Source organism: Neglectibacter sp. X4, from assembly GCF_009917365.1.
Taxonomy (GTDB): Bacteria; Bacillota; Clostridia; order Oscillospirales; family Acutalibacteraceae; genus Acutalibacter.
Map to the genome: position 1 here is coordinate 1 of NZ_QWLE01000016.1, position 54,400 is coordinate 54,400.

43 protein-coding genes and 1 pseudogene are annotated in these 54,400 nt (G+C 56.3%); 26 read left to right on the plus strand and 18 right to left on the minus strand.

Annotated features, from left to right (window positions below):
• Positions 1–185: 185 nt before the first annotated feature.
• Positions 186–350 carry a hypothetical protein gene (locus D1841_RS08005; RefSeq protein WP_166554243.1) on the minus strand — a complete coding sequence of 55 codons (165 nt, stop codon included), beginning with the start codon at positions 348–350 and terminating at the stop codon, positions 186–188.
• 178 nt (positions 351–528) lie between these two features.
• Between D1841_RS08005 and D1841_RS08010 the strand changes: the two genes are divergently transcribed.
• Together D1841_RS08010 and D1841_RS08015 are read left to right on the plus strand one after the other, a co-directional pair.
• Positions 529–1,071 carry a helix-turn-helix domain-containing protein gene (locus tag D1841_RS08010; RefSeq protein ID WP_160642808.1) on the plus strand — a complete coding sequence of 181 codons (543 nt, stop codon included), beginning with the start codon at positions 529–531 and terminating at the stop codon, positions 1,069–1,071.
• A 237-nt stretch (positions 1,072–1,308) separates the two neighbouring features.
• Positions 1,309–2,310: a tyrosine-type recombinase/integrase gene (locus D1841_RS08015; RefSeq protein WP_201751268.1), complete on the plus strand. Its 1,002-nt coding sequence runs from the start codon at positions 1,309–1,311 to the stop codon at positions 2,308–2,310.
• A gap of 290 nt (positions 2,311–2,600) precedes the next feature.
• Here D1841_RS08015 and mobC read toward each other — a convergent pair whose 3' ends face one another.
• The 6 genes from mobC to D1841_RS08045 form a co-directional block, all read right to left on the minus strand.
• Complete coding sequence (mobC, locus tag D1841_RS08020; protein ID WP_160642810.1) at positions 2,601–2,933, minus strand: plasmid mobilization relaxosome protein MobC; 333 nt, start codon at positions 2,931–2,933, stop codon at positions 2,601–2,603.
• Between the two features lie 306 nt (positions 2,934–3,239).
• Positions 3,240–3,917 carry a GDSL-type esterase/lipase family protein gene (locus D1841_RS08025; protein ID WP_160642811.1) on the minus strand — a complete coding sequence of 226 codons (678 nt, stop codon included), beginning with the start codon at positions 3,915–3,917 and terminating at the stop codon, positions 3,240–3,242.
• Positions 3,918–4,263: 346 nt separating this feature from the next.
• Entirely contained in the window at positions 4,264–4,806 is a 543-nt protein-coding gene (locus D1841_RS08030; RefSeq protein ID WP_160642812.1) for a GNAT family N-acetyltransferase, read from the minus strand.
• 105 nt (positions 4,807–4,911) lie between these two features.
• Positions 4,912–5,736 (minus strand): RNA methyltransferase, encoded by an 825-nt coding sequence (locus tag D1841_RS08035; protein ID WP_160642813.1) that lies wholly within the window; start codon positions 5,734–5,736, stop codon positions 4,912–4,914.
• A 192-nt stretch (positions 5,737–5,928) separates the two neighbouring features.
• Positions 5,929–6,891 (minus strand): uroporphyrinogen decarboxylase family protein, encoded by a 963-nt coding sequence (locus tag D1841_RS08040; RefSeq protein WP_160642814.1) that lies wholly within the window; start codon positions 6,889–6,891, stop codon positions 5,929–5,931.
• Positions 6,892–7,115: 224 nt separating this feature from the next.
• Positions 7,116–9,557: a glycogen/starch/alpha-glucan phosphorylase gene (locus D1841_RS08045; protein WP_160642815.1), complete on the minus strand. Its 2,442-nt coding sequence runs from the start codon at positions 9,555–9,557 to the stop codon at positions 7,116–7,118.
• 338 nt (positions 9,558–9,895) lie between these two features.
• Here D1841_RS08045 and zapA point away from each other — a divergent pair, with 338 nt between their 5' ends.
• From zapA to nrdG, 16 genes are all read left to right on the plus strand, one after another.
• Positions 9,896–10,855, plus strand: a complete 960-nt coding sequence (gene zapA, locus D1841_RS08050) for a cell division protein ZapA (RefSeq protein WP_160642816.1) — start codon at positions 9,896–9,898, stop codon at positions 10,853–10,855.
• Between the two features lie 64 nt (positions 10,856–10,919).
• On the plus strand, positions 10,920–12,965 hold the full coding sequence (locus D1841_RS08055) for a U32 family peptidase (RefSeq protein ID WP_160642817.1): 2,046 nt from the start codon (positions 10,920–10,922) through the stop codon (positions 12,963–12,965).
• Positions 12,966–13,217: 252 nt separating this feature from the next.
• Positions 13,218–13,661 carry a dUTP diphosphatase gene (gene dut, locus D1841_RS08060; RefSeq protein WP_160642818.1) on the plus strand — a complete coding sequence of 148 codons (444 nt, stop codon included), beginning with the start codon at positions 13,218–13,220 and terminating at the stop codon, positions 13,659–13,661.
• 559 nt (positions 13,662–14,220) lie between these two features.
• A complete protein-coding gene (locus D1841_RS08065; RefSeq protein WP_166554245.1) occupies positions 14,221–15,237 on the plus strand; it encodes a rod shape-determining protein in 1,017 nt (338 codons plus the stop codon).
• A 496-nt stretch (positions 15,238–15,733) separates the two neighbouring features.
• Complete coding sequence (mreC, locus tag D1841_RS08070; RefSeq protein ID WP_160642820.1) at positions 15,734–16,627, plus strand: rod shape-determining protein MreC; 894 nt, start codon at positions 15,734–15,736, stop codon at positions 16,625–16,627.
• The gene (locus tag D1841_RS08075) at positions 16,624–17,133 is read left to right on the plus strand and encodes a rod shape-determining protein MreD (protein WP_160642821.1); all 510 of its coding nucleotides are present in this window, start codon (positions 16,624–16,626) and stop codon (positions 17,131–17,133) included. The genes mreC and D1841_RS08075 overlap by 4 nt, the downstream gene beginning before the upstream one ends.
• A 332-nt stretch (positions 17,134–17,465) precedes the next feature.
• Positions 17,466–19,877, plus strand: a complete 2,412-nt coding sequence (locus D1841_RS08080; protein WP_160642822.1) for a penicillin-binding protein 2 — start codon at positions 17,466–17,468, stop codon at positions 19,875–19,877.
• 303 nt (positions 19,878–20,180) lie between these two features.
• Positions 20,181–20,951 (plus strand): AAA family ATPase, encoded by a 771-nt coding sequence (locus D1841_RS08085; protein WP_334466078.1) that lies wholly within the window; start codon positions 20,181–20,183, stop codon positions 20,949–20,951.
• An 87-nt stretch (positions 20,952–21,038) separates the two neighbouring features.
• A complete protein-coding gene (locus D1841_RS08090; RefSeq protein ID WP_160642823.1) occupies positions 21,039–21,437 on the plus strand; it encodes a methylglyoxal synthase in 399 nt (132 codons plus the stop codon).
• Positions 21,438–21,901: 464 nt separating this feature from the next.
• Positions 21,902–22,222: a MazG-like family protein gene (locus D1841_RS08095; protein ID WP_201751269.1), complete on the plus strand. Its 321-nt coding sequence runs from the start codon at positions 21,902–21,904 to the stop codon at positions 22,220–22,222.
• 53 nt (positions 22,223–22,275) lie between these two features.
• Entirely contained in the window at positions 22,276–23,562 is a 1,287-nt protein-coding gene (hisS, locus tag D1841_RS08100) for a histidine--tRNA ligase (RefSeq protein WP_160642824.1), read from the plus strand.
• Between the two features lie 338 nt (positions 23,563–23,900).
• Positions 23,901–25,682, plus strand: coding sequence for an aspartate--tRNA ligase (gene aspS, locus D1841_RS08105; protein WP_160642825.1), 1,782 nt, complete (start codon positions 23,901–23,903; stop codon positions 25,680–25,682).
• A 690-nt stretch (positions 25,683–26,372) separates the two neighbouring features.
• Entirely contained in the window at positions 26,373–28,670 is a 2,298-nt protein-coding gene (locus D1841_RS08110; RefSeq protein WP_160642826.1) for an anaerobic ribonucleoside triphosphate reductase, read from the plus strand.
• A gap of 102 nt (positions 28,671–28,772) precedes the next feature.
• Entirely contained in the window at positions 28,773–28,949 is a 177-nt protein-coding gene (nrdD, locus tag D1841_RS08115) for an anaerobic ribonucleoside-triphosphate reductase (protein WP_160642827.1), read from the plus strand.
• Position 28,950: 1 nt separating this feature from the next.
• The gene (surE, locus tag D1841_RS08120; RefSeq protein WP_160642828.1) at positions 28,951–29,700 is read left to right on the plus strand and encodes a 5'/3'-nucleotidase SurE; all 750 of its coding nucleotides are present in this window, start codon (positions 28,951–28,953) and stop codon (positions 29,698–29,700) included.
• A 9-nt stretch (positions 29,701–29,709) separates the two neighbouring features.
• On the plus strand, positions 29,710–30,204 hold the full coding sequence (gene nrdG / locus D1841_RS08125) for an anaerobic ribonucleoside-triphosphate reductase activating protein (protein WP_160642829.1): 495 nt from the start codon (positions 29,710–29,712) through the stop codon (positions 30,202–30,204).
• Between the two features lie 488 nt (positions 30,205–30,692).
• Here nrdG and D1841_RS08130 read toward each other — a convergent pair.
• From D1841_RS08130 to D1841_RS08140, 3 genes and pseudogenes are all read right to left on the minus strand, one after another.
• Positions 30,693–30,821 (minus strand): annotated as a pseudogene (locus D1841_RS08130) (aldo/keto reductase); the annotation flags it as partial.
• Between the two features lie 40 nt (positions 30,822–30,861).
• Entirely contained in the window at positions 30,862–31,683 is an 822-nt protein-coding gene (locus D1841_RS08135) for an RNA methyltransferase (RefSeq protein ID WP_160642831.1), read from the minus strand.
• Between the two features lie 185 nt (positions 31,684–31,868).
• Positions 31,869–32,387, minus strand: a complete 519-nt coding sequence (locus D1841_RS08140; RefSeq protein WP_161879952.1) for a hypothetical protein — start codon at positions 32,385–32,387, stop codon at positions 31,869–31,871.
• Positions 32,388–32,591: 204 nt separating this feature from the next.
• Between D1841_RS08140 and D1841_RS08145 the strand changes: the two genes are divergently transcribed.
• On the plus strand, positions 32,592–33,611 hold the full coding sequence (locus D1841_RS08145; protein ID WP_160642833.1) for a hypothetical protein: 1,020 nt from the start codon (positions 32,592–32,594) through the stop codon (positions 33,609–33,611).
• A 221-nt stretch (positions 33,612–33,832) separates the two neighbouring features.
• Here the strand turns inward: D1841_RS08145 and D1841_RS08150 are convergent, their stop codons facing one another.
• The 3 genes from D1841_RS08150 to D1841_RS08160 all read right to left on the minus strand — a co-directional run bounded on the left by D1841_RS08150 (position 33,833) and on the right by D1841_RS08160 (position 38,059).
• Complete coding sequence (locus D1841_RS08150) at positions 33,833–35,890, minus strand: S-layer homology domain-containing protein (RefSeq protein WP_160642834.1); 2,058 nt, start codon at positions 35,888–35,890, stop codon at positions 33,833–33,835.
• 96 nt (positions 35,891–35,986) lie between these two features.
• On the minus strand, positions 35,987–37,528 hold the full coding sequence (locus tag D1841_RS08155; RefSeq protein WP_160642835.1) for a cellulase family glycosylhydrolase: 1,542 nt from the start codon (positions 37,526–37,528) through the stop codon (positions 35,987–35,989).
• 120 nt (positions 37,529–37,648) lie between these two features.
• A complete protein-coding gene (locus D1841_RS08160; RefSeq protein ID WP_160642836.1) occupies positions 37,649–38,059 on the minus strand; it encodes a TM2 domain-containing protein in 411 nt (136 codons plus the stop codon).
• Between the two features lie 129 nt (positions 38,060–38,188).
• Here D1841_RS08160 and D1841_RS08165 point away from each other — a divergent pair, with 129 nt between their 5' ends.
• The 4 genes from D1841_RS08165 (at position 38,189) to D1841_RS08180 (ending at position 43,091) form a co-directional block, all read left to right on the plus strand.
• Positions 38,189–38,515, plus strand: coding sequence for a helix-turn-helix transcriptional regulator (locus D1841_RS08165; RefSeq protein ID WP_160642837.1), 327 nt, complete (start codon positions 38,189–38,191; stop codon positions 38,513–38,515).
• Positions 38,516–38,881: 366 nt separating this feature from the next.
• A complete protein-coding gene (locus D1841_RS08170; RefSeq protein ID WP_160642838.1) occupies positions 38,882–41,167 on the plus strand; it encodes an AMP-binding protein in 2,286 nt (761 codons plus the stop codon).
• Between the two features lie 345 nt (positions 41,168–41,512).
• Entirely contained in the window at positions 41,513–42,604 is a 1,092-nt protein-coding gene (locus D1841_RS08175) for a glycoside hydrolase family 32 protein (protein WP_160642839.1), read from the plus strand.
• Positions 42,605–42,608: 4 nt separating this feature from the next.
• A complete protein-coding gene (locus tag D1841_RS08180) occupies positions 42,609–43,091 on the plus strand; it encodes an ATP-binding protein (RefSeq protein WP_160642840.1) in 483 nt (160 codons plus the stop codon).
• Between the two features lie 141 nt (positions 43,092–43,232).
• Here D1841_RS08180 and D1841_RS08185 read toward each other — a convergent pair whose 3' ends face one another.
• Together D1841_RS08185 and rpsO are read right to left on the minus strand one after the other, a co-directional pair.
• On the minus strand, positions 43,233–45,410 hold the full coding sequence (locus D1841_RS08185; protein ID WP_160642841.1) for a polyribonucleotide nucleotidyltransferase: 2,178 nt from the start codon (positions 45,408–45,410) through the stop codon (positions 43,233–43,235).
• Between the two features lie 304 nt (positions 45,411–45,714).
• Complete coding sequence (gene rpsO / locus D1841_RS08190) at positions 45,715–45,978, minus strand: 30S ribosomal protein S15 (protein ID WP_160642842.1); 264 nt, start codon at positions 45,976–45,978, stop codon at positions 45,715–45,717.
• A gap of 543 nt (positions 45,979–46,521) precedes the next feature.
• On the opposite strand from rpsO, the gene D1841_RS08195 reads away from it, so the two are divergent.
• Complete coding sequence (locus tag D1841_RS08195) at positions 46,522–48,255, plus strand: ABC transporter ATP-binding protein (RefSeq protein ID WP_160642843.1); 1,734 nt, start codon at positions 46,522–46,524, stop codon at positions 48,253–48,255.
• A 98-nt stretch (positions 48,256–48,353) separates the two neighbouring features.
• Here the strand turns inward: D1841_RS08195 and D1841_RS08200 are convergent, their stop codons facing one another.
• The 3 genes from D1841_RS08200 to D1841_RS08210 form a co-directional block, all read right to left on the minus strand.
• Positions 48,354–50,264: an ATP-binding cassette domain-containing protein gene (locus tag D1841_RS08200; protein ID WP_160642844.1), complete on the minus strand. Its 1,911-nt coding sequence runs from the start codon at positions 50,262–50,264 to the stop codon at positions 48,354–48,356.
• A gap of 227 nt (positions 50,265–50,491) precedes the next feature.
• Positions 50,492–52,630: a hypothetical protein gene (locus D1841_RS08205; protein WP_160642845.1), complete on the minus strand. Its 2,139-nt coding sequence runs from the start codon at positions 52,628–52,630 to the stop codon at positions 50,492–50,494.
• A complete protein-coding gene (locus D1841_RS08210; RefSeq protein WP_160642846.1) occupies positions 52,620–53,153 on the minus strand; it encodes a sigma-70 family RNA polymerase sigma factor in 534 nt (177 codons plus the stop codon). The genes D1841_RS08205 and D1841_RS08210 overlap by 11 nt, the downstream gene beginning before the upstream one ends.
• Positions 53,154–53,732: 579 nt before the next feature.
• Between D1841_RS08210 and D1841_RS08215 the strand changes: the two genes are divergently transcribed.
• Together D1841_RS08215 and D1841_RS08220 are read left to right on the plus strand one after the other, a co-directional pair.
• The gene (locus tag D1841_RS08215) at positions 53,733–53,882 is read left to right on the plus strand and encodes a hypothetical protein (protein WP_160642847.1); all 150 of its coding nucleotides are present in this window, start codon (positions 53,733–53,735) and stop codon (positions 53,880–53,882) included.
• Positions 53,883–53,981: 99 nt separating this feature from the next.
• Positions 53,982–54,128, plus strand: a complete 147-nt coding sequence (locus D1841_RS08220; protein WP_166554244.1) for a hypothetical protein — start codon at positions 53,982–53,984, stop codon at positions 54,126–54,128.
• The last annotated feature ends 272 nt before the right edge of the window (positions 54,129–54,400 follow it).

The following is a 54,400-nucleotide window of genomic DNA, read 5'->3' on the forward strand; positions in this document are numbered from 1 at the left end:
TCTCGTAAATCCGCTTCAGACATACACTTCCGGGCAAGGTGTAGTTCTACCTTTTTAGGGTCAATACGCATGGTTTACCTTCCTTTCTTGTTAGTATGTTAATTTTCAAGGTACATTGTGGTTTCCCACGACAAGGCCGTTTGGCCTTGTTTCGGCAAGTAACCGGCTTGCCATCATCGGGTGGGTTATTCACATTTGAAGGTAACTTTGTGGCCGGGATTCTCTTTGACAAGCTGGGCTTTCAGATCGTCCACCATCATGTTGTTATCAAGGGCCGCTTGCACCACGTCCACCAGCTTCTTCCCGTCCAGGTAGGCCCACACAGTGGTTTTCTTTCTCCTGGTTCTCATATCGTTTCCGCCCTTTCTACCCTGCTGGGCTTGGTTTGTTTTTAGTTCCGATATCGTTCCGGTAAGACTATAATAGCACCGTTTTTGTTCCGTGTCAATAGGGAATCAAAAATTTTTAGAAAAAAGTGTTCCATTTTCGTTCCAAACGTGCTATACTACCAAAGAGAGAGGTGATTTCATGGATATTAAAGCAATCGGGGAGAAAATAAAGCAACACCGAAAAATGGAAGGTCTTACCCAAGAGGAATTAGGGAAAAAAGCAGGATTGTCTACCATGAGTATTAGGCGATATGAAAATGGTGATCGTATAGCGCCAAAAGAAACCCTGCAAGCCATAGCAACAGCTTTGAAAATCACCCCATTTAGTTTGATTGGCCCTGAATGGTGGGATATAGAAATGGGGCAGGGAAAAGCGGAAAAACTTCATAGGGCCGTTGCCATGGAGCGTGGAATTATTGCCATGCTTGAAGAAATCTACGGGACTGTTGAAAGTAAAGAGGTTTTTTCCGAACATTGTGGTGGAGAAGGACATTATTATCTTGTTGGTAAGGCTCCCAATACTTTTATTTTATATGATGGTGATATTAACGCATTGGAGCAGGCTACAAAGGCTTCAATTCCTGCTTTGGTGGAACGGATGAAAGATAGTCGACCAGAGGATGAAGTAATCAGAGAATATCAAAAGGAAATTGAGGAACAGGCTTCACAACAAAACAAATAACCTCATTGCAAGCCCACAGAGGGCCTATAACGGGGTTTTAGATAGGAGGTAATATCCCAATACTTTTTACGGGTCAAAACGCCTTACAAGGGCATTACAGGCAAAAAGAAGAATCCCCACGGCGGCAACCGTAGGGATTCCGAAAGCACCACACCAACAGAAACTCGTCAAAGAATCGTGGAATGGCACTGTTATTGTACCATTCCTTGGTTCGCTATGTCAAGAAAGGAATGTACAATGAAATTACCTTCAGGCTACGGCTCCATATCGAAGTTGTCAGGCAACCGCCGCCGTCCGTATGTCGTGCGAAAGTCCAAAGAGGGCGGGGGCTTCACTATCCTTGGATACACAGCTTCCAGGGAAGAAGGCTTGGAACTGCTGGCCCAATACAACGCCAATCCGTGGGACATTGACCGGGCAAAACTCACGCTGGGCGGCTTGTTTGACCTCTGGAAAGAAAAGAAATCCGGGAAGCTGGGAACCTCAAACCGCTATACACTCTTTGCGGCCTATCGGTATTGCGTCCCGCTGGCAGATAAGCCCTATGCCCAAATTCGGGCCTATGAAATGCAAGAGTGTATTGACACTTGCGGCAAAGGCCCCGGTACAGAAGCGGGCATTAAATGCTTATGGGGGCATCTTGACCGGTTTGCCCTGGAACTGGATATAATCACCCGCCAATATTCCGATCTCCTTACATCGGCCCCCCGTCAGGAAACAGGTCGGACACCCTTCACCACGGAAGAAATTAAAACCTTGTGGGCGCATCTGTCGGAACCGTGGGTGGATACTGTCTTAATCTTCATCTATTCCGGGTGGCGTATCTCTGAACTGCTGGCACTCACTCCCGCAGATGTTGATCTTCAGGCCGGGACAATGAAAGGCGGAACCAAAACCAAGGCCGGGAAAAATCGCATTGTTCCCATACATAGCAGAATCCGCCCCATGGTGGAACGGCGCATGGCTGAAGGTGGCCCCCGGCTGATCTGCTCCAAGGGCAAGCCCATATCAGATCAGCAATACCGGCGATTTTGGGCGGCACTCATGGACACCCTACACATGAAGCACACCCCGCATGAGTGCCGACACACTTTTGAAACCCGCCTTGATAGTGCCGGGGCCAATCGGAAATGTATTGATCTTATGATGGGCCACGTTTCCAAAGATGTTGGCAACAGGGTTTACAATCACAAGACGCTGGAAGAACTGAAAACTGCCATTGAACTTTTAACGATTTAAGGGTTGAACTGTAACACGTTTGCAACACATACCCGGAAAAACCTTGATATTTCAGGGCTTCCGGGTATGTGTTTCTTTGTTCCCACAAAGACTCGAAACTGCGGTTCCCGGCGTTGCCGGAAACCGCAGTTTCTGCTTGTTGGGGTAGCACCCCAAACCCCTTTTTCAGCCCCGTGGACGGGGCTGGCTGCGCGTTCGGTTCCCGAACGCTATTGTTTCTGCTCCGCAGAAACAGACGGAGCCTGCGCCCCTTGCAAAACGCAAAACGGCAGTCCTACCTCTTGCCGCCGTCATCGAATGGCGGCAAGACTGACAAGAGTTTGCCTGAACAATTCCCAAATCTCGTCCAGGCGGTTCTGCAAATCCTCAATGTCCGCCTCATAAATACTCCCGGTTTCGTTCGCCCGCTTAGCGTACTGGTTCAGATTATTCGTACACCGTTGGAGCATGACAGTAAGCTGGCGCACATCCTTCAAGTCCAGCCGGATACAAATTCCGTCCAGCGCCATCTTGCGGACATAGGCGCTCATAGTCAGAATTCCGGCGTCCTCCATTTTGAGTTTTATCCGCTCCTTGTCCTCCGGCGAGATGCGGATTTTCAGTTCTTCGGTTCGGTTGCTCATTGCTTTTTGGCTCCTCCCCTCGCAAATAAAATCAAGCCGTTTTTGATTTCCGACATCGTGCCACAAATGTTCGTCTTTAATTCGTTCATAGCGTTCCTCCGTCATTTCAGATGGTTTCGGTAGCGGCTACCGATAATACGATGCGAGTCTATCTCCTTTCCTACGACCGCAAGTCCTATTCACCACAAATGAGCCGCAGTCATATGTATTTGGTGGCAGAAACCACCCTCTACATATTAACTCTCAATAAGGGATCGTGCCAAAATTCGCCGGAAAGCTTTGTGCCCCGTTCTGTTGTGGGACTTCTTACTTTTGCAAATCGTTCAAAACAGGCAGCAGCGCGTCCAGCACAGCCTTATAGCCGTCGGCATACAGGTGCATGCCCTCCACCGTATACCCGGCCTTTAAGCGGCCCTTTTCATCCTTCAGGCCGCCGCCCACATCGTGAAAGGAAGCGCCCGCGCGTTCTGCCAGGGCCTTTACAGCGCGGTTTGCCTCCTCCAGCACAGCGTTGGTGCGGAAGCTTAAAACCTCCGCCATAAAGGGATCTGCGGCGGCCTCCCGGTTCACTGGATAATAGGCCAGCAGGTGCAGGCCTGCCTGGGGCAGGGCCTCTTTGATTTTCCCCACAATCTCTCCATACCGCTCTAGCATCCCTGCAAGGGAATAGTCCGGGCCGTTCATGTCGTTGGTGCCGATGTTGATGAACACATGGGCTGGCCTAAGCTGCAGCACGCACACGTCCAGCACCTCTAAAAGCTGGGTGGTCACAAACCCGCCAATGCCCCGGTTATACACCTGCCAGGGCAGGCCCTCCCCCTGGATAAGCTCGTAAAGAGGAAACTGCTCCATGAGACTGGAACCGGTGAACACGATCTGCCCCGGCTTTGCAAAGCGGTTTAAACGGCGGTAGTTTTCAATCTTCTGCTCTGTCTGGCGGCGGTTAAAGTCCTCCATAAAAGCCTGTACAGCATTTTCCTGCATAAGGAAGCCTCCATTCCATATGGTGCTTTTCCCGCACCACTCCTTTTTTTACGCCTGCCGCCCGATGGAAAACCCCTGGCTGTACGTCCTCCCTCACGGTATTTGAATAGCGTTTTTGTGGTGTTTTCTATGTCTCTTATTGCGAAAAACAGCGTAAAATCGTTATTTTTGTGTGGCGTATTTTTATTTGTATGATTTCTTGGCGCCGTTTTGGCACCAAAATGATTTTCTCCTTATCCACCCTTATTACATGGTGCTAGCACCATGTATAAATAACATTAACAAGGAAAATATCAATTCGTTGTCCTCCACCACTCTAATCAACAAACCAGAAATTATTTACTTCTTATACTGTAATCCAATATCTTTTCATTTTGCATCCATCAACGTCTATGATTTTCTCAAAAACTCCACCATTCGCAATTATTACTTTTTCACTTGCTGCATTCTCACTATTACAAGTGACAAGAAGTTTTTCTATTCCCATTGATTTTGCATTTTGTATATTCAACCGAAGCATTTCCTTTGCATAACCTTTGCCGCGTTCAGAAGGACGCACTGAATACCCACAATGCCCTCCCCACGTTCCAAGAATAGGATGATTTATGTGATGACGCAAATCTATCACGCCTACAACCTTGTCATCTCTCTTGCGTACAGCTAAGTATGTATGAGAAGGAACAGTCGCTCCCGTATCACCACATGTTTCTTCACTTTTTCTAAGTTCACATATTTTTATCCACTCTTCAGAAGACTTACTTACATCAAGCGACATACAACCTGCAAATTGATCTTCATTTTCTGCGTCGCATTCCAAAATTTCTTGACGAAATTTCCATATTTCATCTGCATACATCTGCTGAGACTCTATTAATAAAATTTGATCCATTCTAATATCTCTCCGTAAATTCCGATTTTTTCATTTAATTATATCACTTCCGTTCCTCACGGAAGGCGTATATCCACCACACCGCAGGGCGCTTTTCCTTATGGCTTATGGCTGCGCCCGCTGCCTGGCCGCCTCATACAGCAGCACCGTACAGGCACAGGCTACATTAAAGGAGGACGCGGCGCAGCCCTCTGCCATGGGAATGGTGCACAGAGCATCACAGGCGTTTTTAAAGGCATAGCACAGGCCGTCGGTTTCATTGCCTACCATGAACAACAGGGGGCCTGCCAGGTTTTCCCTGTAAAGGGGCATCTGTTTGTGGGCGGTGGTGCCCAGCATCCGCAAACCGGGGTAACGCGCCCGCATCCCTTCTATAAAATCCAGGACAGAGCGGTTGTCCCCGGCGTGAATGGCGGGCACCCGAAAGAAGGATCCCATAGAAGCCCCCGCCACCTCCGGATCGTATAAATCCACCCCATGGCCTGTGAGGACTAGCCCGCTGGCCCCCAGCGCATCACAGGAGCGCAGGATAGTCCCCAGGTTGCCCCGGTTGGAGGGGCGGTCGAAAAGCACCCATAAGGGGTTTGCCGGGGTGTTTAGCTGGGAGAAATCGTCCAGGCGCATTTTCACCACAGCCAGCAGCTCCGAGGTGTCCTCCTTGCCGCTCAGCTCTGCCATCAAGCCTGGGGCAAGCTGATAGTTGCACGCTGTGGGGATATCCGCCAGCATGTCCTTGGCCCAGCCGGACAAGGGTATCCCCTGCCCGTATAGGAAAGAGGAGATTTCCCAGCCGTTTTTTACGGCTTCGTTCAGGTTGCGCACACCCTCCACAAAAAATTCCCCGTAGCGGCGGCGCTTCTGGCGGTTGGTTTTCAGCACCTGGAACTTCTGATACGCCGCGTTCCGGCTGGCTATCCGGCGGGTTTCCATACTCTGTGCCCCCTTTTTTGCGGTTTATTGGTTTCCTCCGCTGCCTGCCCGCCCGGCCGGGTGGTTTTCTCCGAAAACCACCCCTGGGGGCTTCGCCCCTCCGCGCCGGGGCCGCAGGCCCGGCGGGCCGGGCGGCCAGCGCTGTTTCTCCTATCCAGGGTCGGACAGCCCTGTTGTAATCCTAAGCCAGCTTCAGCGGCTCTCCCGCAGGGCCTCTGCAATGGCCCGGATGCGCCCTGTGTCGATCTCTGTGGGCAGGGTGCAGTCGGCCCCTAAAATGAACCCGGTTTGTCCATAGCGGGCAACCGCGTCCCTGGCGGCCTGGGCCAGTTCCTCCACTGTGCCCTCTACCATCACGCCGCTGCGGTTTGCAAGGCCGCCCATAATGGTCTTGCCGGGGAACAGCTTCCGGGCATCCTCCACAGAATAGGGCGCCTCGTAAATGCCCCAGTTCACCACGTCGCACACGTCATTATAGCCCTTATAGCGCTCCATTTCCAGCCCATCCTTGCAGATGTGCAGGAAAGCCTTGCACCCGGCCTTCTGGATTTCCGAAAGGATCAGCTTGTCAAAGGGCGCAATCCACTTTTCAAACTCTTCCGCGGTAAACCACCGGTGCTCCGCCCCCAGGGAAGCGTAATAGACAGCGTCCACCCCGGCTTTCCCATAGCCATGGGCCAGGCTGCACATGCCTTCGGCAATACGGGCCATAGCGTCCAGGACAGGCTGGCTGTCCTCCCGCAGGTGCTCTGTCAGCAGGGTGCGCACCGGATCATAGCCATACACTGCCTCAATGGGATGGATGGAGGAGGCGGTAATGCCATGGAGGGTGCCCATGGTGAAGCCCTCTGGCTGGCAGCGGCTTAAAATCTCCTTGGTAAATTCCAGTTGGGTGTGGATGAAGGGGGTGTTCTCATCCATTTTGCCAATGCATGCCCAGTCTGCCGGAGCCTTGATAGTCCCATAGTTGGGCACCAGGTTCTCGTTCATAACCTTCAGGATGTCTGTGTCCGTCTCCTGAAAGAAGTCCAGATGGGCCTGCACCCCGGCTTCCCCGCTGTTTTTCTCCGGCGGGAAATGGAGGGAGAAGCCGCAGGGGACAAAGTCCACAGGCTTCCCGGCAATGGCTGCATACACGCGTTCTTTTTTGTTCATAGCTTTGACAACTCCTTATATAGATTTATATACTATAGTAAACGCGCTTGAAAACCGGTACAGCCCGGTTTTCAAGCAGGCGGCGTTGCCGCTGGTTCAAAAAACGCTGCCGCCTCTTTTGAACCGCGTTCACTATACACGTTGAAATCCTTTTATAAATATACCGGCCCCACAAAAAGACAAAAACGGGGGAGCGCCCGAAAGGCCTCCCCCGCAGGGCGTCATTACTTTGTCTCCACTTTTGCCATCAGGTTTTTCTCCGGGGGCACAGGAGAAGCGTGCCAGATGCTGCCCGCATAGTCCCGGATGGCCCGGTCTGCGGCAAAGCGGCCTGCGTTGGCAATATTCACCAGGCCCATCCTGTTCCATACCCGCTGGTTCTGATACAGCCGTTCCGCCCTGAACTGGGCCTCCCGGTAGGATTTGAAATCCGCCAGCGCCATGTACCTGTCCTCGCTGATAAGGGCATGGAAGATGTCCTGGAAATGCTGCCCGCCAATGCCATGGTTCAAAGAATCCATGGCCCGGCGCAGCAGGGCGTCATGCTGATACTGGAGGGTGGGATTGTAGCCCGAGCGCTTCAGCTCCTCCACCTGGGAGGCGGTCATGCCGAACAGGATGATGTTTTCATCCCCCACAGCCTCGTGAATCTCCACATTGGCCCCGTCCAGGGTGCCCAGGGTGACAGCGCCGTTTATCATAAACTTCATGTTGCTGGTGCCGCTGGCCTCTGTGCCGGCCAGGGAAATCTGTTCGCTGATTTCAGCGGCAGGGGTCAGAAGCTCTGCCCAGGTGACGCAGTAGTTCTCCACAAACACCACCTTCAGCTTCTTGTTCACCCGCTGGTCATTGTTGATCACTTTAGCCAGGGCCGCGATAAACTGGATAATCTGCTTGGCAAAATAATATCCCGGGGCGGCCTTTGCGCCGAAGAAATAGGTGTGGGGGGTAAAGTCCGCGTTGGGGTTTTCCAGCAGCCACTGGTAGGTTGCCAGGATATTCAAGGCGTTCATGTGCTGGCGCTTGTACTCATGAAGGCGCTTCACCTGCACGTCGAAAATAGAATCGGGATCCACTGTGTCGTTCTGGGAGCGCTTCAAATAGGCTGCCAGCCGCTCTTTATTTGCCCGTTTGATTTTTTCCAGCTTGTCCAGCACAGCCGGATCGTCTTTATACTGCAAAAGCCCGGAAAGCTTGTCCGCGTCATAGATATAGTCCCTGCCGATAAGCTCTGTCACAAGGGAGGCAAGCTGGGGGTTCGACTGGTTCAGCCATCTCCGGTGGGCAATGCCGTTTGTCACGTTTGTAAACTTATACGGCTCGTCCATATAGAAGGAATGGAACAAGTCGTCCTTTAAAATCTCGCTGTGCAGGGCAGATACGCCGTTTACGCTGTGGGAGCCAATCACCGCCAGGTTTGCCATCTTCACATAGCCATTGGAAATGGGGGCCATGCGGGCAATGCGGTTGTGATCCATGCCCTTTGCCTTCATGTCCTCCCAGAAGCGGCGGTTGATTTCCTCCACAATCTGGTAAATCCGGGGCAGCCGCATCCGGAACAGGTCGCAGCCCCAGGTTTCCAAAGCCTCGCTCATAACGGTGTGGTTGGTGTAGGCCACCGTGCGCTTGATAATGTCCCAAGCCGCGTCCCAGCCATAGCCGCACTCGTCCAGCATCACCCGCATCATTTCCGGGATAGCCAGCACAGGATGGGTGTCATTCAAATGGATAGCCGCCAGCTTCGGCAGATCGTCCAGGCTGCTGTGGGAATACAGGTGCCGCCGGATAATGTCCTGGATGGAGGCGGACACCAGGAAATACTGCTGGGAAAGGCGCAGAAGCTTGCCGTCCGTGTGGTTGTCCTCCGGATACAGCACCTTGGTGATAACCTCTGTCATGGCCTGCTGCTCCATGGCCCGCATATAGTTGCCGCTGTTAAACAGGCTCATGTCAAATTTGTTGTTCTCCGCTCTCCACACCCGCAGAAGGCTTATGCCCCTGCCGTCCATGCCCGCTACATACAGGTCATAGGGCACAGCGGTGACGGTGGTGTAATCTTTGTGGCGGACGGAATGGTACTGGTCATGCCACTTTTCCTCAATGTGCCCGTCGAAATGCACCTCCACAGAACTGTCCGGCACCTGCTGCATCCACACGCTGCCTCCGGGAATCCAGAAGTCGGGCAGCTCGGTCTGCCAGCCGTCCACCAGCTTCTGGCGGAACAGGCCGTATTCATAGCGCAGGGAGTATCCCATAGCCGGATACCCCTGGGTGGCAAGGCCGTCCAGGAAGCAGGCCGCCAAGCGCCCCAGGCCCCCGTTGCCCAGGCCCGCGTCCGGCTCCTGCTCATACAGGGCGTCCAGCTTGATGCCCATTTCCGAAAGGGCTGTGCGGAACGGCTCCTCCAGCCCCAGGTTATACAGGTTGTTGCGCAGAGAGCGGCCCAGCAGGAATTCCATACACAGGTAATAGATCTGTTTTGTCTCCGTCTTTTCAGCGTTTGCCACAAACTCCGCCCGGCCCTTTGCCAGCAGCTCCCGCACAGTGAGCACCACAGCCTTGTAATATTCCTCGTTGCTGGCGTTTTCCAGGGAGACGCCAAAGGTGTGGGACAGCCTGTCCCGGATGATTGTTTTGATCTGCGAAACGGTCAGATTGTAATTCATCACTAAAAACCTCCTAAAACTATAGGAAAATAACAATTTTTTGCAACCAAAGCAAGATGTTTTCCTGTAATACTAGTCATTATAGACTAAAACCAGCAAAAAATCAACCATAATAAGGCAGGAAAGGGATAATTTTCCCCAGGGGAATAATGGCTTTCTTTTTTCATCATAACACAACCCAGGGCCTGTGACAATACCAAAATTGCGGGTTAAATCCATTTTTTGCCGCCAAAGGCAATTTTTTTCCGAAAACCCGGGGAAAGGGCTTCCCGAAAGGCCTTTTTTGCACTATAATAAAGATATATGTACACAGATGCGCAGGAAAGGATGATAGGGCTGTGGAAAAAAGGCGGATGCGGCTGGATATAAACGGGGTGGTGTGCGGGCTTATCACCCAGGAAAGCGAGGAATACATGAGGGGCCTGGCAGACGAGGTGGGCAGCCTGATGCGGGGGGTGCTGGAAGCCTCCCCTTACATCACCCGGGAAGCCGCCGCTTTGACGGCAGCCCTCTCCTGCTGCGACGACGCCCGGAAAAACGGCAGGAAGGCCGCCGCCCTCCAGGAGCGGGTGGACGAGCTGGAGGTGGAGTCTGAGCTGTGGCAGGAGGAAAAGGAAGAGCTTTTGAAATCTGTGGTGGATTCCCAGAAGGATGCCAGACTGCAAGAGCGGGTGGCCCGCCTGGAGGCGGAAAACACCGCCCTGGCAGACGCGGCCCGGCAGGCCAGGGAGCTGGAGGAAAAAGCGGCCTCCCTGGAGGATGAGAACAGCGCCCTGCGGGAAAGCGCTTCCATGGGCGCCCAGGCCCTGCGGGAGCTTTCCGCCCTGCGGGAAAAGTGCCAAGCACTGGAAGAAGAGCTTGCAAAGCACGCACCCCAGGACGGGGAGGGGGAAAAGCTTCTGCGCCTGGAAGGGGAGATTGAGGAGCTGCAGCGCCAGGCGGAGGAGCAGTCTGCCCGGGCACAAAAGGCAGAGGACGAAAAAGCCGCCGCTGTGTCTGCGGCCAAGCGGGCCATGGAAGAGGCGAAAGACATGATGGACGAGCTGCGGGAGGAAGCCCAGAAGGCCCGGGAAGAGGCCAGGCGCCTGCGGGAGCAGGGCGCCTCCCCCGCCCTGGACGCCTTAGAGCGGCAGGCCCAAAAAGCTCAGGAGGCAGAGGAAGCCCAGCCTCCTGCCCCGGCAGAGGAGCCGAAGCCTAAGGAAAAGCCCGCGCCCCGGAAAAAGCGGAAAAACCCCCTGCGCTATGAGGAGGATTTCCAGCAGGAAGGGTTTGTCAGCTTCTTTGAAAAGAAGGGGTAGGCCCCCTGAACCTCTAAAAACCTTTAAGTTTTTCTTTGTGTTTTAGAAGCGAGGTGGACAAAACATGGAAATCCTTGCGCCGGCAGGCGGGCCAGAGGCCCTGCAAGCGGCAGTGTTCGCAGGGGCGGACGCGGTATATTTAGGCGGCCCGGCCTTTGGGGCCAGGGCCAGCGCCCGGAATTTCTCCCGGGAGGAACTGCGGGAAGCGGTGTCCTTTTGCCGCCAGCGGGGCGTGCGGGTACATGTCACCGTAAACACCCTGCTGCGGGAAGGGGAAATGGAACAGGCCCTGGAATTTGTGGCGTTCCTGTGCTCCCTGCCAGTAGACGCGGTGCTGGTGCAGGACATGGGGCTTTTTTTCCTTTTGCGGGAAAAAGCCCCTGGGTTGCCCCTCCACTGCTCCACCCAGATGAGCCTGCACACCCCCTTAGGGGCAAAGCTTTTGTATGATGCAGGGGCCAGCCGGGTGGTGCTCAGCCGGGAGCTGAGCCTGGAGGAAACCGGGGAAATTGCCCGGGCCTGTCCGGTGGAGCTGGAAAGCTTTGTCCATGGGGCGCTGTGCATGTCCGTATCGGGCCAGTGCTATTTCAGCGCCCTTCTGGGGGGCCGCAGCGGAAATCGGGGCATGTGCGCCCAAACCTGCCGCCTGCCCTTTGCCGCTCCCGGCGGCACAGGCCACGATTTGTCCCTGAAGGATCTGTCCTTCATCCCGGGAATGGGCAGGCTGGAAAAGGCCGGCGTGTACTCCGCCAAAATTGAGGGGCGCATGAAGCGGCCGGAATATGTGGCGGCGGCTGTGTCTGCCTGCCGCCGGGCCGCGGACGGGGAAGAAATCCCCCCGGAACTGCTCCAGAACCTGGAGGCAGTGTTCTCCCGCTCCGGCTTCACCCAGGGGTATCCCGCCGGGAAGCGGGGCCGGGAGATGTTCGGCGTGCGCCGGAAGGAAGACGTGACAGGGGCTACGGAAAAGGTGCTTTCCTCTTTGCGGGGGCTGTACCGGGGGGAGAACCAAAGGGTTCCTGTCTCCCTCTCCCTGTCCCTTTCGGAAAATTCCCTCACTGTCACTGTTCGGGACAGGGAGGGCCGCCATGCCTGCGCCGTAGCAGCCATGGATACACAAGCCCCCGCCCTGCCCCGGGAGCGCATCCTCCAGCAGTTAAAAAAGACCGGGGGCACGCCTTTTTTGGCAGAAGAACTCCAAGCGCCCCAGGAGGCACCTGTGCGGGTGGCCCAGCTAAACGCCCTGCGCAGGCAGGCTCTGGAAGGACTTTTGCAGATGAGGGGGGAAGCCGCGCCTATCCCCTTTGCCCAGGAACCTGTGGAGAGGCCGGCCCGACATCAGTCGGCAGGCTTTTCCCTGCGGGGGGCTTTCTCCCGGATAGATCAATTGTGCCCGGAGGCAAAGGGGCTGGATGCCCTCCTCCTGCCTTTAGAAACAAGCCTGGACGACCTGAAGCGCCTGGGAGAGGAGGGTTATCCCCCTGTGCTGCTGGAGCTGCCCCGGGCCATGTTCGGGGAGGAAAAGGCTGTAGGCCGGGAAATGGAGGCAAAAATGGCGGCGGGCTTTCAGGATTTCACCTGCGGGAACCTGGGGGCCTTGGCCCTGTGCCGGGAACTGGGGGCAAAGGCCCACGGCAGCTTTTCCCTGAACATCTGGAATTCCTGGGCGCTGGAAGCGTTCCGGAAGCTGGGCCTTGCGGACGCGGAGCTTTCCTTCGAGCTGGCAGGCCGGGAGGCAGGGGCCTTGGGGGGCAGCCTGCCCCGGGGGATGATGGTTTATGGGCGGCAGGCCGCCATGCTCACCAGGAACTGCCCTCTGGCAAACGGGCCAAAGGGCTGCCTGCACTGCAAAACCCCTGGCGCACTAACCGACCGCATGGGAAAATCCTTCCCGGTGATGTGCCGGAAGGGCGGCTGCTGGGGCGTAGAGGTTTTCAACAGCGTGCCCCTGTGGCTGGGCGGGCTTCCCCTTGCCGGGCTGGATTTTGGCGTTTTCCGGTTTACCCTGGAGAATTCTGCCGAATGCGAGCGGGTTTTGTCATGTTTCAGCGGGGATGGGGCCTTGGATGCCCCCTTCACCCGGGGGCTTTACCGCCGGGGCGCGGAGTGATTGTGGAAAACTCTGTGGAAAATGTGGAGTATTATCCCGGAAAACGGCTTGTCCCATAGGGTTTGGCGATGTTAAAAATGTGAAAACCTGGAAATTCCCCGGTTTAAAACCGGGAAGCCGGGAAATTTCCTTAAAGAGTAGAAAAAAACTCTGTGAATAAGCTGTGAATAATGGTAAAAACCGGCTGTTTTTTGGCATTTTGTAAACAATTTGTCATCTTTTAGGTGCGGGCCAAAGGGGAAAGGAGAAGGCATGGAAGAAAAGGTGCTGAAAGTAAAACTTTTAAAGGAGGGGGCGGCGCTGCCCTGCCGGGAAACCGCTGGCAGCGCGGGCTTTGACCTGCGGGCCTGCCTGGAAGCGCCCCTTCTGGTAGAGCCGGGGGAATGGGCCATGGTGCCCACAGGCCTTGGGGCGGAAATCCCCCAGGGGATGGCGGGTATGGTGTTTTCCCGCAGCGGCCTGGGCACAAAAGGCGGTATGGTGGTGGCCCAGGGCGTGGGCGTGATTGACAGCGACTACCGGGGGGAGATAAAAGTCCCCCTGCGGAACATGGGAAAGAAAGCCTATGAGATCCAGCCCGGGGAGCGCGTTGCCCAACTGGTGCTGTTGCCGGTGTGCCTGCCGCCCGTGGAGGAAGCGCAGGCGCTCTCTGCTACCCAGCGGGGCGAAGGCGGCTTTGGCAGCACAGGGAAATAGGCATATCTGGTAGGAGAACCGGAAAAGCTGGGCATATATGCGGAATTTTTCGGGTTTCTGCGAATTGTTCCGGCAGGGCAGTTGAGAATTGGCGGAAAATAGGGTATAATAGCAACGTGACGAAACGTTTTGCGAAGCAATGCGTTTTTGCATCCAAGACGCGGGAAGCGCAGGATGTGACTTATACGTTTAGGCACGCGCCACGGACACGCTGCAGAAAGCAGCGGCAGCGTAACGCAACGCTTTTCGGAGCAATGCGTTTTTGCACCTAAGACGCGGGTTCCCACCTGCCGGTTCGGCCGGTGCTGATTGCCACTGGCAATCAGCACCACTCACTGCGTTCGTTGCTGGGCGGAGGATTTTCGCCGCGCGAAGGGTTCGCGCGGCTCCGCTGAGTCACCGCGCAGCTGAAGTGCGGCAGGGGCGGACAGATAAAACGAAGGCAGAAACGAAGCGTGATTTTTCAAAAGAGGCGATATAAAGTAAACGCGGCAGGCGGGCGCCGGGAAAGGCAGAAGTATAAATGGCTGGATTATCAAATTTTTTCTCTATGTTTTCCATGTTTTCCAAGGATATCGGCATTGACCTGGGCACAGCCAACACCCTGGTGTTCATGCGGGGCAAGGGCATTGTTATGCGGGAGCCTTCTGTGGTGGCGGTGGACGTGCGCACAGACGAGGTGCTGGCGGTGGGCAAGCAGGCCAAGGAAATGCTGGGGCGCACCCCCGGCTCCATTGTGGCGGTGCGGCCTTTGAAGGACGGCGTTATCGCGGACTTCGATGTGACTGCCGCCATGCTGAAATATTTTATCAAAAAGGCCTTGAAGGCCGGGGCTTTAAGCCGCCCCCGCATTGTCATCTGCATCCCTTCCGGGGTTACGGAAGTGGAGCGCCGGGCTGTGGAGGACGCTGCAAGGCAGGCTGGCTCCAACAACGTGGATCTGGTGGAGGAGCCTATGGCGGCGGCCATCGGCGCGGGCCTGCCTGTAAGCGAGGCCACCGGCAGCATGGTGGTGGACATTGGCGGCGGCACCAGCGAGGTGGCTGTTATCTCCCTGGGGGACATTGTGACAGCGGTTTCCGTCCGCATGGCGGGAGACAAGTTTGACGAGGCCATTGTCACCTACGTAAAAAAGAAATATAACCTGCTGATAGGCGAGCGCACCGCCGAAGAAATCAAGATGCGCATAGGCTCGGCTTTTCCCACAGAGGAAACTATCAATTCTTTTGTGGAGATAAAGGGCCGCAACCTGGTGGACGGCCTGCCCAAGAATGTGACCATCCACGCTGACGAGGTGCGGGAAGCCCTGACGGACAGCGTGATGATTGTGGTGGAGGCCATTAAGGATACCCTGGAGCAGACCCCGCCGGAGCTGGCGGCGGATATTATTGACCGGGGCATTATGCTGACAGGCGGCGGCGCCCTGCTGCGGGGCCTTGACCGGCTGGTGAGCCAGGAGACAGGCATCCCCGTCCATGTGGCGGAGCGCCCCCTGGACTGCGTGGTGGAAGGCACAGGCAAGAGCCTGGAGGTGGAACTGCCCAAGTCCTATTACCGGGCGCGGAAAAGAACCTGAGAGGAAAGCGCCTGTATAGCAACTCTGCCCGGGTGGGTACCGGGCGGCTGAAAGTTTTTGAGGGATTCCCAAGGGGACTTTTTTCAAAAAGTTCCCTTGGGGCGGGCGCAGGGAGAGGAAAAAGGAGGACTGCCGTGGGGCTTTTATGGCCCCGGGCAGTCCGTATTCGCTTTATAGTCGATTAAGCCCCAGGCTATGTTTTGGGCTTAATCGGATAAATGAGTCATGTTGGTTTGCCCCCGGCGGGCAAACCAACCGACAGGATATCGCTGTGCGATATCCTGCAACTTGAAAAATATATTTTTCAAGTTAAGTGACTAAGGGCTTGTTTGAAAAATCGCAAACACCGTCTTTTTGTCCAAAACGTGCGTTTTCTGTGTTGGAAATCCTCGACAGGCGACAGCCTGTCTTGCGGTTTCCGCCTTGAAACCACCCCGTTTTGTCTCAAAAATTCGGCACTTTCTCTATTTTCAAACAAGCCCTATAGGAGGGCCGTATGAAGGATTTTTTTAAGGGAAGCTCTTTTAAGGTGTTGGCGATTGCCGTGGTGGTGCTGCTGGGGCTGGCAGCCTTTACGGCCACGGCGGGAGGCGCCTTTGTGGCGGGGCTTTTAGGGTTTGTCTCCGCGCCCATGCAGAGCATTGCCACAGACGTGACTGGGAACATGACGGAGTTTTTAGACCTGGAAAGCTATTCCAAGGAGGACCTGCAGGCTTTGGTGGAGCAGCTCCAGCAGGAGCGCAGCGCCCTGGCCCAGCAGCTTGTGGACTATGAGGAAAAGAAGCGGGAGAACGAGCAGCTTAAGCAGCAACTGGCAATCGCCCAGCTTGAGCCGGAAAACGAGATGCGCTCGGCCTCGGTGATTGGGCGGGATCCCAACGAGGTGTTTGCCGGGTTTTCCATTGACAAAGGCTCCCTTTCCGGCGTAAGCGAGGGGGATCCGGTGATTACCAGCCAGGGCCTTGTGGGGGTGGTGAGCCAGGTGTACGCCACCAGCAGCATGGTGACCTGCCTGCTTTCAGAGGACTTGCAGGTGGCGGCGGTATCCATAGACCGGGAGGAAAGCGGCGTTATCACCAGCGACATCATGACCGCAAGCGCCGGCCTTCTGCGGCTGAACTATCTTTCCAGCGAGACAAAGCTGGAGAAAGGCGACATCATCACCACTTCCGGGGCTGGGGGGGCATATCCCGCCAACATCATCATCGGAGAGGTGCAGAGCGTGGAGAAGTCGGAAAACGACATCTCCAAATACGCGGTGGTGAAGCCCTATGAGGATTTGGCCCACGTGAAGGACGTGCAGGTGATTGTCAGCTTCCCCGGCAAGGGGGAGGAGGCCCCTGTGCGGCCAGAGGGCGAGGAAGATCCTGCCAAGGAGGACGGCGAATGAGGGACTTTAACCGGGTTATACGCTGCCTTGCCTACACCCTGGAGCTTCTGGTGCTGTTTATGCTGCAGGAAACCCCGGGACTGCTGCCCCCTATTTACGGCGTGCGCCCGGTGCTGCTGCTGCCTGCGGTGATAGCGATAGCCCTTTTCGAGGAGGAGATTCCCGCCATGGCCTTTGGCATTGTGGGAGGGCTTTTCTGCGACTTCGGCCTGGCGGGGGCTTTGGGCTTTCATGGGGCGGCGCTGGCGGTGCTGTGTTTTTTCATCAGCCTGCAGAGCAGGAGCGTGATGCAGGTGAACCTTGCCACAGCCCTGATTACGGGGGCGTGGTCTATAGGGCTTACGGTTTGTGCCCAATGGTTCTTTTTGTATTATTTTACTTACTCCATGCCGGAGTATGCTTTTACCCATCACTACCTGCCTAAATACTTTTATACCATGCTCTTTGTGCCTCTGCTCTACCTGCTGAACAAAGCCCTGTACCAGGCCCTCCGCCCGGCAACGTGACGTTGCATCCAAGACGCGGGGGACAGAGATGGAATTTTTCGCCGCATAAAGAGTTTATGCGGCTTATGTGGGCCATCGCGCAAGCGTGACGCTCGGCTGGAATGCGGCGGACGCAGGATACAGTTTGTACGCTTAGGCACGCGCCACGGACACGTTTCGGGAAGCAGCATAAAAACTGGAGAAATAAAAACACACAGGACGCGCCCCGTAAGAGTACTTGGCCGAAAAGGCTGCGGCGGTGGGGCGGCTGGTTTTAGAATCAAATCCTTTTTTCAAAAGGATTTGCAGGGTTTGGGACGGAGTCCCAAGGTCTTGGAAGCGGAGGTGTGCAAATGGAAAAACCGAAGATGAGACGGCCGGGACGCTTTGCTATATGCATCCTGCTCGTGCTGCTGGTTTTCACAGGCTTTGAGCTGCGGCTGGTGCAGTGGCAGCTTGTGGACGGGGACAAATATGAACAGCAGGCTTTAAGCGATTTGACAGACACCATTGAGATAGACGCCGCAAGGGGCGAGATTTGGGACAGTGACGGGAACGTGCTGGCAGGCAACCGCACCTCCTACGACGTGATATACAACGCCCTCTACATGGACTATACCCGGGGAAAGCGCAACGCCACCATTTTAGAGGTGGTGGATCTGCTGGAAGAATACGGGGAGGAATGGGTGGACAGGCTGCCCATTGAGCTGACCGAGGAAGGGGAGTATGTCTTTAAAGAGGACAGCGAAAGCGAGATTGCCCGGCTGAAAAGCAAGGACATGCTGAACCTGGCGGACTATGCCACGGCAGACGACTGCATGAACGAGCTTGCAAAGCTTTACGGCTGCCAGGGACTTTCCCGGCGGGATATCCGCACTATCACCTCTGTGCGCTACGGCATGACCATGGACGGCTATTCCCGGCACAATCCCTATACCATTGCCAAGGACATTTCGCCGGACATGGTGGGCATTATCAGCCAGGTTTCCAGCCAGTGGCCGGGGATTGAGGTGCGGGTAAGCGTTACCCGGTATAACGGGGAGGACGGCACCCTGGCCCCCCACGTGCTGGGGATGGTGGGCGCCCTTTCCGGGGAACAGTATGAAAAGGCTGTGGAGAATGGCACTGCCTACAGCAGCAAAAGCAGCAACCCCAATATTTCCGGCTACAAATGGGCGGACGTGATGGGCCAGGGGGGCGCGGAAGCCGCCTTTGAAAGCGAGCTGCGGGGCAAGCGGGGCCAGCAGTCGGTTTTTACGGATGAGGACGGCAACGTGGTAAGCACGGCCCTGACCGTACAGCCTGAGGAAGGACATACGGTGCAGCTTACCCTGGACAGCGATTTGCAGCGGGTGGCAAATCTTTCCCTGGAAAAGAATATTAAAGGGAACACCGAGGCAAAGGGCTGCGTTGCCGGGGCGGCGGTGGTGCTGGATGTGAAAAACTTCGGGGTGCTGGCCTGCAGCACCTATCCCAGCTATGATTTGAACCGCTACCTTTCCGACAACAAATATTATAATGAACTGCAAAAGGACGAGGAGGCAAAGCCCCTTTTTAACCGGGCTTTGGGAGGAAGCTTTGTCCCTGGCTCTGTATTCAAGCCCCTGGTAGCCATTGCGGGGCTGCAGGAAAGAACCTTCAGCGCGGGAACGGCGCTTTATAACTGCAACAGGATGTTTGAGTATTATGATTTGAGGCTGGGCTGCACAGGCGCCCACGGCTTTGCCAATGTATATCAGGCCCTTGCCAACTCCTGCAACGCCTATTTCTGCCAGGCGGGCCTGGACATCACCATTGCCAAGCTGGACGCTTACGCGGAATATTTCGGCTTGGGCCAGTATACCGGGGTGGAGCTGTATGAGGCCCAGGGGATTATGTCCAGCCCCCAGGAATATATGATGACCTACGGCACCCCCTGGACAGACGGCAACACAGCCCAGACAGCTATCGGGCAGCTTGACAACCACTTTACGCCTATCCAGCTTGCCACCTACTGCGCTACCATCGCAAACGGCGGCGTGCGTAAGCAGGCCCATTTCCTGGACAAGGTGTACGACTACACCGGGCAGGAGCTGCTCCAGGACTTCCAGGCCCCGGTGGTGGCAGACGCGGGCATATCCAGCGACGTAATGGGCGTGGTGTGGGAAGCTATGCGGCAGGTGTGTACCCAAGGAACGGCCCGGGACGTTTTCGGCGACTATCGGGTGGCCCTGGCTGCCAAAACTGGCACGGCGGAAACCTCTGACCGGGAATCCGGGGGGACGGAGCCGAACCTGAGCTTTATTTGCTTCGCGCCTTTGGACGATCCCCAGATAGCGGTGGCAGTGATGCTGGAATATGGCAACGACGGCCCTTATGCCAAGAACGTGGCAAAAGACATTCTGGATCAGTATTTTGGCTTTTACACCTGGGATGAGGACGGAAACCGCCGCAATCCCGAAGGCAAGCTGGTGGACGAGGATGGCAAGGTAATAGAGGACGACGAGGACGAGGACAACCCCTCCTCCCAGCCGGAGGAGAGCAGCTCCGAACCGGAGGGCGATGTTTCCCCCTCCCCCACCCCCTCCCGGGGCAACGACATCCCGGACGCGCCCTATACCGGCGGGGAGGTTCCTTCCGCGCCGGAGGATCAGGAAGAGGAGCCCAGCCCCTCCCCCAAGCCCAGCAACGCGCCCAGCGGCGCTCCCTATTACAAAGGCGGGGCCAAAAAGGACGGCGGCGATGTTTCCAACAGCCCTGAAAGCTCCAGCGATCCGGAGGGGTAAGCTGGCAGGAAAAGGCTCCCGGCCCGCAAACAGCCGGTTCCTTGAACCGGCTGGCTGCAAAGCAGCCGCGGGGACATGCGCGGCATGTTCCCGCGTTTGCGGGCCGGGGCCTTTTGGGAAGCTGCGCGGCAAGGAAAAAAGCCCTTTCCCTATAAATTTGACACAATTTTTCCGGCAAAGCAATATTTCTTTTTGACAATTTGGCTTCTATGTGCTAAGATGATAGGCGGGGTGGCATTGGTATGAAAAATACAAAGGAAGGAACGGTACCGGGCGCAAGGGGCTGAGGGGTTATCCCTTTTGGTGCGGATCCTGTATCGCATGGCGATTCTCATGGGAGTTTCAGTGGTAGTCACTTCTGGCAAAGGCGGCGTGGGGAAGTCCACCGTAGCCCTGGGGCTGGGGCGCAGTTTGGCCCAGAAAGGACGCAGGGTGCTGCTGGTTGACTGTGACGCGGGGCTGCGCAGCCTGGACAGGATGACCGGGGCCGAAGAGAACCTGGTGTTTGACATTTCAGACGTGGTGTTTGGCAGGTGCGCCCCTGCCGAGGCCATTTATCCCTGCGGAGAGGGGGAAGGCTTGTTTTTGTTGCCCGCGCCTTCTGCCGGGGAAAATATGATACGCCCGGCGGTGATGCGCAAGCTGGTGCCCCTTTTAAAGCGGTATTACGATTATGTGCTGCTGGATTCCCCTGCGGGAGTGGGGGGCGGGTTCCGTTCTGCGGCCTGCGCGGCGGACAAGGCGCTGATTGTATGCAGCCCGGATCCGGTGTGCGTGCGCAATGCTGGAGCGGCAAAGGATTTGCTGGAAAAGCTGGGGATTGAAAACAGGCGGCTGGTGATAAACCGGTTTAGCGCCCCCCTTTTCAGCGCCACCGGGGCTTATAAGGATTTGGATGGAGTTATTGACGCCGCAGGGGTGCGGCTTTTCGGCCTTGTGCCGGAGGACGCCATGCTGGCGGCAGCGTTTCTGCGGGGCAGGGCGGCCCCTGTGGATTCCAGGGCTATGAAAGCCCTGTGCCGCATGTCGGGGCGGCTGGAAGGGGAGTCTATCCCTATTCCCGACCAATTGTGAGGACGGTTCACGCTGGGTGGAGGCCAGCGTTTGGATTTGTATTGAAAAGACAAGTTATATTTGTACTAGTTGGGAGGAGAGAACCACATGAACATCGCACTTACTGCCCACGACGCTAAGAAAGAACTGATGGTACAATTCTGCATTGCCTACTGCGGCATACTCAGCCGACACAGCCTGTGCGGAACCGGCACCACCGGGAAAATGGTGGCGGATGCTACGGGCCTGACGCTGCAGCGGTTTTTAAGCGGGCCTCAGGGCGGCGACCAGCAGATTGCGGCGCGCATTGCCTGCAATGAAATTGACCTGCTGCTGTTTTTCAGGGATCCCTTAAATCCCAAACCCCACGAGCCAAACGATATGAACCTTTTGCACCTGTGCGACATGCACAACATCCCTGTAGCCACCAACATCGCTACGGCAGAGGTGCTGGTACACGGCCTGGAGCGGGGCGATTTGGACTGGCGCGATATTGTGAAGGGATAGCTTTGGCTGCACCACTATGGAGGATAAAGGCCCGGCGCGGAAATTTTTCCGGGAATTTTCTGGAAAAACCTTGCAAAGGCCGGGCCTGCAGGTTATAATAAACTGGATTTACACTTGCATCTGGCTATGACGCAGGATGAGTATCCCGGGAAGCCCGGCAGAGAGAGGGGGTGCGGAAACCGCGCTGGAAGCCCCCTTCGGAGGGAACGGGTGAAAGACGCCTGCCAGCCGCAACTGAATACCACAAGGAGCGCAAGGGGCAGTCTGCCTTTGCGCTTGAAGCAGGGTGGCACCACGGAGCATAACCTTCGTCCCTTCACGGCTCAGCCGCAGGGGGAGAAGGTTTTTTGTTTTAAAGCACTTCGCCGCAAAGCCGCCCCTGCACCCTGCCAGAGGGGATAATCCCCTCTGGGCTCCCAACGCGTTTGCGAGGCTTAGGCATAGTTTTTGGAAAAGGAGGGCCTATGAGGAAGGCACAGAAAAGGGTGAAGGATTTCATGGAGGCGCAGGGCCTGTCCTTTTCCCCGGAGGCGCGGACGCTGGACTTGGTTTCAGAGGTGGGCGAACTGGCAAAAGAGGTGCTGAAAGGCTCTGATTACAGCACTGCGCCGCTGCTGCCCGGGGCCGGTCTGGAGGAGGAAATGGGGGACTGCCTGTTTTCTCCTGGCCCTGTGCAGCGCCACAGGCCTGGACGCGGAGAAGGCCCTTGCCGCAGCGCTGGAGAAGTATGCTTCCCGCGCCGCCCGGACGGGCCAGGTGGGCAGCGGGCGGTAAAAAAGCGGTAAAGAAAATAGAAAAACAGCCGGAAGGCTTCAGAGTTAAGAAGGAGGAAATGAACATGGAACTATTGACAAAGGCCCCCAAGGGCACAATGGATCTGACACCGGGGGTGACGGAAAAATGGCAGGTTGTGGAGGATGTGCTGAAAAGCGAGGCGGAGTTAAACGGCTTTTCGGAAATCCGCACCCCGGTTTTCGAGCACACAGAGCTTTTCCTGCGGGGCGTGGGAGACACCACAGATGTGGTGGAAAAGCAGATGTACACCTTCCTGGACAAGGGAGGGCGCTCCATCACCCTGCGGCCTGAGGGGACGGCAGGGGCTGTGCGGGCCATGCTGGAAAATGGGCTGTACAACGCGGGATACCCGGTGAAGCTGTACTATCTCACCTCCTGCTACCGCTATGAAAAGCCCCAGGCCGGGCGGCTGCGGGAGCTGCACCAGTTTGGGGTGGAGATGTTCGGCGCGGCGGATCCCGGGGCAGACGTGCAGGTGATTGCCCTGGGGCTGGCCATCTATAAACGGCTGGGGCTTCATGACGTGGGCCTGCAGCTAAACTCCATCGGGTGCCCTGCCTGCCGGAAAGAATACCACAAGGCGCTGAAGGAATATTTCAGCGCCCGGAAGGATGAGCTGTGCGAAACCTGCCTGTCCCGCCTGGAGCGCAACCCCATGCGCATTTTAGACTGTAAAAGCCCGGTGTGCCAGGAGATTGCCAAGGGCGCGCCGAAGATTACCGACTATCTGTGCGAGGACTGCAAGGCCCATTTCGGGAAGGTGCGGGAGCTGCTGGACGCTTTGGGCATTGCATACGAGCTGGATCCCGGCCTGGTGCGGGGCCTTGACTACTACACCCGGACAGTGTTTGAGTTCCCCTCCAAGAGCCTGGGCTTTGCCTTAGGCGGGGGCGGGCGGTATGATGGGCTGGTGGAGGAACTGGGAGGCAAGCCCACGCCGGGGCTGGGCTTTGGCTTAGGCCTTGACCGCATCCTTCTGGCCCTGGAGGAGCAGAAGGCGGAATTCCCGGAGCCTGTGCGCTGTGAGCTTTACCTGGCAGCCATGGGGGCTGAGGCCCAGAAAAAGGCTTTTGTGCTCATGGACAAGCTGCACAAGTGCGGCGTGGCGGCAGACTGCGATTTGTGCGCCAGGGGCTTAAAGGCCCAGATGAAGTATGCCGACCGCATAGGGGCCAGGTACACCATGGTGCTGGGAGACAACGAGCTGGAAGCCGGCAAGGCGGAGCTGAAAAACATGCAGACCGGGGAAAAGGTGAAGATATCTATCGGGGAGGATTTCGTGGACGCTTACCTTACCGCCAGCACTGCCCAGGATGATTTGAGTTTTTAGCAGCGTGACGAAACGCTTTGCGGAGCAATGCGTTTCTGCACCCGAGACGCGTGGACGCTCACGAATGTTCGCTGGCGAGTGGTAGTTTTTCGCTGCGTTGCATGGCACCGCGCTTACGCGAACCAGCGCGTGCCGGACGTGCTCCCGAAGGCGTTCACCCGGTGCGTGGGCAAACAGGCAAATAGACTTTAGGATCAAACCCTTTTTAAAAGGGGGCCGCTGCGTCCCATGGATCAAAACGTTTCGCGGACTTTCGCGTCCAGCGGCTGGCCGAACTGACAGACAGGAAACAGGGTGTAGGGCAGAGCCTTACGGCCTTAAAAAAGGAGCGGATAAAAATGGAGACGATACAAGGGTTAAAGCGGAGCCGCTATTGCGGGGAATTCCGCATGGAGCATGTGGGAGAAAAGGCGGTTGTGTTCGGCTGGTGCCAGCGTCAGCGGGATTTGGGCCAGCTTATCTTTATCGACCTGCGGGACAGGACAGGCATTGTACAGCTTGCCTTTGACGAGGACAGCGGCAAGGATGCCTTTGACAAGGCTTTCCGGGTGCGGTCGGAATTTGTTCTGGCAGCAGTGGGGACGGTGCGGGAGCGCACGTCAAAAAACAAGGAGATCCCCACAGGGGACGTGGAAATCTTCGTGGAAGAACTGCGGGTGCTGGGGGAATCGGAAACGCCTCCCTTTGAGATTGTGGAGGGGTCAAAGGCCAACGAGGAACTGCGGCTGAAATACCGCTATCTGGATTTGCGCAGGCCGGAACTCCAGCGGAATCTGCTGCTGCGGCACAAGGTGGCAAAGGCCACCCGGGATTATTTCTATGACAACGGCTTTATTGAGATTGAAACCCCTATGCTGATTAAGTCCACCCCAGAGGGCGCCCGGGACTTTCTGGTGCCGTCCCGCCTGCACAAGGGGGCGTTTTACGCTTTGCCCCAGTCCCCCCAGCTTTATAAGCAGCTTTCCATGGTGGCGGGGTTTGACCGCTATATCCAGCTTGCCCGGTGCTTCCGGGACGAGGAGCTGCGGGCCGACAGGCAGCCGGAGTTTGTGCAGATTGACATGGAAATGTCCTTTGTGGATGTGGAGGACGTGCTGACCATGGCCGAGGGCTTTGTGCGCCATGTGTTCAAGGAGGTGCTGGGAGAGGACATCCCCCTTCCCCTGCCCCGGATGACCTATAAGGAGGCTATGGAGCGCTATGGTTCTGACAAGCCGGACACCCGGTATGGCATGGAAATACAGGACATCAGCGGGCTTGTGAAAGACTGCGGCTTCGGGGTGTTTGCAAACGCTGTGGCAGGAGGCGGCAGCGTGCGGGCTATTGTGGCAAAGGACGCTGTGAAGGCCCTTTCCCGCAAGGAGATTGACAAGCTGACGGAAGCTGTGAAGGGCATTGGCGGCAAGGGCGTGGCTTGGGTGCGCCTGCTGCCAGAGGGGTATGCCGGATCGTTCTTAAAGTTTATGAAAGAAGAAGAAATGCAGGCCATCTACGAAAAGACCGGGGCCAAAGAGGGCGACGTGCTGCTGGTTATCGCGGACACGAAAACCAGCCATGTGCTTTCCCAGCTTGGCTATCTGCGCACTATCACCGCCCAGAAGCTGGGCATTGTGCCCCAGGGAATGCGGAATCTCTTGTGGATTACAGAGATGCCCTTCTTTGAGTTTGACGAGGACTTGAACGAGTGGGTGGCTATGCACCATCCCTTTACCTCTCCCCTGGACGAGTGCCTGCCCTATCTGGAGACGGACAAAGGCCGGGTGCGGGCTAAGGCTTATGACCTGGTGATGAATGGCATGGAGCTGTGCTCCGGCTCTATCCGCATTACGGATCCGGAGCTGCAGGGCCGCATTTTCGCCCTGCTGGGGCTTTCTGACGAGGAGGCCCACGAGAAGTTTGGCTTCCTGCTGGACGCTTTCCGCTATGGCGCGCCGCCCCACGGCGGCATTGGCCTGGGCCTTGATCGGCTTGTTATGCAGATGGCAGAGGCTGGCAGTATGCGGGACGTGGTGGCGTATCCCAAGGTGCAGAACATGAGCGAACTGATGACCCAGGCCCCGGCGGCAGTGGATAAGCTCCAGCTTGACGAGCTGGGAATTGCCCCTGTGAAAGCAACGTGACCCAGTGGCGCCTACAGGAGTGTTCGCACGTAGCTTTCCGGCCTGTTTTGGCTGCTCCCGCGTTAAAAAATTTTAGAGTATAGTAAAATAGTTAACGCGGTTACTATATGCACTTGAAACGTCCGCCCTGGCCATGCAGGGCGGACGCGGTTTTTGGTTGGCCGACGGAACATTTTCCTGGAAGGATACCGGGCCGGGGAGAGGTCGTTTTCCAGCAGGCAGGGGGTGGGCGGAAGTTTTTAAAGAGTCCAGAGAAGCTTTTTCAAAGAACTATCTTTGACCTGCCCTGTGCGCTGGGTGATATCTCTGGAGGGATACCGGGCCGGGGAGAGGTCGTTTTCCGGCAGGCAGGGGACGGGTGGAAGTTTTTAAAGAGTCCAGAGAAAATTTTTTCAAAAATTGTCTCTGGTTGTCTCTGGGGAGGGATGGAGTAAAAAAATTTTCACGGGAAGCAGGGCGAGAATGACAAGTCCTTCACAAGCGTGAAACAATGGCAGAAAGCCAGCCTGCATGCTGGCGCAAAGGGACTGTGAAACGATAATCCGGCAATATATTTTGAGTGGAAATATGCTGAAATTACCAAATGTACACAATATATAGTATTGACAGAAAAAGGGAGAACAGGTATAATGGTAAAGCTGGCGGGCGGCTTTGCGCCCCCATGTACGAGTGAGGAAAGGATCAGGATACATGCTGAAAACCATTATCAAACGAAGCGGGGAAAAAGCCCCCTTTGACGCCGCCAAAATACGCGCCGCCATTTTCAAAGCCAATGTGCGCATTGCCACAGAGAAGTTCAGCGATGAGGAGCTGGACAGGCTTACAGAAGAAGTGGTGGCAGAGCTGGAGAAGATGAAAGAAACCCCCACTGTGGAGCAGACCCAGGACGTGGTGGAGGAAAAGCTGATTGCCGCAGACTACGCCAAAACGGCGAAGGCCTACATCCTGTACCGGGCGGAACACCAGAAGCTGCGGGAAATGGATGACGAGCTGGTGAAGATTTACTCTGCGCTGACCTTTGTGCCTGCGGAGGACGCGGATATCAAGCGGGAAAACGCCAACATCAACGCGGACACCGCCATGGGCACCATGCTGAAATATGGATCGGAGGGGGCTAAGAGCTTCTATGACAAATATGTTATCCCCCCCCATATCGCCCAGGCCCACGCAAGCGGGGAAATCCACATCCATGACAAGGACTTTTACACCCTGACAGAAACCTGCTGCCAGATTGACCTGATTAAGCTGTTTAAAAACGGCTTTTCCACTGGCCACGGCTACCTGCGGGAACCGCAGGATATCCGCAGTTACGCGGCCCTTGCCTGCATTGCCATCCAGGCAAACCAGAACGAAATGCACGGCGGCCAGAGCGTGCCTATCTTCGACTATGCCATGGCTTTGGGGGTGGATAAGACTTACCGCAAGGAGTTTTTCAAGGCCCTTATCCAGTTTTTGCAGATCCACAAGGGTATGCCCCACAGCCACGCGGAGGCCCTCATAAACGCCGCCAAGCGGGAACTGGGGAGCAAGGTGACCATGAAAAACGTGGGACACTACAGCGAGCGTTTTGTTGCTTTCCTGCCCCGGCACCAGAAGGAAAACGGCTATGAGGAGATCATCACCGAGGAGGCGGAGGACGCCTGCGCTTATGCCCAGGAGGCTGCCTGGCGGGAGACGGATCATGCCACCTATCAGGCTATGGAAGCCCTGGTACACAACCTGAACACCATGAACTCCCGGGCAGGCGCCCAGGTGCCTTTCTCCTCCCTGAATTACGGGACGGATACCAGCGAGCAGGGGCGCATGGTGATTCGGAACCTGCTGCTGGCCACAAAGGCCGGGCTGGGAGATGGGGAAACCCCTATTTTCCCGGTGCAGATTTTCAAGGTGAAAGAAGGGGTAAACTATAACGAGGGGGATCCCAACTATGACCTCTTTAAGCTGGCCATGGAGGTTTCCGCCCTGCGGCTGTTCCCCAATTTCAGCTTTATAGACGCGCCCTTTAATTTGCAGTATTACAAGGCCGGGGACTACGACACAGAGGTGGCCTATATGGGCTGCCGCACCCGGGTGATGGGCAACACCCACGATCCCAAACGGGAAACCACCTGCGGCAGGGGCAACCTGAGCTTTACCTCCATCAACCTGCCCCGCATCGGCATAGAGTCGGAGAAGGATATTAAAAAATTCTATAAGCTGCTGGATGCCCGGATGGATTTGGCTATTGAGCAGATGCTGCACCGCTTTAAAATCCAGTGCAGCAAAAAAGCCTATAACTATCCCTTCCTCATGGGCCAGGGGGTGTGGATTGATTCTGAAAAGCTGGATCGCAACGCTTCTGTGGCAGAGGTTTTAAAGCACGGCACCCTGTCCGTAGGCTTTATCGGCCTGGCGGAAACCCTGAAGGCCCTGACAGGCAAGCACCACGGGGAGGATGAAAAGAGCTATAAGCTGGGGCTGGAGATTATCACCCACATGCGGGCGTATATGGATAAAACCTCCCAGGAGACAGGCTTAAACTTCACCTTGCTGGCTACCCCGGCAGAGGGGCTTTCCGGACGGTTTATCCGGATTGACCAAAAGAAGTTTGGGAAAATCCCCGGGGTGACGGATCGGGAATACTACACCAACTCTTTCCATGTGCCAGTGTATTATCCCATTGGCGCTTTTGAGAAAATTCAGAAGGAAGCCCCCTTCCATGCCCTGACAAACGCCGGGCACATCAGCTATGTGGAACTGGACGGCGACATCTGCAAGAATGTGGAGGCCTTTGAAAGCGTGATACGCTGCATGAAGGAGGCTGGCATTGGCTATGGCTCTGTGAACCACCCGGTTGACCGGGATCCGGTGTGCGGCTATAACGGCATTATCGACGACGTATGCCCCCGCTGCGGCCGCCATGCCGGGGAGGGCGTACCCCTTTCCAAGCTGGAGGAGCTGCGGAAAAAGTATCACGATGTGCCGGACTATACGTGTTTGATACATTGAGCTTTAAGACCGTGAGGCGCTGCCCCACACCCCGCAAACCTTTTTTGGAAAAAGGTTTGATCCAAAAATCCATTTTGACATAGTTATAAGGAGGAATTTCACATGACAAGCGTAAAGGAATATAAGACTGAGGGCAAAGAGGTTATCATCGGCGAGGGACGGGATTTTGAGCGCATCCGCCGCATCACCGGCTATCTGGTGGGCACCATTGACCGCTGGAACAACGCCAAGCGGGCCGAGGAGCAGGATAGGGTAAAGCACACCCTGGGAGGGAAATAAGTTGCATATCTTATTGGTGAATGACGATGGCATTAACGCCCCTGGCCTGCACGCCTTGGCAAAGGCCCTGGGCAAAGAGCACAGAATCACCGTCAGCGCCCCCATGGAGGAGCGCAGCGCTGTGGGCCATGGCCTGACAGTGCGGCTGCCCCTGTTTGCAGAGAAACGGGAGGTGCCCGGCGCGGCGGCTGCCTTTGCAGTCTCCGGCACGCCGGCGGACTGCACCCGGCTGGGCGTGCTCTCCCTGGCGGGGGAGCCTGTGGATCTGGTGGTTTCCGGCATGAACAAGGGCTTGAACGTGGCTATGGATATGCTCTATTCCGGAACGGTTTCCGCTGCCATGGAAGGGGCTATGCTGGACAAGAAGTCCATCGCCGTATCCACCCAGTGGGACGGGGACTTTGACAGGGCGGCGGAGGTGTTTGCCCGGCTGCTGTCCCAATTGGATGTGGAGAAGGATATTGACTTTATGCTGAATGTCAATATTCCCGCCCTGCCCGGGCAGAAGATACAGGGCGTGAAGTGGGTGCCTGCCGGGCGGACGCATTTGTGGGCCGATACCTACGAGCACCGCCAGACCCCGGACGGCCGGGATTACTACTGGCTGAAAAACCTCCAGGACGCCGCCACGCCGGATTTCGGCATGGACAGCGATATCGGCTGCGTGGCAAACGGGTATGTGGCCTTGTCCCCCCTGGTGTATGATTTGACAGACGGAGAGGGCTTCCGCAACAAGTCCTTTGTCCTGTAGGCGAGCTGTATGGAGCTTCAGATAGCGGGAATTGTGGCGGAATCCATTGTGGACGGCCCTGGGATACGGTATGCCCTGTTTGTCCAGGGCTGCCCCCATCACTGCCCTGGGTGCCACAATCCGCAGACACATCCCTTTGAGGGCGGAAGGACAGTGGATACAGCGGAGATTTTTGCGGAATTCTGCGGGGATCCCATTTTAAAGGGCATTACTTTCAGCGGCGGGGAGCCTTTCTGCCAGCCTGCCCCTCTGGCAGAGCTTGCGGGGCAGGTACACGCCAGGGGCAAAGATGTGGTGGTTTTCACCGGCTATACCTATGAGCAGCTTGCTGCCATGGACAGCCCGGCCGTGCAGGCCTTGCTTGCGGAAACAGATCTGCTGATAGACGGGCCTTTTATAGAGGAGCAGAAAAACCTGGAGCTGGCTTTCCGGGGCAGCGAGAACCAGCGGGTGATAGATATGCGCAAAACCAGGGAATCTGGCAGGCTTGTGCTGCGGGCTTGATGGTGATTCCTGGCAGCTATTGCATAGTTAACGCAGTTATTGCTGCTATGCCGCCTGTTTGAGAATCGGCACATGTTGACAAACGCATTTACTTATAAAAAGCCTAAGGCCGCTGCTGGAGCGGCCTTAGGCTTTTTTTGTGATTGCTGTTTCGATTCTGAGGTGCAGGTGGAAAAGATAAGCGTGTCATTTCCTCTCGGAAAGCAATTGCCACGCCGCTCTTGTCTGCCACTGCATATTCATCTACGGCTGCGCCGGAAAAGGATGCTCTGTACAAGCGGGACGTCCCCTTCGGCTCTGCCCCCGAATGTCTTTACAATCTGTACATAGAGATACTTTAATGCTTCCATAAGCCGGGATGCTGGCTGCTGGTTTTTTCTTTTTGGGGAGAGAAGATGGGTTTTCAGAGTTTTAAGACAGGCTTTGAGGCTTTCTTACCCGTTCTGCGCCATAACGCCTACCAGCTTGTGGGGGACATACGGCGCTTTGATGGCTTGGGAGCTTTCTTCGTCCAGCGTCCAGGAACACATTCCCCTCTGGGGATCGCCAAAGCCCATGCATCCCATGCAGACGCGGGAGATATTCCGTTCCGAATTGCCCAGCCTTGCGTACTTCATACATGCTTCCTCCCGGAATTTTTATGGATGGACATGGCCTTCATTCCCGCTGAACCAGGGCATAGAAGGCCACAGCACTGGCGGCAGCCACATTGAGGGAGTCTACCCCATGGTACATGGGGATGCGCACTGTGTAGTCGCAGGCGGCAATGGTGGCAGGCGCCAGCCCGTCCCCTTCCGTACCCAGCACCACTGCCAGCCTCTTTTCCTTTTTCAGGCGGGGATCCGCCACGTCCAGGGAATCCTCCCGCAGGGCCATGGCAGCGGTTTTAAAGCCCCTCTCCCTCAGGAATTCCGTCCAGGGCCTGTCCTGGGGGAGATACGCCCACGGCACCAGAAAGACGTTCCCCATGCTCACCCGCAAGGCCCGGCGGTACAGGGGATCGCTGCCAGCTTCTGTCAGCAGCACTGCCTCTATGCCCAGGGCGGCGGCACTGCGGAAGATAGCCCCCAGGTTTGTGGGGTTCATCACGTTTTCCAACACTGCCACCCGCCGGGCATTCCGGCAGGCCTCCTCTGGAGCAAGGGCCGGGGGCCTTTTCATGGCGCAGAGCATGCCCCGGGTCAGGTGGAAGCCTGTAAGGGCGCACAGCACCTCTTCCTCCGCCGCGAACACAGGCACATCCCCGCAGCGGTCTAAAAGCGCCCTGCCCTTGCCTGCAACATGCTTTGCCTCCATCAAAAAGGAGACGGGCTGGCACCCTGCGTCTAAGGCCCTGCCGATAACCAGGGGGCTTTCCGCGATAAACAGGCCGTCGCTGGGAGACGCCCGGTTTACCAGTTGGTTTTCCGTTAAGCGGGCATATATATCCAGTTCCGGCGCATTAAAGTCTGAAATTTCCACAATTCTGGGTTCTCCCATAGCCTTTCCCCCTTGAATCCCTGCGCCCTCGTCCCGGCGCTTTCCCGTATTGCTTTAAGTATAGCATGTTACTGGCGGCAAGGCAATTCTTCCTTGGGGAAAAGAACAGAGATATTGCCCTGCCCAAAAGGCGGGGCAATATCTCTGTGTACAGCGGCCCTTTGAGAAACCATCCTGGCCGCGCCCTACTGGATATACAGCCGGGAGCTTGTGAGGATTAAATCCCCGGAAGGATCCTTGTGGAAGGTGCTTTCCTCAAAGAACACAAAGCACTCCAGCCGGAGCGGGGTAAGCTTTGGGACAATATAGTACAGGCGGCTTACAAGCTTGCTGCCATCCTCAAAAACATCATATTGGACGGCAGGATACATGCTCCAGTCCTCCTGGGCAGACTCGTCCTCCAGCCAGACGGCTATCTGCTCCCTGAGCTGCTCCTGTGTAACCTCCCTGGCCGCAGGCGGCTCTCCGGGGTGCAGGGCCGTGTGGAAGGCATGGATCAATTCCAGCGCGGCAGAGCCGCCCATGTAGTCCAGCAGCAGAAGCAGCGGCGGGCCGGAGGGACAGTATACCCCGTTTTCCAAATCCGCATAGGAATGGGGATCTATATGGAGGACCTGGGACATGGCCTGCTTGGTAGCATGGCGGGCAAGCCGCGTGCTGCGCATACGGGAACTTATAAACTCTCTGGCAAAAATAGTATCCATATGCATTTGAGTTACCTCCTAGGATATATAGTAATAAAATATTACCATTAAAGGATGTTTACCGCTAGGAGGTACACCTACATTTTTGGAAAAACAGGGGTTTTTCTGCCGGCAATAAAGGCAAGCCGGCTGTCATGGCTGCCTCTTTAAGCGCATACACTGTAGGGAATGCCCAGATTAACCGGGAAGAGAGGAATCACATTTATGCTGCAGACAAACCAGGAAGCCATCCATTTTTTCGTCGATTCCACAGGCCCCAAGGCCGGCGGCTTTTACCTGTCCAACTTCGGGCACCTAAAGCACCGGGCAGTCCTCAGCGGCTGGCCCCACAGCGTGCAGCAGGAGATTTTTGAAAACCTGCGCAGGCAGGCCCGGCAGCAAGGCACTCCCTGCGAGCTGGTGTTCCACCCGCTGGACAACACGGTTCAGGGAATCCTGCTGCCCCAGCTTTCCACCGGGGCCTTTGGATTTGACCCAGACTCCCCCTTTGTGCGGGGGGCGGAGGCCCTGCGGCCCCAGGGGGATCTTGCCGCCTGCCGGGAGGCCATGAAGGAGGCCCGGGCCGCTTTCCAGGAAGCCCGGGCCGTACATAACAGCCAGGAGCGCATTTATCTGGAACACATGGATTTTTCCGCCGCCGACAGCCTGGGAGACGCCTTGGTACGGCGGCTGCTGGGCCACAAAAGCGGCACCCGCCCTGGCAGGGAATTCCACCGCTTTTTCGGGGCGGCCACAGCGGAGGGGAATCTGGATCATATCCCCCAGGTGACAGCGGGCCTTGACTGCCGCATCTTTATCAAGGGCCGTCCGGGCACCGGGAAGTCTACCCTGCTGAAAAAGGTGTGCGCCGCAGCCCTGCGCCGGGGCTGCGATGTGGAAATCTACCACTGCGCCCTGGACGCAGACAGCCTGGACTTAATCGCCGTGCGGGAGCTGGGTTTCTGCCTGCTGGACAGCACCCCGCCCCACGAGTATTTCCCCGCCCGGGAGGGAGATGAGATTCTGGATATGTATGCCCGCTGCGTGGTGCCCGGCACAGACGAGGCCCACGCCGGGGAACTGAACAAGCTGGAGGGGGAATATAAAGCGCTGGTGCAGACAGCCACCGGGCACCTGAAAGAAGCCCTGGAGGCCCTGAACCGCCTGTATGAAAGCGCGCCAAAGCCTGATCCGGAAGCGGTGGAAGCAGAACAGGCCCGCCTTTCCGCCGAGCTTTTTGCATAGGCAACGCAACGCCGCATCTATGAACCTGTATTCACAACCTGTAACCGCTGTTTAAGCGGTCTTTTGGGAGCCGCTCTATGGAAAATTTCTTGCGGAGGCGCAAACGGCAGCCTTGATTGATCCCCAAAATTCTCGCTCATCCGGCAATTTCGATTATGAATACAGGTTCTAAGGCGCAAAAAGCCCCTTGGCTGCTCAGGCCAGGGGGCTTTCTCTTTCTGTCAGTCTGGATACCGGGTTACATAGCGCACAGTGCTGCCGAATTTTTCCAGATCTTGCTTTTCAATCCTGCGATCCCACTCAATTTTGCAGGAGCTGAAGTCCCGGTTCACTTCCACTACCTTCACATAATCCGGGCCTTTTTCTATCACAATCATGGAGTGCACCGCGTATGTCAGGCGGATGTGATCTCCCACCCGCAGCTTGTCAAAATCCTGGAAGGTGCGCACAGGCGCGTCTTTGCCGAAAAGCTGGTCGCTTATCATGCTGGCAAAGCCCAGGCATTGGATGGCAGGCTGATTGGAAACAAAAACCTGGCCAGACTTCCCTGTATAGGAGTTGCACCAGCTTGCCCCTGTCCAGTGGCTGCAGGGCGTGGAGGTGACGGCCTCCCAGGAAGCCGGAACGCCCTTGTGGTTCCAATATTTTCCATGGGGGAATTTCTGCCGCAGGGCCGCAAGCTTGGCCAGCAGGGCGTCCTCCAGGGTGAAATCCTGCTGGAGGGCGGCGCCGTCCTGGCCGATGTAGATTTCTACAGGCCCTGCCTCCACATACCCGTCCTTGGCGGCAGAAGCCTGATAAACCCCGGGGTCAAGTCCATAAATCCCATACTCCCCCCGGCTGTCTGTACGGGCTGTACGCCGGGCGCCGCTTTCCCCGGTAAGGGTGACAACGGCCCCGGGCAGCACTTTGCCGGAATCCTCCTGGACTGTGCCGTACACGCCGCCCCGGACAGGCAGTTCTGTCTCTCTGGGTTCGTAATAGTTTTGGATAAGCTGGGCAAGCTCCGCCCGGATGCAGCGGCCCTGGGGATCCAGCACGGCCCCGCCCCGTCCGGAAAGCACCCCCTCCTGCACCGCCCAGGCAATGCCCTCTTCTGCCCAGGAGCTGATGGAGGCCCTGTCTATGAAGCTGTTTAACCAGTTGAGGTTCAAGGAGGGAAGCCCCTCCTTGTATGCTTTGAAGCGGCTGAAAAGCACCGCGGCCTGCTCCCTGGTAAGCGTTCCTTCCGGGTCGAAGGCATCATCCCCTATGCCTTCAGACACCCCTTCGGCATATGCCCAGGATACGGCCTCTAAAGCCCAGTGCCCCTCCATATCTGTGAAAGGCAGCGGTTCTGCCTCCTCCGGCAGGGCTGGCTTTCCCTCCATATTGTACAGCGCCTGCACAAGCTGCGCCCGGGTAACTGTGTTTTGGGGGCGGAAGGCTGTTTCCGTCTCCCCCCGCATATAGCCGTTTTCTTTTACAAACAGCACCGGCTGGGCAAACCAGTCCTCTTCCCGCACGTCTGTAAACCCGGCGAAAGGCTCCGGTTCAGGAACCTTGGGGGCGAATTTAATCAAGATATAGGCAGAAGCCGGGGTGTTTACCATAGGGCCAATATGGTTCCTGCCCTCCGCGTTCTGCCACACCTTGTTTTCCCCAGGGGAGTCCCCCCAGAAAATCATCATGTGGTTGTCATAGTCGTTCCCGGTGAATTTGTCTGTCCAGAACCGCAGCACCAAGTCCCCTTTTTCGCACTTGCCGTCTTTCAGCATGGCAGACTGGCTTTCGTAAACATGGGCCACCAGCTTGCCATACTGTATCCAGCTTAGGTAGTTGCTGGCCTTGGCAAGCTCGTTATAGGGGCGGCTGCTGTTCCAGCGGCCGGCAGAGGGGCTTTTGCGGATATCCCGGATAGCAGCGGCCGCGTCCAGCCCGCACTTTCGCAGCACATAGGAGACAAACCCGGCGCAGTTCATGCCAATGGATCCATTATAAGAGGGGTCGCCCTTGGGGGACTGCCAGTCCCCGCTCTTTTGGGGCGTGCCCAGGTAATAATTGTCCTTCTCGTGGGCGGAAAGCTCTGCCAGCAGCATTTCCCGGGTGACGCCGTATTTGTCCAGGTAATCGGTGCCTCCGGCGCACCGGGCGCGCACGGTTTCAATGGGGATTTTCACATCCACGCCGGGCTTTTCCACCCCTTCCTCCAGGGAAGCCTCCGCCCCCTGCCCTGTAACCGGCAGGCAGAAAGCCAGCAGGCACAGGGCCAAAAGCCCTGATAACAGCCTCTTTTTCATAACATTCCTCAAACCCCTTCACAAAAAATTCATTTATATACATTTTATCAGTATCCTTTTTAAAATGCAAGGGCTTTTTCTATTCGGGGGGAACCCTCAAAACCTCCCGAACACGAATTTCCCTGATTCGCTTAAATCAGCCGTTGTCCAGGCGCGGGTGGCGGGGGTGCCGGGCTTTAAGGCGGCGGAGGTTTCATCTTTATCGCATAAAGACCAGTTTGCCCAGCTTATGCCCCGCTTCTGGAGGAAGTCCAGCCACTCCCCGGCCTCCTTCAGGAACACCCCGCCGCTGCCGTCTGCCCGGCTTACGCCCCACTCGCTGATGAAAACGGGCAGGCCTTTTGCCAACACCTGATCGATGCGGTCCCGCAGCTCCTTGCCATGGGTGCCCGCATAAAAATGCAGGGTGTACATGAGGTTTTCCCCTTCCAGGGGATCCTGGGCCGCCAGGTGGATGTCCTGGCTCCAGGTGCTGCTGCCGATAAGGATAATGCCTTTGCTGTGCTGGCGGATGGCCTTTACCACCCGTTGGGCATAGGGCTTGATGTCCTTGCCCCAGGCGGCGCCGCCGTTTGGCTCGTTGCAGATTTCATAGATCACCTCCGGCCTGTCCTGGTAGCGCCGGGCCATTTCCGAGAAGAAGGCCTCGGCTTCCTTTACGTGGGACAGGGGGTTGCCGTCGGAGAGGATGTGCCAGTCGATTATCACATACATATCCTGGGCGATAGCCGCGTCTATAGCCTCTATGGCCTTCTTTTTCATGGCTTCCGGCTGGCTGAGATAGCCGTTTTCCCCGGTATACATGGCAACCCGGAACAGGTTTGCCCCAAAGGCGGCTGTGTTTTTCACAGCCTGCTTTCCGGCAAACTGCCCATACCACTGGAGTCCGTGGGTGCTCATGCCATGGAGGGCCACTGGCTTGCCCTGTTCATTGCAAAGCTGGGTGCCTTTCACCTGAAGCCAGCCGTTTTCCGAAGCCCCGCCCTGGATGGTTTCCACAGGGCCGCTAGGGATATCCGGGGCCGGAGGCAGGACGCCACCTGCCTTTTTCAGTGCCCGCTGGATGATAATGCATGCCTCCGCCCGGGTTAAGGAGCCTAAGGGGCGGAAGGTGCCGGAAGGATCGCCAATGATAACGCCTGCGGCATAGGCCCCCAGGGTGGTTTCATAATACCTGCCGTTTAGCTCGGAAAAGTCCGCTATTTTCTGGGACTCTGTGTTGTAATCCCCCCGCGCGTCAGGCAGCAGCGCCCGCATAAGGGCCTTTACCGCCAACTGCCGGGAGATGGGCTTGTCAAAGAGCGCCCCGGTGGGCGGGCACTCGTCCCAGTCTATCCAGCTTCTGTCCAGAGCCGCCTGCACCCAGCCTGCGGCCCAGTGGCCTGTTTGGCCGTCGCCCTCCTGTGCCCCTGCGCACCGTCCTACAATGGCAAGGAATTCCCCGGCGGAAACAGTGTTTTCCGGGCGGAACCGGCCGTCGGGATATCCCAACAGATACCCCTGGGCAGTCATCTCTGTAACAGCGTTTTCGTACCAGTCTCCAGGCTTTACGTCGGAAAAAGCCCCGGCAGGCAATGGCACCCCCAGCAGCAGTATTGCCGCTAAAAGCCCCCAAAGCTTTTGTGAAATCCGTTTCATCACAGCCCCGCCTTTCTTGCATAAGAATTTATATTCATAATAGCACAGGGCTGAGGGGTTTGTAAACGGTTTTGCCGTCTAAAAAAGAAGCCGCAGGGCACAGGGCCATGCGGCGGCTTTTTATACATAGTAGGGATTAGGCTTAAAGAGCAGGGTGATGAAATCTATCAGGATTCCGATTCCAAACAGGCCGAAGGTGAAGATATACAGCACGCCCATGCCGATTTTCCCCTCATAAAACTTGTGGGCGCCAATGCCCCCCAGGAAAAAGCACAGCAGCACAGCCACCCACTTGTTCCGGGCCTTGGCCTGCATATAGGCGTTCATGGTGTTTATGTTTTCGTTGGTGTTGGTATTGTTGATGACGATATTGGGCGTGGCCTGGGCTGTTTCCTCCACCTGCCTGCCGCACAGGGTGCAGATGACCGCGTCCGCCGGGATTCGCCCCCCGCAGTGCTTGCAGAATTTCTGGGGCGGGGCCGCATTCGGCGGGGCTTCCTGCCAGGGCTGTGTGTTCTGTTCCATATCCATGTTGTTCCCTCCTTATGTTTCCTGCCTATCAATATAGCATAAGAATAGGGTTTTGTCAAATAATAATAATCAATGATGATAATTAAATGTCTCCAAGGGAAAGCTATAATGGACAGGGGAGGTGGGGCAATGGTGATACAGGCCAGCGGCAGGATAAAGGAACTTCGGCAGTCGCGGGGCATGACACAGACAGAGCTTGCGAAAATCATGTCTGTCACCCGTTCCAGCGTAAACGCTTGGGAGATGGGGATTTCCATACCCACAGCGGCAAAGCTGGTGGAGCTTTCCCTGCTTTTCCACGTTTCTACAGACTATATTTTAGGGCTGGAGAAGCGGGAGTTTGTGGCTTTGGACGGGCTGGACGGGGAACAAAAGGGGATTCTCTATGCCCTGCTGCAGTATTTTTACAGGCAGGGGCAGGAGGACCCGGACAAAAATCCTGGAAAAAAACCTTGACATTTCCTTTGGCGCTGTGTATCATTAAAAGCAGACAGTTTATAATTGCATAGGCATAAAGGCTGTGACGAAGACGGCGGGGGCGCTTTCCCTTCAGAGAGCTGGCGGCAGGTGCGAGTCAGCGGGGGCAACCACACGCCAATCCCTTCCGAGCCGGAAATCCGAAGCCCTCAGAGGTGGTAGGCGTTTCCCGCGTGTGCTGCGTTAGTGCATAGGGCTTGCTGGAGCCTGACGAGGCGGCGCGAAAGCGCAATATGAGTGGTACCGCGGACTTTGACTTTGGGTCCGTCTCATAGAAGGACATACTTCTTCTGTGAGGCGGGCTTTTTATTTTATCTCATAGGAATATTGAAAGGGGCAGAAAACATGGAGAAAACAGATTTAAAAGCACAGCTTGCGGAGGTGGCCCAGCGTATCCGCACCATGCGGGAAATTACCGGCCTTTCCGAGGAGGAAATGGCAAAATGCACAGGCGCCTCCAAGGAGGAATACCAGCAGTGCGAACAGGGGGAGCGGGACTTCAGCTTTACCTTTATCTACAAATGCGCCCAGCGCTTTGCGGTGGATCCTACGGATCTGATTAAAGGCGCAAGCCCCACCCTGTCCTCCTATACCGTTTCCCGCAAAGGGGACGGCCTGCCCATTACCCGGCGGCAGGGATTCAAGTATCTGAACAAAGCGCCCTTGTTTAAAAACAAGACCGCCGAGCCGTTCTTTGTCACCATGCCTTACTCTGAGGCGGAGCAGAAGGTTGCCATCAAGCTTTCCACCCATGTGGGACAGGAATTCGACATTGTGGTAAAAGGCTCCATGAAAATGCAGGTGGGCAGCCACATTGAAATCCTCCACGAGGGGGACACCATCTATTACAACTCCGCCACCCCCCATGGCATGATAGCCACTGGCGGGGCAGAGTGCCAGATTTATGCCCTGGTGCTGAAAGGCCCGGAGGGGTTTGCCCCGGAGCAGGATCGCTTCCAGCGGCTGATTGACGCGAAAATCGCCCGGCAGAACCGGGAGACCGTGTCCGACGCCTTTGTTCACACAGAGCTGGACGAAAACGGCATCCTCAAGGGCATCCACTTTACGGATGAGGAGAAGTTTAACTTTGCCTTTGACGTGGTGGACGCCATTGCCCAAAAAAGCCCGGACAAGCTCGCCATGCTCCACCTGTCCAGGGACAAGACAGAAAGGCGCTTTACCTTTGGGGACATCAGCCGGTGGTCAAACAAAACAGCCAACTATCTGGAATCCCTGGGCATCAAGCGGGGGGACAGGGTGCTGGTGGTGTTAAAGCGGCATTACCAGTTCTGGTTCGTCATCACCGCCCTGCACAAGATGGGGGCTGTGGTGATACCCGCCACCAACCTTTTGATGGAGCACGACTTTGATTACCGCTTTAAGGCCGCGGGGGTGAAGGCCATCCTCTGCACAGCCGACGGGCAGGTGGCCGAGGAGGCGGACCGCGCCGCCCAAAGCTGCGGAGTGGATATCAGGATTATGGTGGGGGAGAACCGCCTGGGCTGGCATGATTTCGACAAAGAGGCAGAAGCTTTCCCCGACACCTACGAGAGGAGGCCACAGGCGCCTGCCGGCAGCGACCCCATGCTGATGTTCTTCACCTCCGGCACCACAGGGTATCCCAAAATTGCGGAGCACAGCTATAAATATGCCCTGGGGCACTTCATCACCGCCAAATACTGGCACAACGTGAATCCCGACGGCCTGCACTTCACCATCTCCGACACAGGCTGGGGCAAGGCTTTGTGGGGGAAATACTACGGGCAGTGGATGAATGAGGCCGCCATTTTCACCTATGATTTTGACAAGTTTGACGCCCACGATATCCTGCCCATGTTCGCAAAATACCACATCACCACCTTCTGCGCGCCTCCCACCATGTACCGCTTCTTTATCAAGGAGGATTTGTCCCAATACGACCTGTCCTCCATCGAGTATTCCACCACCGCCGGGGAGGCCCTGAACCCGGAGGTATACGAGCAGTGGAAGCGGGCCACCGGACTTTCCTTGATGGAGGGCTTTGGCCAGACAGAAACCACCCTGTCTATCTACAACCCTGTGGGCACTGTGCCGAAAACCGGCTCTATGGGCGTGCCCAGCCCCCTATATGACGTGGACATCGTCCTGCCTGACGGCACCCCGGCCCCTGTGGGCGAGACAGGGGAAATCGTTATCCGTACAGACAAAGCTGTGCCCTGCGGCCTGTTCATGGGGTACTACGGTGACGAGGAAAACACCAGGGAAGCCTGGCACGACAATATGTACCACACCGGGGACACAGCCTGGCGGGACGAGGACGGCTTTTACTGGTATGTGGGGCGCACAGACGACGTGATAAAGTCCAGCGGCTACCGCATCGGGCCTTTTGAGATTGAGAGCGTGATTATGGAGCTGCCCTATGTGCTGGAGTGCGCTGTCACCAGCGCGCCAGATCCTGTCCGGGGCCAGGTGGTAAAGGCCTTTGTGGTGCTGACAAAGGGCACTGAGGGGACGGAAGAGCTGAAGAAGGAAATTCAGGGATATGTGAAAAAGCACACCGCGCCTTATAAGTATCCCCGCATTGTAGAGTTTAGGGAGGATCTGCCTAAGACCATCAGCGGCAAAATCCGGCGGGTGGAGCTGAAAGGCTGAGGCAGCGCGGCGCTGCACCCATGGCTACGGGGGCGCCGCCCCCTCGCCCCCGCAAACCTTTTTAGAAAAAAGGTTTGATCTAAAAACCAATTTCTTATGAAAGGGAAAGCTTTGACAGGCGCATCCCGGCAGGCGAGAAGAAGCCCCGCGGCCTTACAGCGGGCCGTCCCCAAGCCAAAGAGGATTGACCAGAGGGCGGCGGTGTGCTAGAATATGGCTATACGCATCTATGCGGGAAGCAAGATGCAGGCAGTACGAAAAATACAAAAGAAAGGAGCGGTACAGGGCACAGAAGTCTGTTTTTCATGGCTTTTTGTGCGGCTTCTGTATCGCACGGCGATTTTTATGACGGGTATTGAAAGACTTTCTTACCATTTCGAGCCGGAAAAGGGCTGGATAAACGATCCCAACGGGCTTTGCTGGTTTAAGGGGGAGTATCACGCTTTTTTCCAGCACAACCCCCATGCCCCCAAGTGGGACACCATGCACTGGGGCCATGCTGTCAGCAAGGACCTGCTGCACTGGCAGGAACTGCCCATTGCCCTGTACCCGGACATGCCTTATGAAAACGGGGACGGCTGCTTTTCCGGCTCTGCCCTGGAAAAGGACGGGGACTTGTACCTGATGTATACCGCTGTTTCCAAGGATCTGGGCCAGACCCAGTGCATTGCCATAAGCCATGACGGCAGGCGCTTTGAGAAATACGCGGGAAACCCGGTGATTGCCCAAAGCCCGGTTGATCCCGCAAGCCGGGACTTCCGGGATCCTAAAATCTTCCCCTATGGGGACGGCTACCGCATGGTGTGCGGCGCGGGGGCAGACGGCCTTGGTAGTGTGCTGCTGTATAAATCGGCCGATTTGCTGCACTGGGAGTATATTGGCCCCATTTTCCAGAGCCGGGACTATGGGCCTGTGCCGGAGTGCCCGGATCTTTTCCCCTTAGGGGACAAGTGGGTGCTGCTGTTCTCCCGCATGGACAAGAGCCGGGCTTCCCAGTTTGTTGTGGGCAGCTTTGACGGGGAAACCTTCACCCCGGAAAGCTTCCAAATCCCGGAAAAAGGCCCGGACTTCTACGCCGGGCAGACCTTCCTGGACGAAAAGGGCAGGCGTATCCTCATCGCCTGGATGCATAGCTGGGAGCGGGAAGTGCCGGCAGGCGCTGTGCGGGCAGGCGCTCTCACGATTCCGCGGGAAATTTCCCTGGCAGAGGGCAAAGTGTGCACCTATCCGGTGGAGGAAGCCCGGCACCTGCTGCGGGACACCGCGCCCCTCCTGAGTCAGGAGGGGGAGGAAGCTGCCCTTGTCCAGGACGGGAAGGTGTTGCTGTCCCTGCCCCGTTCCCAGGTGCGGGAGGTGGCCTTTTTGCAGGACGGCCATGCCCGGGAGGTGTTTATAAACCGCGGGGAATTCTCCTGCACGTTCTACGCGAAGGAATAAAGCTGTGGCGGATTTATTCCTGATGGTGGGCCTGCCAGGTGCGGGCAAAACTACTTATGCCCAAAAGCTGGCAAAGGAAACCGGGGCAGTGCGCTTCACCCCGGACGAATGGCACATCTTCCTGTTCGGGGACGACTTCCACCAGGTAGATCAGGAGGTTCATGACAGCCGCCACAACCGGGTGGAGGATTTGATGTGGAAGGTGGGGCAGGATCTGCTGCAAAAGGGCGTAAGCGTGATTCTGGATTTCGGCTTCTGGGTGGAGGAACAGCGGGAGGAAAAGCGCCTGGAGGCCGCGGCCTTGGGGGCGGAAACAAAGGTGTGCTTTTTGGACGCGCCTTTGGAGGAGCTGCTGTGCCGTTTGGAGCGCCGCGCCGCCCAGAACCGGGACGACGTGTTTTCCACTATCACAGAGGAGGATATGCGGGTATGGGCCGGGCTGTTCGAGCCGCCTGTAAACCCCTGGAGGCATATTCGCTCATCCTGAAAACAGAAAACCAGCCTTCCGGCAATCCGGCAGGCTGGTTTTTTTGTCTTTAAAGAAGCGAAACGCGGGTTTTCAAAGGGTGATAACCCTTTGGCGGATTCTTAAAGGCTACCGCGTGCCAGCAGGGCGAGACGCAGCGCCTTAATGCCGGTCGTAGTCCCGGCGGGGGCGGCGATCCCGGCGGGGCGGGCGGGACTCGGAGATGTCGTTCTCCGGCACAGCGCCGTCCAGGTCGATGAGGGCGTCCCGGCGGGAAAGGTTCAGCCGGCCCTTATCGTCAATTTCCAGCACCTTCACCTTTACCACGTCGCCTACATTTACCACGTCTGTCACTTTCTCTGTGCGCTTGATGTCCAGGCGGGAAATGTGTACCAGGCCTTCCTTGCCCGGGGCAATCTCTACGAAAGCGCCGAAGTCCATCAGGCGGGTGACCCTGCCGTTATAATAGGAGCCAGGCTCCGGGTCGTTTACAATGGTGTCCACAATGTCTAAAGCGCGGCGGCACTTTTCAATGTCAATGCCGGTGATGAACACATGGCCGTCCTCTTCCACGTCCATGGTGATTTCGCACTCAGCGCAGATTTTCTGGATAACCTTGCCGCCGGTGCCGATAACCTCCCGGATTTTGTCTACGGGAATCTGGGTGGAGAGCATTTTGGGGGCGTACCTGGAAAGCTCGGGCCGCACCTCGGGAATGGCCTTGAGCATGATTTCGTCGATGATATAGTTGCGGGCCTTGTGGGTTTTCTCCAGGGCCTCTTTCACCATCTCCGGGGTCAGGCCGGAAATCTTCAGATCCATCTGGATGGCGGTGATGCCCTTCTTGGTGCCGCCCACCTTAAAGTCCATGTCGCCAAAGAAGTCCTCAATGCCCTGGATGTCCACCATGGTCATCCAGCGGTCGCCTTCGGTGATAAGGCCGCAGGAAATGCCTGCAACCGGGGCTTTAATGGGCACGCCCGCGTCCATCAGGGCCAGGGTGGAGCCGCAGATGGAAGCCTGGGAGGTGGAGCCGTTAGAGCTTAAGACCTCAGACACCAGGCGGATGGTATAGGGGAACTCCTCCATGGAAGGGATGACAGGCACCAAGGCCCGCTCGGCCAAAGCGCCATGGCCTACCTCCCGGCGGCCCGGGCCGCGGCTGGGCCGGGTTTCGCCTACGGAATAGGAGGGGAAATTGTAGTGGTGGATATACCGCTTGGACTCTTCCTCGTCAATGCCGTCCAAAAGCTGGTTGTCCCGGATGGAGCCTAAGGTGGCGACTGTCAGCACCTGGGTCTGGCCCCGGGTGAACATGCCGGAGCCATGGGTGCGGGGCAAAAGGGACACTTCGGCAGCCAGAGGCCGCATGTCATCCATGCCCCGGCCGTCTACCCGCTTCTGCTCGTCCAAAAGCCAGCGGCGCACCACGATTTTCTGGGTCAAATACAGGCACTCGTCAATTTTCCCTTCCTGTTCCGGATACTCCGGATCAAAGCGCTCATGTACCTTTTCATATACAGGCTTTAAGCGGGCGTCCCGGACGGTTTTATCGTCGGTATCCAGGGCGGCGCGGACATCCTCCTGGGCAAAGGCCAGGATGGCGTCTATCATTTCCTTTTCCGGCTTGTTGCTGGGATAGGAGAACTTTTCCTTGCCGATTTCCGCCACAATGCCGTTGATAAACTGGATGATTTTCTGGTTCTCCGCATGGCCTGCCATAATGCCATTGTACATGTCCTCATCGCTTACCTCATTGGCCCCGGCCTCAATCATGGCAATGCGCTCGCTGGTGGAGGCCACAGTGACCGCCATCTGGCTTGCTTTGCGCTGGGCGGCAGTGGGGTTCATAATAAACTCGCCGTCAATAAGGCCTACGGACACGCCGGAGATGGGGCCGTTCCAGGGGATGTCGGAAATGGAGAGGGCAATGGAGGTGCCCACCATAGCGGCAATCTCCGGGGAGTTGTCCTGCTCCACAGACATGACGGTGCAGACGATGGAAACATCATTGCGCATATCCTTGGGGAACAGGGGGCGGATGGGGCGGTCGATCATGCGGCAGACCAGGATGGCCTTGTCAGAGGGGCGGCCCTCCCGCTTTAAGAAGGAACCGGGAATTTTGCCTACGGAATAGAGCTTTTCCTCAAAGTCTACGGAAAGGGGGAAGAAGTCGATGCCGTCCCGGGGCTTTGCGGAGGCGGTGGCGGCTACATGCACCACTGTGTCGCCATAGCGCACCAGGCACTCGCCGTTTGCAAGCTGGCCCATTTTTCCGGTTTCCACAACCAGGGGGCGGCCTGCAAAGGTCGTCTCATATACCTTGAAATTTTCAAACATTTTTAGTTTTCCTTTCTCCCTGTTTTTGGGGATCTTCTTCGCGGCGGCCCTGTTTTATAACCAAACATGCCGAAAGCCCCGGCCTGTTTGGTTGTAAAACAGGGGGTGTCCGCCTAAAAAGAGTAAAAGGCTGCGCTTGCAGGCTGTGTTATAGCTAACGCGGTTCAAAAGCGGGTTCCCTCTTTTGCACCGGGCGGCAAAGCCGCCGAGCGTTAAAAATCGGCCTGTACCGATTTTAACGTGCGTTTACTATAGCCCGCAGGCGGCAGCCTTTGGCTCCTGTTGTACAGTTTTGGCAGGTTTTTTACTTACGGATGCCCAGTTCGGCAATGATGGCGCGGTAGCGCTCAATGTCGATCTTGGTCAGGTAGTTTAAAAGGCTGCGGCGCTGGCCAACCATCTTCAGCAGGCCCCGGCGGGAGTGATGATCCTTCTTGTTCACCCGCAGGTGCTCGGTGAGATCATTGATGCGCTTTGTCAGCACAGCCACCTGCACTTCGGGAGAGCCGGTGTCGCCCTCGTGGCGGGCATACTTCTGGATAATTTCGGTTTTCTCTGCCTTTGTCATAAAAAATCACCTTTCTGCGGCGTTTTGCCGCGCTCATTTTTTCGCCCATTGTTTTAGAACTTTGCGCAGGCGCAAAGCCGCACAGCGTTTTATTTCAGAAATGCAGGCTGCATTCTAAAAATTACGCTTGCCCACAGGCAGGGCCGGTGTTTCCCGTGTCCGAGGGCAGGGCATCTCATATATTTTAGCACAGCCCCGCAGGTTTGTAAAGTGGAAAAAACAGCGGAAAGATGAGGAAAAGGAGGCAACCAAGCAGGGCAAGGAGCGAACCCTGCTTGTAATGCTTGCAGGCTGTGCTGTCTGCCCGTAGAAATCTTGACGGCCTTTAAAATCTGTGCTATACTATTTTGGTTTAGCCAGGGGCTTATCCGCCCGCTAAAAGCCCCTGGCAAGAAAGGACGGTGCTACATTTATGAAAATGGTCAAAACAGGAAACACAAACAACACAGGGAGGGATACTGCTTCTGGACGAAGCTAAGCAGGCCCCCGGCCTGTTCGGCTAATGCGGCATGGCCCTCCCGCAGCTAAACGGAGGGAAACATTTTGTTAAAACGCTTTAAACAATTCGTATCTTTTTACAAGCCTTATGCTGGCTGGTTTTTCGCAGACATGGCCTGCGCGCTGCTGATGTCTGCCATCGCGCTGGTGGTGCCCCTGGGCGTGCGCACCATCACAGAGGATGTGCTGGCCCAAGGCATGGCCAGCCCCCAGGGGCGCATTTTGCGGCTGGGGCTGATACTGCTTTTGCTGGTAATCGCGCAGGCGCTCTGCCAGTATTTTTTAGATTACCAGGGACACCATATGGGCGCAAAAATGGAGCGGGACATGCGCGCCCAATTATTCCGTCACTGCCAGGGGATGTCTTTCTCCTTTTATGACACCCATAAGGTAGGGGAGCTGATGTCGCGCATTACGGCGGACTCCCTTTCCCTGGCGGAATTTTTCCACCACTTCCCCGAGGACGTGGTGGTGAACGCCATCCAGCTTCTGGGGGCAACTGTGATTCTTTTTCACATTAACTGGAAGGTTACCCTGGCCCTTTTGGCGCTTCTGCCTTTTATGGCGGCGTATACCCTGTACTACAGCAAGAAAATGCGGGAAGCCCTGGCCGAAGGGCGCAGAAGCGCAGGGGATGTGAACGCCCAGGTGGAAGACTCCCTTTCCGGCGTGCGGGTGGTGCAGTCCTTCACAAACGAGCAGTTGGAGGAGGAAAAGTTTGACCGGCAGAACCAACGTTTCCTGGAAAGCCGCCGCCGGGGCTACCAGAGCGAGGCCAAGCTTTACTGCGGCATGGATGCCTTTGCAAACCTGCTACCCATTGCGGTGGCAGTGTTTGGGGGGCTGGCTATCTGGGCAGGCGCTATGAAGCTGCCCGACCTGGTTCTTTTCATGCTGTATGTGAACTATTTCTCTGCCCCGGTCAGGAGCCTGGCAAACACCAGCCGCCTTTTGCAAGAGGGTTCCACCAGTTTTGCCCGGTATTGGGAGCTGATGGACATGTCCCCGGAAATTCAGGACAGCCCCCAGGCCCGGGATCTTCCCCGGGTAAAGGGGGACTTGGAGCTGAAGGACATCTCCTTTTTCTATGACGGCGGGGCCTCTGTATTCCATGGGCTGGATCTCTCCATCAAAGCCGGAGAGTACGTGGCCCTGGTGGGGGCTTCCGGCGTGGGCAAAACTACGCTTTGCTCCCTTATTCCCCGGTTCTACCAGGTGCAGAAGGGGCAGATCCTGCTGGACGGCCAGCCCGTGGAAAACGCCACCCTGCGCTCCCTGCGGCAAAACATCGGCATGGTGCAGCAGGACGTATACCTGTTTGCAGGCACCATCGGGGAAAACATAGCCTACGGCAAGCCTGGCTGCACCCAGGAGGAAATCGTTGCCGCCGCGCAAAAGGCAGGCGCCCATGAGTTCATCCAGAAGCTGCCCCAGGGGTATGACACAGACGTTGGCCCTCATGGCGTGCGCCTTTCCGGCGGGCAGCAGCAGCGGGTTTCTATTGCCCGGGTGTTTTTAAAGGATCCCCCGGTTTTGATCTTTGACGAGGCCACCAGCGCGCTGGATGCCCACAGCGAGAAAATTGTCCAGCGCTCTCTGGAGCAGTTGGCCCGCCGCCGCACCACCCTGGTGATTGCCCACCGGCTTTCCACAGTCCGGGGCGCGTCCCGCATTTTGGTGCTGGATGAAAACGGCGTGTGCGAAGAGGGCACCCATGAAGAACTGCTGGCCCGGGGCGGCGTGTATGCCGGCCTGTATCAAACGTCTCTGGAGGTCTAAGGCCATTCAGGGCGGGAAAGGCGGTCCTTTCTGGGATGAAAATATGAACCAGAACCCCCGTGCGGCAGCGCCGCACGGGGGTTCTATAAACTTCGATATTACCCCTGGCCCTCCAGCTCCTCTGAAAGGGCTGTCCACTGCATGAGAAGAGCGTCCGCCTTTTCCCGCAGTTCGGCAATTTCCTGGGAAATCCGAGCCACTGCTTCGTAATCGGCGGCTATGTCCGGGTTTTCCAAACTTTTTTCCAATTCTGAAACAGCCCCGTCGTTTTCCTCAATCTCCGTTTCCAGCCGGCGCAGGGCTGCCCGCTTTTTTCGCAGCTCCGCGTCACGCTCTTTGCGCTGCTTATAGAGATTCTGTTTGGGCGCGGCTTTCTTCTCGGCTATAGCCTGCCGGGCCTCCCGCTTTTCCAGGTATGCGTCATAGTTTCCCAGATACAGCTCGGCCCCCTGGGGGGTTAGGGCATACACCTTGTCTGCCAGACGGTTAATCAGATAGCGGTCGTGGGACACCACAAACAAGGTGCCGTCATAGCCGGAAAGGGCCTCCTCCAGGGCCTCGCAGGAGCCGATGTCCAGATGGTTTGTCGGCTCGTCCAGCAGCAGGAAATTGGCCCGGGACAGCATCAGCTTTAAAAGCAGCACCCTGGCCCGCTCCCCGCCGCTTAAAGCCCCTATAGGTTTGAACACGTCCTCCCCCTTAAAAAGGAAGATAGCCAAAGCGCTTCTGATTTCCGTCTGGGTCATCTGGGGATGGATATCCCATATCTCGTCTATTACGGCCTTATTGTCATGCAGGCTTAGCTGGAACTGCTCATAGTAACCCAAGTCCACCCCCACCCCCAGGCGCACCTCCCCTTCGTCCTGGCGGTATTGGCCCAGAAGGATTTTAAACAGGGAGGTTTTGCCACAGCCATTAGGCCCAATGAGGAAGATTTTCTCCCCCCGCTTAATCTCTATGTCCACGTTTTCAAAGAGGGGCGTTTCCCCAAAGGCCAGGGAAAGGCCCTGGGCTGTAAGCACATCGTCGCCGCTGCGGCGGCTGGCATGGAATTGGAAGCGGATGGAGACCGGGTCATCCTCCGGCTTTTCCAGGGTGGCCTCCAGCCTGTTAATAGACTTCTGCTTGCTGGCAATGGTCACATAGTTGCGCTCCTGGTTCCAGCGCCTCTGCTGCTCAATAATGCCCTCTATGCGCTTAATTTCCCTCTGGGTGCTTTCATACACCCGCTGCATGGCAAGGCGCTTTTCCTCCTTTAAGGCCAGATACCGGGTGTAATTGCCCTTGTAGCTTTCCAGGTGCTTGCCTTGCAGCTCCAGGGTGCGGGAAGTCACCTTATCCAGAAAATACCGGTCGTGGGAGATGACCACGTAGGCGTGGGGATAGTTTTTCAGGAAATCTTCCAGCCATTCCACAGACTGGATGTCCAGGTGGTTGGTAGGCTCATCCAGCAGCAGAAGATTTGCGCCGCCCAAAAGCATTTTGGCAAGCTGCAGCTTTGCCTTCTGCCCGCCGCTTAGCACCCCCACCCTGTTCTGAATCTGCTCCTCTGTAAACCCCAGCCCTAAGAGGGCGCTGCGCGCCCGGGAGCGGCAGGTCAGCCCACCCCCGTCCACAAAGCGGTCGTTCAGCTCCGTCTGCCGCAGGATAAGGGCTTCCATTTCCTGCTCCGGGGGATTCTGGGAAAGCTTGCTGGAAAGAGACTCCAGCTCCTTTTCCATTTCCAGCAGGGGGGCGAAAACTGTCATAACCTCTTCAAAGGCGGTTTTTTCAAAGTCCCGGCACACATGCTGCTCCATATAGCCCGGGGTGCAGTCCTTTGCGAAAATTACGCTGCCCGTGTCCGGCGTATATTCTCCAGTAAGGGTTTTAAACAGAGTGGTTTTTCCGCTGCCATTCACCCCTACCAGCCCGATGTGCTCCCCCTTCTGCATTTCAAGGGTGATGCCCTCTAAAATTGTTTCTTCACCAAAGCTAACGGTGACATCGTTTACTGTTAAAATAGCCATAAGTACCTCATCTCGTTTTTGGGAAGGGCAGATGGAGGAACCCGCAGGTTCCATATGAGAGGCAGCGCCCGTCCCTGTTTCACAGCCCGCTGAGACACTGGCGGGCATATACTTTATAAGTATATCGCAAAAATATAAATTGCGCAAGCCTGAACAGGCAAAAGAGGGAAAGCCTCCCTGGGAAAAACAAAACAGCGGGCCTTCAGCGGCCCGCTGTTTTAAGCCTGTCAATTATAGTCTGATGCAGCCCCTTCCGACTCGCCCGCCCAGGAACGGTTCCCTTCTTCTAACTCCTTATAAAGGCTTCCGCACAGGGTTTCCTCCAGGAGCGCCCGGTTTATCCCGCGCAGATCCGCCAGTATCACCTGGCCTGTAGCGGCGTCCACCAGATCCATCCGGCTGAAAGAGGATAGCACCCCGCCATAGCTGTCCAAATCCCACTCCGGATACTCTACGATGAAGTGCAGGTGGGCATAGTCGTCGTCCTCATAGTTAGACTGCCCGCTCTCTTCCCGCCAGAAAAGCCCGCTGCCGCTGTTATATACGGCAAGATCCCCCAGGGCGCCGCTTCTCTCGTTATAGGCGCTGTCATCCTGGACATCGCAGGCGTATACAGTCTGGACCAGCTCATCGCCGATATAGCACTGCAAGGCCCAGTCCTGCACCCATGGCAGCCGATCCGGCCTGACGCACAGGCTTATCCAGCTCACGCGCTGGTCTGCGAACAGTATGTCCTCCGTCACCCCCTGCACATATATCCCCTCCTGCAGCTCGGGGTGGTGCAGGATATAAGGGGACATCTCCGCATCCGGCTTTACAAGCCCCTGTTTCTCATAATTCACGCTGGGGGCGGCAGTGCCCTCCGCCAGATCCAGGGTGAATTCCGCTGCCACCGGGTTCACCAAATCCCCGGCTGGAATGCCAGCAGAATCCATCGCAAACTTTACTTCTTCCGGATCGAAATAGTACAGGGTGAGCACCAGGCTCTGCCGCTTTTCCGGCGAAAGGTTCACGCGCAGCTTCATCCTCTGGTAACCGGAAAGCCGATCCGCTTCGTAGGCGGTCCGCTGCGTTGCAGAATCGTCCCAGATATTCTGGCTGGCAAGCACAGTGCCGTCTTCCCCGCTTACCACCGCGTACATGCCATAAGGCTTCTGCGGGACAGGGCCTCCGTGATACCCGGCAGGAGGCAGCAGGCTGTAGCCGCAATATCCCAGGAAGGGCACGTTGAGGGTAGCGGTAAGCTCTGCTGGGGTGTAGGACATCTGGGTAATCTCCACCTTATTGTCCGCCTGCAGGGCTTCCAGTTCCAAGGCCCCGCTTCTGTCCGCTTCCACTGTAAAGTCCCCTTGAAAGGCATCCTCCAGGATAGCCATAGGCTCACCGCCCTCCCTCATTTCCGGCGCGATAACGCCTGCATAGAAGAGCTGCGGGAGGTTCAGGGAAACGGAAAAGACATCTGCGTCCCTGGCCTCCTGGGGGACTTCCAGCACCCAGTTCCCTGTATACCTGGCAAAGGCCTGGATACCCTCTTTTGCCAGCACCCTGTCCTCAGTCTCCTCATAGTGCAGGGCCAGGGCGCTGTCTGTTTCCGTATATTGCAGATAGGCGGGGTCCCTTGTTTCCATAACGCTTTCCACTTTCTGCCCGTTGATGGAAATGCTGCTCCACTGATAGCCTGCCGCCTTGTCGTCAAATTCCTCTCCAGGATAGTATTCCTGGAATATTTCAGCCGCCACATCCCTGTAAGCGTCTGTAAGGAAAAACAGCACCGGAGGGATATAGCCGTAAGGCATGTCGCCGGGCCGGGACAGGGTTTGCAATTGAGACTCCAGCGCCAGCAGGGACATGTGGAGATACAGCTTTTCCCCGTCGCTCCAGGCATTTTCCACAGTCAAATCCTTTAGAATATCGCCCTGGCAAGACAGGGTCACTGGCTCAAATTCTGGCATAGCCAGCTTTCCCTCCGCCACCAGGGGAACCGGCAGCTCCGGGGTGTCGGGGGTTTCCTCCGGCTTTGCGCCGTTCATAGCTTTAAAGAGCATCCCCACCCCGGGCAGGCTTTCCGTAAGCTGGGGATACACGCTGTTGGCCCCCAGCAGGGAAACCCCGAAAACCACCAGCAGCACCGCCACAGTGGCAAGGCTTTTCATGGCAGACCGGAAGGGGTAGTGCCGCACAGGCATATCCCGGGGCAGCTCGGCATACACCCGGCGCATGGCCTTGGAGAAAGATTCCGGCGGGGCTTCCATCTCCAGCTCTTTTGCCAAAAACCCGCAGAACTCCGGATCCCGCCGATAGCCCTGCCGGACAGCTTTTTCCCGCCTGGGCGCCGGAGGGGTGAACCGCTTCCCTCTATTTTTCATAGCTGACCGCCCTCCTTTCCTGCTCCCGCATTTCATAAGCTTCCTTGAAGCGCCTGCGCCCATGTACCAGCCGCTGCTTTACGGCCCCCTCGCTGATGCCCAAAAGCTTGGCCACATCCCGCACCGAAAGGTCGTTTAAGTAGTACAGCGTCAAAATCAGCCGGTCGTTTTCCCCCAGGGCCGCCAGGCTTTCCCGCACGTCCAGGGCGGCGTCCCTGTCCTCTTCATAGCCTGTTTCCGGCAAAAGCTCCAGGGAAACAATGCCCCGCTGATCCCGCAGCAGATCATAGCAGCAGTTGATAACCACCCGGGTTATCCATGTTTTAAAATACCGGGGCTGGCGCAAATCCCCGATTTTATAAAAAGCCCTGCACACCGCTTCCTGCACTGCGTCCTCCACATCGTCCTCTCTGTGCAGGATTGCCTTCGCTGTGCGGTACATAGCCAGCTCGTTTTCCCGCATCAGGGTTAAAAAGGCGTCCTTGTCCCCGTTCTGTGCCTTTTTCACCATGCGCTCTGACATACTTCCTCACCCCACTCCAATTGCCTGCTTTAGCCCTCTTTTCATCCATTAGACGGGCCTTAGGCTTGTTTGGTTAGGCGCTTTTCAAAAATTTTTTAAAAAAATACAATATGTAGGGCAGAGGATTCCCTTGCCCGCCCTCCATTGAAGCATGTTTTCCCGGCTTTGTCAAGGAAGGTTTGATAATGGGGAGTGTTCGAACACGCAGCATATATCTACGGTGCACACCTATGGGGCTTTGCCCCATACCCCACAACCCCTTTTAAAAGAACCAGACCAATTACTCCCTTATCATAAAAAAGCGCAGAAGGTAAAGCGCGAATCTATGGCAGGCCAATACTGGCGTGTGCTGTCTGTCTGCTTTATCCACAAAAGTTTCAAAGCATATCAAGGCTCAATCCGTAAGGAGTAAAAGGGTGGTAAGTTCAAGCCGCTATCTTGCGGAAATGCCTGTAAACTGGGCCTTTTTTGAGATAATCATTTGATTTGCTTGAAAATGCTGGCATTTAAAATAAGCCCTAGGCACAGCCCGCTTGTCTGACGAATAGAATGGAAAAGCATGAAGAAGGAGGTTTTTCCATGGCGATTCGGATTTTCATTGATGCTCCTGCTAAAATAGGACTAAGGCAGAAACCCTTACAGCAAGAGGGCACTGGCTTAGTCCTGTTTGATTTTAGAGTAGGGAGGCACCTAAATGAAGAAAATAGCAAAAATTATAGCTGTCTGTAACCAAAAAGGCGGCGTAGGCAAACTGGCTGCATCCACCTTGTGGCCCTCAAGCCCTACCTGATGAAGTATGAAAAACATGAAATTAGGCAAACTGTTATCTTGCCGAAGGACGTTTCCCAGCTTCTGCGGGTGCTGCGCCGGGTGCAAGAACCCACGCATGGCCTGTATCTCCGGCATAAGGCGGACGCGGAGGATTGGGTAAGGCACATACAAGCCATTTATCAGACCATCCGCCCACTACAATAGAATATAGCCAGCACCATTTTGGCCCCAATTACTTCTTGTGATTGGGGCTTTCTTTGTTCCAAAAACCACTTTATATAGGGAAAGGAAGATGCGATTGAACCGTAACAACCAGACAATTTCCAGCCAGCATGAAGATTTCGGAGAAAAAATCGGCGGCGCACGGAAGGACTTGTGGAAAGAACGGGGCCTCAATGTAAGCAATGTCATTAAGTTAGTACGCAAGGACGCACGCCAAAGGGCTAGGGGGCACAAAAAAGAGCAAAAGGAATTGG

What these genes read in the sequence shown, in the direction of transcription:
- D1841_RS08065 (WP_166554245.1), top strand. Translation starts at nt 14,221, where the DNA reads ATGTTTTCCAAGGATATCGGCATTGACCTGGGCACAGCCAACACCCTG.
- D1841_RS08035 (WP_160642813.1), bottom strand. Translation starts at nt 5,736, where the DNA reads ATGGAAACCCGCCGGATAGCCAGCCGGAACGCGGCGTATCAGAAGTTC.
- D1841_RS08150 (WP_160642834.1), bottom strand. Translation starts at nt 35,890, where the DNA reads ATGAAAAAGAGGCTGTTATCAGGGCTTTTGGCCCTGTGCCTGCTGGCT.
- D1841_RS08205 (WP_160642845.1), bottom strand. Translation starts at nt 52,630, where the DNA reads ATGAAAAATAGAGGGAAGCGGTTCACCCCTCCGGCGCCCAGGCGGGAA.
- D1841_RS08155 (WP_160642835.1), bottom strand. Translation starts at nt 37,528, where the DNA reads ATGAAACGGATTTCACAAAAGCTTTGGGGGCTTTTAGCGGCAATACTG.
- D1841_RS08175 (WP_160642839.1), top strand. Translation starts at nt 41,513, where the DNA reads ATGACGGGTATTGAAAGACTTTCTTACCATTTCGAGCCGGAAAAGGGC.
- D1841_RS08210 (WP_160642846.1), bottom strand. Translation starts at nt 53,153, where the DNA reads ATGTCAGAGCGCATGGTGAAAAAGGCACAGAACGGGGACAAGGACGCC.
- D1841_RS08055 (WP_160642817.1), top strand. Translation starts at nt 10,920, where the DNA reads ATGGAAATCCTTGCGCCGGCAGGCGGGCCAGAGGCCCTGCAAGCGGCA.
- D1841_RS08040 (WP_160642814.1), bottom strand. Translation starts at nt 6,891, where the DNA reads ATGAACAAAAAAGAACGCGTGTATGCAGCCATTGCCGGGAAGCCTGTG.
- D1841_RS08135 (WP_160642831.1), bottom strand. Translation starts at nt 31,683, where the DNA reads ATGGGAGAACCCAGAATTGTGGAAATTTCAGACTTTAATGCGCCGGAA.
- D1841_RS08090 (WP_160642823.1), top strand. Translation starts at nt 21,039, where the DNA reads ATGAACATCGCACTTACTGCCCACGACGCTAAGAAAGAACTGATGGTA.
- D1841_RS08030 (WP_160642812.1), bottom strand. Translation starts at nt 4,806, where the DNA reads ATGGATCAAATTTTATTAATAGAGTCTCAGCAGATGTATGCAGATGAA.
- aspS (WP_160642825.1), top strand. Translation starts at nt 23,901, where the DNA reads ATGGAGACGATACAAGGGTTAAAGCGGAGCCGCTATTGCGGGGAATTC.
- D1841_RS08145 (WP_160642833.1), top strand. Translation starts at nt 32,592, where the DNA reads ATGCTGCAGACAAACCAGGAAGCCATCCATTTTTTCGTCGATTCCACA.
- mobC (WP_160642810.1), bottom strand. Translation starts at nt 2,933, where the DNA reads ATGAGCAACCGAACCGAAGAACTGAAAATCCGCATCTCGCCGGAGGAC.
- D1841_RS08075 (WP_160642821.1), top strand. Translation starts at nt 16,624, where the DNA reads ATGAGGGACTTTAACCGGGTTATACGCTGCCTTGCCTACACCCTGGAG.
- D1841_RS08005 (WP_166554243.1), bottom strand. Translation starts at nt 350, where the DNA reads ATGAGAACCAGGAGAAAGAAAACCACTGTGTGGGCCTACCTGGACGGG.
- D1841_RS08110 (WP_160642826.1), top strand. Translation starts at nt 26,373, where the DNA reads ATGCTGAAAACCATTATCAAACGAAGCGGGGAAAAAGCCCCCTTTGAC.
- D1841_RS08215 (WP_160642847.1), top strand. Translation starts at nt 53,733, where the DNA reads ATGGCGATTCGGATTTTCATTGATGCTCCTGCTAAAATAGGACTAAGG.
- nrdG (WP_160642829.1), top strand. Translation starts at nt 29,710, where the DNA reads ATGGAGCTTCAGATAGCGGGAATTGTGGCGGAATCCATTGTGGACGGC.
- D1841_RS08185 (WP_160642841.1), bottom strand. Translation starts at nt 45,410, where the DNA reads ATGTTTGAAAATTTCAAGGTATATGAGACGACCTTTGCAGGCCGCCCC.
- D1841_RS08170 (WP_160642838.1), top strand. Translation starts at nt 38,882, where the DNA reads ATGGAGAAAACAGATTTAAAAGCACAGCTTGCGGAGGTGGCCCAGCGT.
- D1841_RS08010 (WP_160642808.1), top strand. Translation starts at nt 529, where the DNA reads ATGGATATTAAAGCAATCGGGGAGAAAATAAAGCAACACCGAAAAATG.
- D1841_RS08095 (WP_201751269.1), top strand. Translation starts at nt 21,902, where the DNA reads ATGAGGAAGGCACAGAAAAGGGTGAAGGATTTCATGGAGGCGCAGGGC.
- D1841_RS08025 (WP_160642811.1), bottom strand. Translation starts at nt 3,917, where the DNA reads ATGCAGGAAAATGCTGTACAGGCTTTTATGGAGGACTTTAACCGCCGC.
- nrdD (WP_160642827.1), top strand. Translation starts at nt 28,773, where the DNA reads ATGACAAGCGTAAAGGAATATAAGACTGAGGGCAAAGAGGTTATCATC.
- dut (WP_160642818.1), top strand. Translation starts at nt 13,218, where the DNA reads ATGGAAGAAAAGGTGCTGAAAGTAAAACTTTTAAAGGAGGGGGCGGCG.
- D1841_RS08140 (WP_161879952.1), bottom strand. Translation starts at nt 32,387, where the DNA reads ATGGATACTATTTTTGCCAGAGAGTTTATAAGTTCCCGTATGCGCAGC.
- D1841_RS08165 (WP_160642837.1), top strand. Translation starts at nt 38,189, where the DNA reads ATGGTGATACAGGCCAGCGGCAGGATAAAGGAACTTCGGCAGTCGCGG.
- rpsO (WP_160642842.1), bottom strand. Translation starts at nt 45,978, where the DNA reads ATGACAAAGGCAGAGAAAACCGAAATTATCCAGAAGTATGCCCGCCAC.
- mreC (WP_160642820.1), top strand. Translation starts at nt 15,734, where the DNA reads ATGAAGGATTTTTTTAAGGGAAGCTCTTTTAAGGTGTTGGCGATTGCC.
- hisS (WP_160642824.1), top strand. Translation starts at nt 22,276, where the DNA reads ATGGAACTATTGACAAAGGCCCCCAAGGGCACAATGGATCTGACACCG.
- D1841_RS08160 (WP_160642836.1), bottom strand. Translation starts at nt 38,059, where the DNA reads ATGGATATGGAACAGAACACACAGCCCTGGCAGGAAGCCCCGCCGAAT.
- D1841_RS08045 (WP_160642815.1), bottom strand. Translation starts at nt 9,557, where the DNA reads ATGAATTACAATCTGACCGTTTCGCAGATCAAAACAATCATCCGGGAC.
- D1841_RS08015 (WP_201751268.1), top strand. Translation starts at nt 1,309, where the DNA reads ATGAAATTACCTTCAGGCTACGGCTCCATATCGAAGTTGTCAGGCAAC.
- D1841_RS08200 (WP_160642844.1), bottom strand. Translation starts at nt 50,264, where the DNA reads ATGGCTATTTTAACAGTAAACGATGTCACCGTTAGCTTTGGTGAAGAA.
- D1841_RS08080 (WP_160642822.1), top strand. Translation starts at nt 17,466, where the DNA reads ATGGAAAAACCGAAGATGAGACGGCCGGGACGCTTTGCTATATGCATC.